Source organism: Micromonospora sp. NPDC049175, from assembly GCF_043197345.1.
GTDB lineage: Bacteria > Actinomycetota > Actinomycetes > Mycobacteriales > Micromonosporaceae > Micromonospora.
In genome coordinates this window covers 606,959-664,305 of record NZ_JBICSY010000003.1, presented here as the reverse complement: position 1 = coordinate 664,305, position 57,347 = coordinate 606,959, and the positions used below count along the sequence as shown (strand labels likewise).

Below are 57,347 nucleotides of genomic sequence, written 5' to 3'. Positions count from 1 at the left end.
TCCACCCCGACCTCGCGCAGCACCGCGATGCCCAGGTCCCGCAGGCGCTGGTACTCCCGGTCGGTGAGCGTCATGGCCGGGGCCACGGTGACGCTGTCGCCGGTGTGCACACCCATCGGGTCGATGTTCTCGATCGAGCAGACCACCACCACGTTGTCGTGCCGGTCGCGCATCAGCTCGAGCTCGTACTCCTTCCAGCCGAGCACGCTCTCCTCGATGAGCACCTCGTGCACCGGGCTGGCGGCCAGGCCGTCGCCGGCGATGCGGGCCAGGTCCTCCGGGGTGTGCGCCATGCCGGAGCCCAGGCCGCCCATGGTGAACGACGGCCGGATCACCACCGGCAGGCCCAGCTCGGCGACTGTCGCCTCGACCTCGTCCATGGAGTGGCAGACCCGGGAGCGGGGCACCAGCGCGGCCGGGTCGTCGACGCCCAGGCGTACGCCGGCCTTCGCCACGATCTCCTTGAACAGCTGCCGGTCCTCGCCCCGGTTGATCGCGTCGATGTTCGCGCCGATCAACTCGACGCCGTACTTCTCCAGGACGCCGGCCTCGTGCAGGGCGACGGCCGTGTTCAGCGCGGTCTGCCCGCCGAGGGTCGCCAGGATCGCGTCCGGGCGCTCCTTGGCGATGACCAGCTCCACGAACTCCGGGGTGATCGGCTCGACGTATGTCGCGTCGGCGAACTCCGGGTCCGTCATGATCGTCGCCGGGTTGGAGTTGACCAGGCTGACCCGGATCCCCTCGCTGCGCAGGACCCGGCACGCCTGGGTGCCGGAGTAGTCGAACTCGCAGGCCTGCCCGATGACGATCGGCCCGGAGCCGATCACCAGGATGTGCTTGAGATCGGTCCGCTTAGGCATTGCTGCGCCCCCTGCTGTGGGTCCGGCCCTCGATGAGGTCAGCGAATCGGTCGAAGAGGTAGTCCGCGTCGTGCGGGCCGGCCGCCGCCTCCGGGTGGTACTGGACGGTGAAGGCGGGCACGTCCACGGCCCGCAGCCCCTCGACCACGTTGTCATTGAGGCAGACGTGCGACACCCGTACGCCGCCGAAGTCGGTGTCGATCACCTGGTCGGGGACGACCGCGCCGGCACCCGTGCCCGGCACGTCGACCGCGCCGAGCCGCTGTTCGCGGCTCGACACGTCGACCGCGAAGCCGTGGTTGTGGCTGGTCACCTCGACCTTGCCGGTGACCCGGTCGAGCACCGGCTGGTTGATGCCCCGGTGGCCGTAGCCCAGCTTGTAGGTGCCGAAGCCGAGCGCCCGACCGAGGATCTGGCTGCCGAAGCAGATGCCGAACAGCGGCACCTCCCGCCGCAGCGCCTCCCGGGCCAGCGCCACCGGGCCGTCGGCGGTGGCCGGGTCGCCCGGGCCGGGCGACAGGAAGATCGCGTCGGCGCCGGTGGCGAGCAACTGGTCGATGCTCGACGACGCCGGCAGCACGTGGGTGGTCACCCCGCGGGTGGCCAGCCGACGCGGCACGTTGCGCTTGATGCCCAGGTCCAGCGCGGCCACGGTGAACCGGTGCTCGCCCTGGGCCTCGACGACGTACGGCTGCGCGGTGCTCACCTCGGCGGACAGGTCCGCGCCGACCATCTGCGGCGCCTGGCGGACCCGGGCCAGCAGGCTCTGCGGGTCGTTGTCGACGCTGGAGATGCCCACCCGCATGGCGCCCCGCTCGCGCAGGTGCCGGGTCAGCGCCCGGGTGTCCACCCCACTGATGCCCACCACGCCCTCGGTGGCGAGACGATCCTCCAGGGAGCCGGTGGCCCGCCAGTTCGAGCCGATCCGGGCCGGGTCACGCACCACATAACCGGCCACCCAGATCCGGCCGGACTCGTCGTCCTCGCCGTTGACGCCCGTGTTGCCGATGTGCGGGGCGGTCTGCACCACCACCTGCCGGTGGTACGACGGGTCGGTCAGGGTCTCCTGGTAACCGGTCATGCCGGTGTTGAAGACCGCCTCGCCGAAGGTCTCCCCGACGCTGCCGTACGCCTCACCGGGGAACGTGCGCCCGTCCTCGAGGACCAGGATCGCGGGTCTGCGCTTCACCATTACTTGACAGCCTTTCCGTCCAGGACCGTCGGCTCGCCGCGCAGGAAGGTCGCCACGATGCGACCCGGCAGCGTCATGCGGGCGTACGGGGTGTTGCGACTGCGACTGGCCAGCTCCGCCGGCTCGATGGTGCGGCGGACGGCCGGGTCGATCAGGGTCAGGTTGGCCGGCACACCCGGCGCGGGGTCGACGCCGTGCCCGGTCAGCCCCGCGATCCGGGCGGGGGTACGCGACATCCGCTCGGCGATCAGGTCCCACTCGGGGCCGAGCACGTCGAGCGCGATGGACAGGGCCGTCTCCAGGCCGAGCATGCCCGGCCGGGCGTACGCCCACTCGCACTCCTTGTCCTCCACGGCGTGCGGGGCGTGGTCGGTGGCGATCACGTCGACCACACCGTCGGCGAGCGCGGCGCGCAGCGCGGTGACGTCCGCGGCCGTCCGCAACGGCGGGTTGACCTTGAATACGGGGTCGTAGCTCTCCGCCCGCTCGTCGGTGAGCAGCAGGTGGTGCGGGGTGACCTCGGCGGTGACGCGTACCCCGCGTGCCTTGGCGTGGCGCAGCACCTCGACGCTGCCGGCGGTGGAGACGTGGCAGACGTGCAGGCGGCTGCCCACGTGCTCGGCGAGCAGCACGTCCCGGGCGATGATCGCCTCCTCGGCGACCGCCGGCCAGCCGATCAGACCGAGTCGGGTGGAGACCTCACCCTCGTGCATCTGTGCGCCCTCGGTGAGCCGGGGCTCCTCGGCGTGCTGGGCGATGATCCCGTCGAACGCCTTCACGTACTCCAGGGCCCGGCGCATCAGCTTCGGGTCGGCGACGCAGTGCCCGTCGTCGGAGAAGATCCGTACCCGGGCCGCGGAGTCGGCCATCGCGCCCAGCTCGGCCAGGCGCTCGCCGGCCAGCCCGACGGTGACCGCGCCGATCGGTTGCACGTCGACCAGACCGGCCTCCCGGCCGAGCCGCCAGACCTGCTCGACCACGCCGGCGGTGTCGGCGACCGGGGAGGTGTTGGCCATCGCGCAGACCGCCGTGTAGCCACCCAGGGCCGCCGCGCGGGACCCGGACTCGACGGTCTCGGCGTCCTCCCGACCGGGCTCGCGCAGGTGGGTGTGCAGGTCGACGAGGCCGGGCAGGGCGACCAACCCGGTGCCGTCGACGACCGCGGCGTCCGGTGCGGACAGGCCGGGGCCGACCTCGGCGACCAGGCCGTCGCGGATCAGCAGGTCGGTCGGCGCTCCGCCGACGACACTCACGCTGGTGATCAGGTACGCGGTCACCGGTTGTTCCCTCCGAGCAGCAGGTAAAGAACAGCCATCCGCACGGAGACACCGTTGGTGACCTGTTCGACGATTGTGGAGCGGGGTGAGTCGGCGACCTCGGGGGTGATCTCCATCCCCCGGTTCATCGGGCCGGGGTGCATCACGATCGCGTGCTCGGGCAGCCGGCGCATCCGCGGGCCGTCGAGCCCGTAGCGGCGGGCGTACTCGCGCGCGGAGGGGAAGTAGGAGTCGTTCATCCGCTCCCGCTGCACCCGCAGCATCATCACCACGTCGACGTTTGGCAGCACGGCGTCGAGGTCGTAGGAGACGTCGGTGGCGGGGGCGAGGGCGCCCGCGATGTCGACCGGGATGAGGGTGGGCGGGCCGACCAGGGTGACCTTCGCACCGAGGGTGGAGAGCAGCAGCACGTTGGAGCGGGCGACCCGGGAGTGCAGCACGTCCCCGACCACCGCGACCGACAGCCCGGCGAGCCGGCCCAGCCGGGCCCGCATGGTGTACGCGTCCAGCAGTGCCTGGGTGGGGTGCTCGTGGGTGCCGTCGCCGGCGTTGACGACCGACCCGTCGACCCAGTTGGCCAGCCGGTGCGGGGCGCCCGAGGCGGGGTGTCGCACCACGACGGCGTCGGCGCCCATGGCCTGCAGGGTCAACGCGGTGTCCTTCAGGCTCTCGCCCTTGGTGACGCTGGAGCCCTTGGCGGAAAAGTTGATCACGTCGGCGCTGAGCCGCTTCGCCGCCGCCTCGAAGGAGATCCGGGTGCGGGTGGAGTCCTCGTAGAAGAGGTTCACCACGGTCCGGCCGCGCAGCGCGGGCAGTTTCTTGATCTCCCGGCCGGCGACGGTGGCCATCTCGGCGGCGGTGTCCAGGATCTCGGTGGCGGTGTCGGCGTCCAGGTCCGCGCCGGAGAGCAGATGCTTGATCATGAATTGGCACCCCCGTACAGCTTGACCTCATCCGTCCCGTCGGTCTCGGCGAACGTCACCTTCACGCTCTCGGCCAGCGAGGTCGGGATGTTCTTGCCGACGTAGTCGGCGCGGATCGGCAACTCCCGGTGGCCGCGGTCGACCAGGACGGCGAGCTGCACCGACGCCGGTCGGCCCACGTCGTTGAGCGCGTCGAGCGCGGCCCGGACGGTGCGGCCGGAGAAGAGCACGTCGTCGACGAGGATGACCCGCCTGCCGTCGATCCCGCCGGGCGGCAGCTCGGTCGGGCCGATCGCGCGGGTGGCCTGCCGGCGCAGGTCGTCGCGGTAGAGGGTGATGTCGAGCACACCTACCGGAACGGCGACGTCCTCGAAGGTGCTGATCCGGTCGGCGAGCCGCCGGGCGAGGGGGGTTCCGCGCGTGGGAATCCCAAGAAGCACCGTGTTGGCGGCGCCCTGGGTCTTCTCCAGGATCTGGTGGGCGATGCGGTCGACCACGCGTTGCACGTCGGCGCTGGCGAGGATCACCTTCACCGAGGGTTGTCGCGGTGGTGACGGGCGGGCAGCCGGTGGGTATGCCACGGCGGACCTCCTTCCCCGCCTCACGGGACGGGTCGTTAAAGGATGTCGGGCACCTCCGGCCGAACCGCACAGCGGACCCGACCGGGGCTTCACGCCACGTTACCAGTGGTCACCGGGCCGATGGACGGCGGCCGCTGACCACCGGGTCAGGAGCAGGAAATGGGGATAACTTCCCGGACGCTCCCCAACGGTCGGGTCACGACCACTTGACCAGGTGTCGCATTCCCCGTACCGTCACGCTCCGTAGCGATCGACGGGAGAACCCCGAGCAGCACTGGGAGTGTCCGAATGCCCTCTGAATACGCCAAGTCTCTGGGCGCCCGCCTGCGCTCCATCCGCCAGCAGCAGGGTCTTTCCCTGCAGGGTGTGGAGGAGAAGTCGAATGGGCGGTGGAAGGCCGTGGTGGTCGGCTCGTACGAGCGCGGCGACCGGGCCGTGACGGTGTCCCGTCTGGCCGAGTTGGCCGAGTTCTACCGGGTCCCCGTTTCGGAGCTGCTGCCTGACGGCAGCGGTGTCCGGCACGAGCCCACCAGCAAGATCGTCCTGGACCTGGAGCGGCTCTACGACGAGGCCTCCGAGGACCTGGCCTACGTCGCCCGCTACGCCCGCGCCATCCAGCAGCAGCGAGGTGACTACAACGGCCGGGTGCTCTCGATCCGCGCCGACGACCTGCGGGCGCTCGCGATCGTCTACGACGCCTCACCGTCGGGTCTGATCGAGCGGCTCACCGAGCACGGTGTGCTGGTGGCCGACCCGCGGGCGTTCTTCGCCTCCTGAGCTGTCGCTGTACCGAAAGGGCCCGTGCCATCTGGCACGGGCCCTTTCGCGGTACGGCGTTCGGTGGTGCGACGCTCAGCGGGTGGCGTACTCGGCGATCCGGCCGAGGACCCCGTTGAGGAAGCGCGGCGAATCGTCTGTCGACATCTGCCGAGCCAGCTCCACTGCCTCACTGATCGCCACCGCGTCGTCGATCTCGTCGACGTAGAGCAGCTCGTAGACGGCGATCCGGGCCAGATTCCGGTCGACGACCGGCATCCGCTCCAACGTCCAACCCTCGGCGTAGCTGGCGATCAGCTCGTCGATCCGGTTGAGGTGCTCGGCGACCCCCTCGACCAGGCCCACCGCGTAGCCGAGGTGCTCCGGTCGGGGCTGCTCGATCCGCTGCACGTAGCCGGCCAGCACCTCCACCGGAGGCTTGTCCCGCAGGTCGGCCTCGTAGAGGACATCCAGCGCCCGCTTGCGCGCCTTGCGGCGCGCCGGCATCTGCTGCTTGGAACCCTCAGCCATCAGGCGCGGCCGAGGTAACGGCCGTCGCGGGTGTCGACCTTGATCTTCTCACCGGTGGTGATGAACAGCGGCACCGGCACGGTGGCGCCGGTCTCCACGGTCGCCGGCTTGGTGCCGCCGGTCGAGCGGTCGCCCTGCAGGCCCGGCTCGGTGTAGGTGACCTCCAGCACGACGCTTGTGGGCAGCTCGATGTAGAGCGGCACACCCTCGTGCTGGGCGACGGTCGCCTCCGCCTCGGGCAGCAGGTAGTTGGCTGCCTCGCCGACGGTGCCACCGAGAACGGTGATCTGGTCGAACGTCTCCAGATCCATGAAGACGAAGTCCTCACCGTCGGCGTACAGGTATTGCATCGTGCGCTTGTCAACGGTCGCGGTTTCGACCTTGGTGCCCGCGTTGAAGGTCTTGTCGACCACCTTCCCGGACAGCACGTTCTTCAGCGTGGTGCGCACGAAGGCACCACCCTTACCGGGCTTGACGTGCTGGAACTCGACGACAGCCCAGAGCTCGCCGTCCAGGTTGAGTACCAGGCCGTTTTTGAGGTCGTTGGTGGAGGCCATTTCCTGCCTTGATCATCAATTGGCGGACAGACCTTGCGAGTCTACTAGCTGCGGCGAGACCTGCCGACCGCCCTACGCGGGCGGGGGCCGAGCATCGGGCGTCGACGCCCACAACAGTGACGGAGCGTGACCCGCAGGGCGGTGCCCGTCCCCGTCGTCGGGTCCTTTGCTCTGCACCCACCCGCGCGCCAGTCACCCACCGTGCCGGCCGGACGGCCGCCCCCGGTACGACACAACTCACAAAGTCGCAGCTCACGGCACTGGCGCATCCGGGGGTGCAGAGCAAAGGATCCGAGCAGGCACGGCACTCCGGCGTCGGACGCGGCGCACCAGGTGACGCTCGGCGACGGCGTTAACGCTCACATTCGGTGATTTGTCACAGACAGCGGGAAAACGGGCGGGACGGCCGCGGTCAGGCGCCCCGGCCGGCCAGGTGCTGCAGCGCGAGGCGATAGCCGTCGATGCCGAGACCGCAGATCACCCCGGTCGCCACCGCGGACACCACCGAATGGTGCCGGAACTCCTCACGGGCGTGGATGTTGGACAGGTGCACCTCCACCAACGGCCCCCGCAGCATCGCGCACGCGTCGCGCACCGCGTACGAGTAGTGCGACCAGGCAGCCGGGTTGAGCACCACGGCGGCACCCTCGTCGGCGGCGGTGTGCAGCCAGCCCAGCAACTCGTGCTCGGCGTCGGTCTGCCGGACCGTCACGTCCAGCCCCACCTCCCGGCCGGTGGTCTCGCAGAGCGCCACCAGATCGGCGTAGGTGGTCGCGCCGTACACCTCGGGCTCGCGGGTGCCCAGCCGGCCCAGGTTCGGCCCGTTGAGGACGTACACCCTCACGAAACCGACACCTCCCGGTACGCGGCCTCCAGCAGCGCGTCGTCCGGGCCCTCCAACATCGAGGGGCGGGCCAGCCCGTCCAGCACCACGAAGCGCAGTCGGCTGCCCCGGGTCTTCTTGTCCACCCGCATGGTGGCCAACAGCTGCGGCCAGGCGTCGGCCGGGTAGCTCACCGGCAGGCCCAGCGCGCTCAACGTGGCCCGGTGCCGGTCGGCGGTCGGCGCGTCCAGCCGGCCGGCGAGCCGGGCCAGCGTGGCCGCGTAGACCAGGCCGACGGCGACGGCGTGGCCGTGCCGCCAGCGGTAGCCCTCGTTCTGCTCGATCGCGTGGGCGAGGGTGTGCCCGTAGTTGAGCACCTCCCGCACGCCCGACTCCCGCAGGTCACCGGCGACCACGTCGGCCTTGACCCGGATCGACCGCTCGATCAGCTCCCGCAGCACCGGCCCGCGCGCGTCGGTGGCCGCCGCCGAGTCGCGCTCGACCAGGTCCAGGATCGCCGCGTCGGCGATGAACCCGCACTTGACCACCTCGGCGAGCCCGGCCGCCAGGTCGACCGCGGGCAGGCTGTCCAGGGTGGCCAGGTCGGCCAGCACCCCGACCGGCGGATGGAACGCGCCCACCAGGTTCTTGCCGGCGGCCGTGTTGATGCCCGTCTTGCCGCCCACCGCGGCGTCCACCATGCCCAGCAGCGAGGTCGCCACCGGCACCCAGCGCACCCCGCGCAACCAGCAGGCCGCGACGAAGCCGGCCAGGTCGGTCACCGCGCCGCCGCCCACCCCGACCACCGCGTCGGTACGGGTGAAGCCGGCCGCGCCGAGCCGGTCCCAGCAGGCGGCGGCAATGTCGATCTGCTTGCCGGACTCGGCGTCGGGCACCTCGATCGGCAGCGGCTCGACGCCTGCGGCGCGCAGCCGCTCGCCCACCGCGTCCGCCAGGGCCTTGAGCGGGGGCGCGTGCAGCACCGCCGCCCGGCTCGCGCCGGGCAGCAGGCCGGGCAACGCGCCCAGCAGGTCACGTCCCACCAACACGTCGTACGGCCGCTCGCCGCCGACCGGGATCCGGGTCACGTCGTCCATCGCCGGGAGCCTAGTCCAGCGGGCGGCGCGGTGCGGGCATCTGCCCACCTGATGGCCGGGCCGCCCACTCGGCGAGCAGGCGGGCGTGCTCGGCCACCGCGGCACGCAGCGCCTCCGGGTGTCGCACCGTGAACGGGAAGCCCAGACCGGCGAGCAGCGCGGCCATGCCGGGCAGGCTCTCCGCCCGGGCCCGCAACAGCACCCCCTCGGCGGTGACGGTCAGCTCTGCCACGCTGGGCGGGATGCGGCGGCGAGCGACGTCCACATCGGTCTCCAGCAGCACCTCGACCTCGTGCGAGTAGGGCACTCCGGCCAGCGACCGGGTCACCCGGGCCACCGGGTCGAAGCCCTCCGGCACGGTGAACGTCGCCGTGCCGGGTGTCACGGCGCCGACGCGGTCCAGCCGGAACGTGCGGACCTCACCGCGCCTGTGGTCGTGGCCGGTGACGTACCAGCGGCCGGAGTGGAAGACCAGGCCGTACGGGTCCAACTCCCGGTGCGACTGCTCGCCCCGCCAGGAGCGGTAGTCGAGTGCCACCCGCTGACGGTGCCGGGCCGCCGCGGCCAGGGCGAGCAGGGTGCCCGACGCCGGCCGCAGCTCCGGCTCGGGGCGTCGCAGGGTGAACCCGAGGTGCTCCTGCACGGCGGCGAGCCGGTCGGCCAGCGCCGCCGGAAGCACCCGACGGATCTTCGCGAGTGCCGTGGCCGTCGCGGGCTGCTCGGTGGCCAGCCCGACCCGCTCCGCGACCACGAGCCCGAGCAGCACCGCCACCGCCTCGTCGTCGGTGAGCATCAGCGGTGGCAGCTTGTAGCCGGGGTGCAGCCGGTAGCCGCCGTGCCGACCCCGGTCGGCGGTGACCGGGATGCCCAGCTCGACGAGGGTGGCCGCGTACCGGCGCACGGTCCGCTCGTCGACGCCGAGCCGGTCGGCCAGCTCGGCGGCTGTCGCGCGGTGCCGGGCCTGGAGCAACTCCAGCAGGGCCAGCACCCGACCAGCGGGATGTGACACGGACCACTCCTCAAAACCGGGCGGATTCTGTCCGGATTCGATCGTACGGTCTGTCGGTAACCGAGCGAAGGAGCGACAGATGGCGACATATGTGCTGGTGCCGGGGTTCTGGTTGGGCGCCTGGGCGTGGCGGGACGTGACCGAGACCCTGCGCGCGCGGGGTCACGACGTCCACCCGATGACGCTCACCGGGCTGGCCGAACGCGACCACCTGGCCGGGCCGGACGTGAGCCTGGAGACGCACACCCTGGACATCGTCCGGCTCATCGAGGTCGAGGATCTGCGCGACGTACTCCTTGTCGGGCACTCCGGCGGTGGCATGCCGGTCGCCCAGGCGGCCGACCGCATCCCGGAGCGGATCGCCCGGGTGGTCTACGTGGAGAGTGGGCCACTCCCCGACGGCACCGCGCAGTTCGACACCGTGCCGCCGGAGGAGCAGCAGCGCCTCCGGGCCGCGATCGGCGACGGTCACCTGATGCCGCCGCCGGCCTGGGATCCGCTCGCCGACCCGGTGAACGTCGCCGGACTGGACGAGCCGACGCTTGCCCTGCTGCGTGCCCGGGCCACCGCGCAGCCACTGCGGACCGCCACCGACCCGGTGCGACGCACCGGTGGCCGGCCGGTGCCGACGGCACTTGTCGCCAGCACCTTTCCGCTGGGCGTGGTGCGGGAAATGATCGACCAGGAGCACCCGTTCTTCACCGGCCTGGCCGACGGACAACTGCACGAGGTGCCCACCGGGCACTGGCCGATGCTCAGCGAGCCGAAGGCTCTGGCCGACGTCCTCGACCTGATCGCCCGCGGCTGAGCGGGCCGGGCCCGCCGCCGCGCGCCGGTCAGTGCGTTAGCAGGGCGGCGATCTCCTGGACGACCGCCGCCGGGGTCCGCCCGTCGGTGGTCACCGTCACGGTGGCGACCTCGCGGTAGAGCGGCCGGCGCTGATCCATCAGGTGTTTGAGGGTGGCGCGCGGGTTGATCGCCAGCAGCGGTCGGCCGGAGCCCAGGCCCACCCGCTTCACCGCGTCCGGCAGCTCCACCGAGAGGTGCACCACCCGGTGCCCGATCAGAGCGGCCCGCGTCTCCTCGGCCAACACCGCGCCGCCGCCCAGGGCGAGCACGCCCGTGCCGCCGGCCAGCGCCGCGGCCACCGCGGCCCGTTCCAGGGTACGGAAGTGCGCCTCACCCTCGTCGATGAAGATCTCCGGGATCGGCTTGCCGGCCATCTGCTCGATGTCGATGTCGGTGTCGCGGAACTCCACCCCGATGGTGTCGGCGAGCGCCCGGCCGACTGTGGTCTTGCCACAGCCGGGCACGCCGACCAGCACCACGACAGGCGCCATCAGCGAATCACCAGCGCGTCGAGGTAGCCCGCCAGGTTGCGGCGGATCTCGGCGATCGAGTCCCCGCCGAACTTCTCGGTGGCCGCCTCGGCGAGCACCAGCGCCACCATCGCCTCGGCGACCACCGCCGCGGCGGGCACCGCACAGACGTCGGAGCGCTGGTTGATCGCGGTGGCCGGCTCGCCGGTGGTGACGTCCACGGTGGCCAGCGCCCGGTTCAGCGAGGAGATCGGCTTCATCGCGGCACGAACCCGCAGCGGCTCACCTGTGGTGATGCCACCCTCCAGCCCGCCGGCCCGGTCGGTGACCCGGCGGACGCCCGTCGCCGACGGAATGATCTCGTCGTGCGCCTCCGAGCCCCGGGACCGGGCCTGCTGCCAGCCGTCGCCGATCTCCACGCCCTTGATCGCCTGAATGGACATCAACGCGGTCGCCAGCCGGGCGTCGAGTTTGCGGTCCCACTGCACGTGGCTGCCCAACCCCGGCGGCACCCCGTACGCCAGCACCTCGACCACACCACCGAGGGTGTCGGCGGCCTTCTTCGCGGCGTCGACCTCGGCGACCATCAGCGCGCTGGCCTCCGGGTCGAGGCACCGCAGCGGGTCGGCGTCGATCCGGGCGGCGTCGGACGGCACGGGACGCAGGCCGGGCTTCGCGGCCACCGGACCCAGCTCGACCACGTGCGAGACGATCTCGATGCCGAGCGCCTGCCGGATCAACGCCTTGGCGACAGTGCCCACGGCCACCCGGGCGGCGGTCTCCCGGGCGCTTGCGCGTTCCAGGATCGGCCGGGCGTCGGTGTGGCCGTACTTCTGCATGCCGGCCAGGTCGGCGTGGCCCGGCCGGGGACGGGTCAGCGGGGCGTTGCGGGCCTGGCGGGCCAGCTCGTCGGGGTCGACCGGGTCGGCGGCCATCACGGTCTGCCACTTCGGCCACTCGGAGTTGCCCACCCGGATCGCCACCGGGCTGCCCAGGGTCACGCCGTGCCGCAGACCGCCGAGCAGCTCGATCTCGTCGCGTTCGAACGCCATCCGGGCACCCCGGCCATAACCGAGCCGCCGACGGGCCAGCTCGTCGGCGATCTCGGTGGTGGTCACCTCAATGCCGGCCGGCACCCCCTCCAGCATCGCGACGAGGGCGGGACCGTGCGATTCACCTGCAGTCAACCAACGCAACACAGCGGTCAGTCTGTCACGGCGCGCCACCGACCCGGCACGCTGCCCGCCGCGTCCCGCCCAGCGGACACCGGTGCCCGGTCGAGCGGACACCGGTGCCCGGTCGAGCGGGCGCAGCGGCAGGTCGAACGGGTGCCCGCGGCGAGTCAGATGCCCCGGCCGCGCTTGTGCAGGGTGCGCAGCACGGCGTCCGCCCGGACCACCCGACCGGCGACGGCGAGGGCCAGATACGCGCGCGGCTCGCGGGGATTGCTCCGCAGGGTGCGCCGCGCCCACCGCAGCGCGCCCCGGCGGTTGCCGGCGGCGGCCTGGGCGAACGCGATCTGACCGGCCACCCGGGCCGCACCTGCCGGTTGGCCGGCGAACTCCGGGTAGCGCCGCAGCAGCCACTGCAACGCGTCGGAGATGGTGTCCCAGCGCTGCGAGAAGTACGAGCGCTTGTGCCAGCGGACCAGCACCAGGGGCGTCGGCAGATTGATCAGCGGCGCGCTGCGCGCCGCCCGCAACAGGAACTCGTAGTCCTCCGCGTAACTGCCCGGGATCTCCTCGTCGACCAGGCCGAACCCGTCGCGCAGCGCACTGGCGCGGATCAGGAAGGTCGACGGGTGCAGCTCCGTCAACCGGTCCCGCAGCAGGTCGTCCAGGCTGATCCGGTCCTTGTCCAGCACCCGGTCGACGGTGTGCCCGTCATAGCTGACCCGGATGCCGCAACAGACGAACTCGGCAGCCGGATCGGCGGCCAGCGCGTCGACCTGCACGGCCAGCTTGCCGGGCAGCCACTCGTCGTCGTCGTCGCAGAACGCGACAAGCTCACCCCCGCCGGCGAGGGTGCCGCTGTTGCGGGCCCCGGCCAACCCCGGCGTACGGGTGTTGCCGATCACCCGCACCGACCGGCCCGGGCCGTCCGCCAGCTCGGCCAGCGACTCGTCCGGCACGGACTGGTCGAACACCACCACGACCTCGATCGGGCCCGGGTACTCCTGCGCCAGGATCGCGCGCACCGCGGACCGCAGCAGCTCGGGGCGGTCCCGGGTGGGCACCACGACGCTGACGCTCGTCTGGTCGGTCATCGGATCTCCTTCGCACCCGGGCGCGGCCGGGACCAGGCCCGCAGCCGGTGTGGGCGCGGGGTCGAGCGGGCCACCAGGTCGTCGACGATCTGCCCGACCCGGGCCACCGCCGCCCGTTGTGCCTCGTGCGCCTGCGGGTCGGCGGCCACCGCGTACCGGGAAGGGTCGGCCAACCCGTCGGTCAACGCGCCGTGCAGCGCCTCCCGGGTCTCGCAGAGCGCCACCAGGCCGGCGGCGCCGAGCCGGCGGGCGAACAGGAGCTGGTGGTCGTCGACGTGCTCACCACGCGCCGGGTCGCGGGCCACCACGATGGGCAGATGGCCGTGCCGGCGGGCCTCCAGGATGGTCGCCGGACCGCCGTGGCACACCACCAGGTCGGCCTCGTCCATCGCCTGTTGCAACGCGTCGTGGCCGAGGAACGCCACCGCGCCGGGCAGGTGCGGAGCACGCGTGTGCCCGTGCTGCACCGTCAGCTCGACCTCGTCGGTGGCCTGCTCGTGCCACTGCGCCAACCAGTCGACGAGCCGGTCGAAGGGGTGCTTGTCGGTGCCGACCGCGACCAACAACCGGAGCCGGTCGGTCGGGGTGTCGCGCTGGCGCGGCATCCGGGGCTCCGCACCGCTCGGGGCGGGTTGCGAACGCCGGGCGGTGCCGGCCTCCCCCGTCACAGCAGCGTCCCGACGACGGTGGCCTCGGGGTACTGCCGACGCTGCTCGTCCCACTGCACGAGCATCGCGGACAGAAACGGGCGGCAGAGCCGGGCGGTCATCGTCGGAGTGTCGATCCGGTCGTACACCTCGATGTAGACGGTCGGGATGCGCCACAGCCGGGCCAGCACCACGAACGGCACCGCCACCCCGGCGCCGGTGGTGACCACCGCGGCGACCCGCCGGGCCCGCAGCACCCGCCAGGCCAGCAACGCGTTGCGCAGCAGGTTCGGGATGTTGCGGGTGGTCGGGTGGTGCGCCGGCACGAGGTCCTCGCCGGTCAGCAGGGACACCGCCTCCGGGGTGTCGAAGGTTACCCAGCAGCGCCGCCACTGTTCGTACCAGGGCCGCAGGGCGAGTAGTTGGGCCAGATGGCCACCGCTGGAGCCGACCAGCAGGAGCACTGGCGCGGCATCGTCGTCGTTCTTCGTGTCCACGCGACTCCCCACAAGTTCGCTTGGAATTCCAGTTCACGCCACGCAGAAGCAGATCACACGTTCTCCGGTCGTTGAATAGCGCGACCGGACGAGACATCGATCTCCACATCGGGCACTCGGACGCGTCGAACGTCCGAGCCACATCGATCGTTATCACCACCTGCTATTTCGTCGTTACTCTGTGGCGCATCCCGACACAGCGATTCCTCCGGATCAGCCGCTATGTCTTTTCTCGATGACGTCCAAGAGTGCGGGATGCAGCGCGGTGTTCCAGCCCGCGCCCGCGTCGGCCAGCCGCCAGGTCCGCAACCACATCTCCACCAGGTACGCGTCGGCGACAAGCCGGCGCTGCGGCGCGCCGAGACCGAGGCGGTCGCCGTGCCGACCCAGGTACGCGTCGACCGCGGCCGCCGCGACGGCCGCCGACTCACCCCGCAGCACCAGGGCCCGCTGGAACGCGTCGTGCGCCAGGTCGAACCCGACCGGCACGTCCGCCCCGCTGTGCTCCCAGTCCCAGGCGACCAACCGGCCGTCGTGCCGGCCCAGGTTCCACGGCACCCAGTCACCGTGCCAGTGGCCGAACTCGACGCTCGTGTCGCCGTGCCGGCGCGCCAACGCGGCGACCGCGGCGACCGCCCGCGCACCGGTCTCCTCGGCCGCGGCGGCCCGGTCGGCCTGACCGGCCAGACGGGACAGGAAGGTCGACCCGGCCAGCGCCCGGGGCGGGCCCGGCGAGTCGCCACGGCGGGCGACCGCGAGCAGCGCCGCGATCCGCGGTGGATCGTCGACCGGCACACCGCGTACCGCCGGTGGCAGCGGCTCGATCACCGCGACCACCTGGCCTCCCCACGCCGTCTCGGCGAGCAGCCGCGGCGGCGTCGGGTGGTCGGCGACACCGGCCACCGCCCGCAGCGCCCGCAGCGCCGCCGCCTCGGCGGTGACCAACGCGCGGGTCGCGTCGTTCCAGCCGATCTTCGCGTAGCCGCGCGGACGACCGTCGGCGGTGAAGAGTTGCAGGGTGGGCTTGCCGTTCGGGTCGGGTGGTCGGACCCCGCACGCGGCCAGCAGCGGCGTGCCGCCCAGATCGGCCGCGAGCCGCTCGGTCAGCAACAGCTCCGCCGCGGCCGCACCGGCGGGCACCGACACGGTCAACGTCGGAAAGGGCGCGAGCCCCACCGCGCCGAGCCGGGCCAGCCCGCCGAGCACCGCCCGCAACGCACGCACCTTCGGTGGCCGCAGGGCGTTGTACGCCAACAGCGACGCCGCCCCGGCCCGTGCGGCGCCCAACGGCACCAGGAACCGGGCCCGGGCGACCGACGGCACCACCGCGTACCGGGCCACCGTCCGGTGACCGGCCGGCGCGGGCCCGCCCACGGTCAGGTTCACCCGCTCGTCCGGGAAGACCGCGCGGCTCACCCAGCCCAGACCGTCCACCCGGGCACGCGGGTCGGTGGCCGGGCCCACAGTCGTCGTCACGCCGGCCGGTCCGCCCAGTCGAGGTCCAGCCCGAGCCGCTGGCGCAGTGCCTCGTTGTGCGGCCGGTAGTAGTCGGTCAACTCGGCGCGCACCGCGGGCTCCAGCGGCGCCGAGCGCCTGTCGTTGTAGACCTTGAAGTCCGGCAGGTCGTACGCCGGGAGCCCGAGGAAGTCGAGGGTGCGCCGGTAGGTCGCCCGGGAGTCGCGGTAGAGGTCCTCGCTGGGCAGGAAGAGGATCTGCTGCCTGTCGAAACGCTCCAACCACGGCTCCAGGTGCTCCAGGTAACGCCCCCGCGCCCGGTACGTGTACCAGTCGTACGCCTCGCTGAACGACTCCGGCTCGGCGATCAGCCGCTCCCGCTCCCCCGCCGTCCGCTCCGGCTCGGCGGCCAGCGCGGCGGCGAAGTCCAGCGGCTCGATGCCGTGCGTACGGCGCTCCTTCCAGTGCGAGTACGCCCGCTCCACCGGGTCCCGCAGGAGCACGATCAGCTTCACCTGCGGCAGCAGCGCGGCGACCCGCTGCGCGGCGAGCGGGTGGAACATGTACAGCGGCGCGGCCTCGCCGACCCGGACCGGCCCGCCGTGTCGCTTCGACAGGGCGTCGCGGTGGCGCTGGGTCGGGAAGTGCGAGCGGTACCACGCCTCGCCGCGTCCCCAGTGCTCCTCGAAGTAGTGCGCCGACTTGGTGTTCCACGCCGGGAAGAGGCGGGGCACGAGCGGGTGCTGGATGAGGTAGTTCCACAGGGAGGTGGTGCCGCCCCGTTTCGTGCCGATGATCAGGAAATCCGGCAGGGGCCGCCGGTCACTCGTGCGGACCCCGTAGTCCACCAGGGACTCCTTCACCCGGCCTGTCACCTGGGTCGGGACCAACTGCTTGACCCGGTCACGGATGGACGCCACGACGGACCTCACCTGCCTCTCGTCGATACCGGGTCGGGGTCGGCGGCCGCGGCCGTGTTCTCCCGTCCACGGACCTGCCTCATGGTCTCCCGGACGCCGGCGCGCACCCGGGGCAACGTCAACATGCCGACGCAGCCGGCCAGCAGCACACCCAGTGCCACCGCCAGGCCGGGCAGGCCGCGCCCGCCCACCAGCACGCCGGCGCCGGCGGCCACGCCCACCGCGACGGCCGTGGCCGTCGCGGCACGCACCGTCGCGCCGTCGAACAGCGGCTCCCGGACCACCGAGCGGGCGAACCCGGCGGCGGTGAGGTTCTCGGTGGCGATGCCGGCGGCCCACGCCACCGCCGCTCCCGTGGCGCCGTACCGGGGGATCAGCCACAGGCCCAGCGAGACGGTCACCGTCAACCCGGCCACGGTGGCCACCAGGTGCAGGCCGCTGCGCCCACCCATCAGCAGCAGGCTCTGCACGTTGCCCACCCCGGTGTTGACGAGCATCGCCAACGCGAGCACCGTCATCGCCGGCACACCGGCGGTGAACTCCGGCCCGAACAGCTGCAGGAAGGCCAGTGCGAAGACCGCCAGCAGCAGGTACACCGGCCAGGACAGCACCAGCCCCCAGATGGTCAACTGCCGGTGCACGGCCGCCGCCGCCGCGCGTTCGCCGCGCCCGAGCAGCCGGGACAACTGCGGTGACACCGCCACCCGCAACCCCTGCATGGCGAGCTGGCCGGCCAGCACGTACCGGCCGACCGCGCCGAACACGCCGGCGTCCGTCGGCCCGGCCAGCACGGAGGTGAGCAGCACACCCACCCACATGCTGCCCGCGTCGATGGCCGCCGACGCGGCCCGGGGCAGCGCGAAGCGCCAGAACGTCGACCAGTCGGCGCGGCGCGGACGCAGCGCCGCTCCCCGGCCCAGCCCGAGTGGGCCGGCGACGAGGACGAGGCAGACCAGCAGCGCCACCGCCGCCGGCACCAACCAGCCGGTCATGCCGGCGACCAGGCCCAGGCCGGCCAGCGCGGCGGCGCCGACCAGCACCGGCCGGGCAACCGGCAGCAGCAGGAACTGCACGCCGACGTACGCCCGGATGGACCGTACGCAGCGCAGCGCCGCCAGCAGGAGGGTCATCGCGACCACCACCGGCACCGCGGCGAACGTGACGGTGAGCAGCGCGTGGCCGCTGGCGCCGGAACCCCGCAGCAACCGGGGCGCGAGCCCGTCGGCGGCCAGCACGCCGACGCCGGCGACCAGGAGCCCGGCCAGCAGCGGCGGGATCAGCGCCACCGGGAGCACCCGGGCCGCGTCCCCGCGCACGCCGAGACCGCGCCGGGGCAGCGACCACATCAGGCCGGTCTCCGCACCGAGCGTGCAGACGGCGGTGGCCACGGTGACCACCCCGATGGCCGCGAAGAACGCGCCCGCGCCGGCCGTGCCGTACGACCGGGTGATCACCACGGCCAGCACGAAGCCGAACAGGCCGCTGGCGGCCGCGCCGAGCAGCCCGGCCACTCCGCTGCGCGCGCTGCGTCGGGTCTCGGTCGAGCCCACGTCCGCGCCGACGGCCGGCACCGCCGCGCCCGCGGGCGCCGGCGTCGGGTGCTCCGGGCCGGTCGGCGGTCGGGTCGCGGCGGTCATGCCGGCACCGCCGCGGCCGGCGCGGCGGGCATCGGCCGCCCGGGCGCCCGGGGCGGCCCGGTCCACCGTTCCCGTTCGGTGAGCGCCATCGCGAAGCCGACCGCGAAGAACGCGACAGCCAGATTCTGGTTCGCCATGCCGTAGAACGGGACCTGCACCAGACAGACCACCGGCACCACCGACAGCCACTGCCCGGCCGCCGACGTGGCCCGCGCGCAGATCACCGCGGCGGCGACGAACCAGGCGAGGAAACAGACGAGCGCGGGTACGCCGTGACTGAACAGCACCATCCAGAGCTGCCCCTGGGTGCCGATCGGCGCGTCCGCCGACACGGTGTCGACGTTCACCGGTGCGCCGTAGCCCAGCCACGGGGACTCCTGCACCCGGCGGATCACCTCGGTGTAGAGCGAGAGCCGGTCGGTGTTGGTGTCGCTGGAATCGACCCGCTTGCTGATCAGTTCGGTGATCGGGATGAACAGCGTGGCCAACGCGCCGATCACCACCACCCCCACGATGGACGCGGCCACCCGGATGTTGCCGCGCAGGCTGGCCCGCACCCCGAGCACCGCCAACCCGGCGCCGAGGCTCAGGAACATCGCCCGGTTGAGAGTGAGGAACGCCGGCGCGAGCGACAGCGGCAACGACGCGAGGAGCGCCCAGCGCAGGACACCCCGCCGGCGCAGCATCGTGAAGGCCACCACGCAGGGCAGCGTCATGGCGTACGCGCTGCCGTAGTTGTTCGTGTACGCGAACGGCGCCGCCGGCCGGTAGATCGGGTTGAGCGACCGGGCGCTGTATTCGGCGGTGGTCAGGTGCACCATGTCCTGGATGAACGGGGTGCCGGCCACCCCTCCGGGCAGCAGCACCTCCATCGGGGTGGCCATGGCCAGCCGGGGCGCCAGCACCCCGAGCCAGCCCAGCGCCACCAGCGCGAACCAGAACGCGCAGAGCGGACTGAGCACCGCCACCAGGCTCGCGCGTTCCCGGGCGGCGACGTAGACGTAGACGCCGACCACAAGCGCGGTCAGGTAGAACGCCAGGCGCAGGGCGAACGTCAGCAGCGAGGCGGGCGACGGCAGTTGGGTGGCGCTGACCACCACGATGGCGAGGAACAGCAGCCAGATCCCGGCCGCCGGCGGCAGTGGCACGCGGCCCCGGGTGAGCAGCAAGGCGAACAGCAGCCCACCCAGCAGCGGCCAGCCGAGGTAGAACGCGCCGAACACCCACCAGAGCGGCACCAGGCCGAACATCAGCGACAGGGGCCACAGCGGCAGCCGGGGCGGCAGCGGCGGCGGCACCGGGGCCACGCCGGCGGGAGCGACGCCGGGCGGCGGGTCGGTCGCCGGGGCGCGGGTGACCGACACGCTCAGGCCCGGCCGTTGCGGGTGAGCACGAAGCCCAGTGGGGTGACCCCCGCGGCGCGCAGCCGCTCCACCAGGCGTCGCAGGTCGCTCTGCCGGGTGCGGTCCCGCTCCACGACCACCACCGCGCTGCCCTGCCGTGCGACGGCGACACCGCGCTCGTCGGACTCCGCGGGCGGGGCGTTGAACAGCACCAGGCCGTGGTCCGCGCCCTGTCGCCAGGTGCCGAACCGGACGCTGCCCACACCGACGCTCACCTCGTCCGGGTCGACGACCCGGCCGTTCTCGGGCCGGGCGGACGACACCCGGGGAATCGTCAGCGTCGCGTCCGCATCGGTGGACGGGCGGCCGCCGGGCGGATGCGGGGACGGCCGGCGGGGTGCCGCGGCCTCTCCGGCAGCGGCGGCCGGGGGGCTGCCGGCCGGGCGGGGCTTCGGCACCAGCGGCCGGGACGGATCGATGGGCAGTCGTCCCCGGTCGGCGAGCACCGTGGCGCGCAGCCGCTCGGCGCGTCCGCTGTCGTCGGCGACGAAGACGTCGCGGCCGTCGGCGGCGAGTGCCACCGCGAGCCCGGCGGTGAGCGCGGTGGCGTCCTCCCGGGTGCTGACAAGCGCCACCCGGGCCGGTGGACGAACCCGTTCGGCGACCGCCATCGCCACGTACCGGACGTCCGCGTCGACGGCCCGGGGGCTGCCCCGGAACGCCGGCCGGCGCACGGTGCCGAGCAGCGGCAGGCCGGTGGCGTCCCGGCCGTCGGCGACCGAGCGGACCCGCCGGTCGGCCGACTCCCAGGCGTACGCGAGCACGATGCCGATCAGCGCGCCACCGAGCAGGCCGGCGACCAGGTAGAGCGGCCGGTGCCCGGCGGAGGCGACGAGTGACTTCTCGGCGCTCTGGGTCACCCAGCCGGGGTTGACGTCGACCGCGGCGATCTCGGTACGCGCGGAGTTGAGCTGGGTGAGCTGGTTGTTGACCCCGGACAGCTCGGCGACCACCGCGTTGGCGACGGCGGGGTCCTTCGTGGTGCTGGCCCGCCTCTGCAGCACGGCCTGCTGGGCGGCGACCTTTGTGATGCTGGCGTCGTAGGAGCGCAGCATCTCGGCGCGCTGCTGCTCGTACATGGTGCGTCGCACGTCCAGGTAGGCCTGGGCGGCCAGGTTGGCGCCCTGCACCGCCCGCTGTGCCTCGCCCGCCTGGTAGCTGAAGCGCAGGATCTGCCCACCGGTGGGCACCTCGACCTCGAGCGCGCCGCGGATGTCGCGCGGGTGTCCGCCGGCCGCGTCGGCGAGCCGTCGCACCACCTCGGTGCCGGTGGCGATGCCGCTCTCCACGTTCATGTTGACCGCCCGGTCGGCGCCCGCGCCGCTGGGGGTGAACGCGTCGGTCACCACCGGCCGGACCGCCACCACGGCGTTCGCGGTGAGCGTCGACGGGACCAGCAGCACGTAGCCGAGCGCGGCGAGCAGACCGACCAGGGCCGCCGCGCCGACCAGCCGCATCCGGTGCATCGGCACCCGCAGCAGGTCGGTGAGTGTCACCGCGCCGGGGGTCGCGGCGGACGGGCCGTCCGTGGTCCAGGAACCGGATGTCGCATCAGTCATGGAACTTCTTCACCGTCTGTTGAGGATTGCCGACGACCACGACGCCGGGTGGGACGTCCGTGCGGACCACGGTCGCCGCGCCCACGACGCTGTCCTGACCGACCCGGACGCCCTTCAACACCAGGGCGTGTGCGCCGACCCACACGTTGTCCTCGAGGACGATCGGGGCACGGGTGGCCGGGCTGGGCGGGGCGTGCCGCTGCGCGGGCGGCAGGTTGTGGAAGTCGTTGTCGAGCAGTTCACAGTCCGACAGGAGGCACCGGTCCCCCACGGTGACCGACGTCCAGGTGCCGATCCAGGTGGCGTTGAGCAGACAGTCGGCGCCGACGCGGACCTCACCGGGGCCCGCGAAGCGGACCAGCTTGTTGATCCGGGTGCGGTCGCCGATGGTCACCCGCACGCCGCGGCGCAGCCGGATCCGACCACGGATCTCCACGTCCCGGCCGAGCGTCAGGCGCCGGTAGCGGAGCCGGTACCACAGGCGTTTGACCGCGAAGATCAGACGCACCGCGCGTCTCTTATGGATGCCAGCGGCGCCGAGCAACGATCCTCCCCCACGTCACGGGGCCGGTGGCGGTGTGCCCGCCACCGACCCAACGTGAACAATCTACCGACGCCCCGTTACGAACGGTTGACCATTACTGGACGGAGAAGAACGTCGACGGGGTGGACCAGGACAACTCGGGCGTCGCGGCGCTGATGAGCGTCGCCGTGGTGCCATCGACCGCCATGCTCGCCGCGAACGTCGGGTCGAACGGCGCGCTGCGCAGGGCGCCGTCGGTGCCACCGTAGACGATCCGACCGCCCACCCAGGCCATGCCACGCACCGCGGACCAGGTCACACCCGTCGTCGGCAGGCTGAACTCGGTGGCGCCGAGGTAGTTGCCGTCGATCTCGAAGTAGCGGTAGTAGAGGTTGTTGGCCCCGGTACGGGTGTAGTAGAGCCGGCCGTCGAGGAAGAAGGCGCCGGTCAACAGCGCCGGGTTGTACCAGTCGTTGTAGCCGGACGCCTCCCACGACGAGCCGATCGCGCCGCCGTTGAACAGCGAGACGTCGATCCGGCTGCCGGTGGGCGTGCCGGCCACCGTGTGCGACCAGTAGATCCGGTCGTTCACCCGCCACGTCGCGCCGGCATCCGTGTAGGCGGGCTGGCTGACAGTGGCCGCGGTGCCCAGCGCGGTGCCGTCGAACGGCACCTTCGCCACCGTGCCCGCGCCGGTGTTCAGGTAGAGGTTGCCGGTGGTGGCCGAGGGCGGGTTCATCGGGGCGAAGGTACGCCCGCCGGCCAGCGGGAACATGCCGAGCCGGCCGTGGTACTCCTCGCCCATCCCGTCGGAGTTGTGCCCGAAGTAGAGGCCGTCCGAGCCGCGCCAGAGCACCGGCACCGCCGAGCCCCAACTGCTGGTGCCCGCGGGCATCGAGGCGCTGCCGCTGCGACGTGGATTCCAGTTCACCGGCATCCCGGTGGCCGGGGTGACGGCGGCGATGCCGAGCCGGTCGACAGCGCCCGGACCGGCGGTGTCGCTGGCGTTGGGGTTGTTCATCCAGCGGAAGTGTCCGCCCAGATAGATCACGTTGTCCGCCACCTCGACCGAGGTGATGGTGTCGTTGCCGGTGAAGTCGGCCCAGGTGGCGACCAGGCCGCTGCCGCGCGCGGCGGTCTCGAAGCGGACCAGGACGTCGCAGTACGCGGTCGGCCAGCCGCCGCCACCGTTGCTGCCGACGACGAAATAGGTGCCGTCCTCGCCGAACTTCACGTCCTGCACGTAGTGCACGAATGTCGTCGGCGACGCGCAGGGCGAGGCGTACTTGTCGGTGCTCCAGTCGAGCAGCGTGGGCGTCGCGGAGACGTCCACGAGGGCGATCTGGTTGCGTGCCAGCCCGTTGACGAGCGTGAAGTTGCCGCCGACGACGAGCGTGTTGCCGTCCGGCGCGACGTCGAGGGTCCAGACGTACGACGTGGTGGCGTGCCGTCCCACGGTGGCGTCGATGACGAAGCTCGGGTCGATCGCGCCGGTGGTCGCGTTGAGCCGGCCGATACCGGCGTGTGCGGTGCCGTTGAGCCAGTTGAACGCGCCGGCCACGTACAGCCAGTTGCCGTGCAGCGCCAGATCACGGATCGCGCCGCCGTCGGAGCGCCCGACCCAGCTGTCGACGATCGCGCCGGTGGCCGGGTCGAGTGCGACCAGGTTCTTCCGGGAGACCCCGTTGACGTTCTTGAAGGTGCCGCCGGCGATAAGCGTGCCGCCGGGACCGGCGACAAGCGTGTTGACCGCGCCGTCGAGCACCGGCAGGAAGGTGGTGGACATGGTGCCGGTGAGCCGGTCGTACGCGAAGAGGTACCGCTGGGTGACCCACGCGGAGCCCGCGGTCTGCCGGAGTTGGGTGAAGCTGCCGCCGACGAAGACCGTGTTGCCCACCTGCGCGAAGGCTCGGGTCTCACCGTCTCGGGCATGTGGCGTCACGTCGGCGGGATTGGCCGACACCAGGGTCGCCGTCTCCGGGACCGGCACCACCGCGGCCGACGCGGTGGTGGGGACGCCGAGAACCGTGGCGACGATCGCCGACGCGACCATCCCCGCCGTGATCCGACGTCGTCCCGCGAAACGCCACAAGTGCGAGAGTCTAGGCACGCTGCGCCTCCAAGGTGGATGAGAACCCGGGGTAGCGTGCCTCGTCCAGCTTGGTCAGCGAAATCCGCCGATTGGGCGGTGCATGAATCTGCTAGCCGACAGAACGCCGGACGGTCGGATGTCCGACCTCCGGTGCGCGGCGTCCTGTCAGTGGTCAGAAACGGTCGTCAGCGGCTCCCCCCGGTGGGCTGGCGCAGGTACGGATCCTGCCCGGCCTTCGTGAAGCCGGCCACGGCCGAGGCGTCGTGGTTCATCGTCATGTCGCAGGTCGCCGTGCGGCTCGTCATGCCCGGCGAGTTGAAGTAGATGGCGGCCTTGATCTTCGGGTGCGCCTTCAGCGCGGCCGGGAAGTCCTGGAACCAGCGCTGCTTGGCGCCCAGGTCGGCGGAGTTGAAGTTGGTGCCGAACTCGGCGAGCATCCGGGGCTTGCCGGCGCCGATGCCGTTGGCGTCCAACCAGTCGTAGAAACCGCCGATTGTCGTGCTCGGGCTCTTCCACACCGTGCTGCCGTTGCAGACGTGGAAGTTGTACGGGTCGTAGGCCACCCAGTCGACGTAGCGGTCACCGGGGTAGAGGCCGGCGTACCGGGAGTAGTGCCCCGACCAGCCCATCATCGTCCAGACCCAGACCGCGTTCGTCGCGCCGGCCTTGGCGAACCTGTCGTAGACGTAGCGCCAGGCGCGGACGAAGTCGGCGTCGTCGCCCTTGGCCGGCTCGTCCTCCGGCTCGTGGTCGAAGCCCATGAACACCGGCACGCCAGCCGCGCGGATGCGGCCCGCGACCGCGTCGATCGTCGCGTCCTGCCGGCCACTGTAGATCTCCGACCACTTCATCGTGGTGCCGGCGGAGAAGTCACGGGACTCCCAGGCGAAGAACATCAACCGGCCCTCGCGCATCTGCTGCGTCTCGTAGGCGTCCGGGAAGGCGCCGTTGCTGCCGGCGTTGGAGAAGTCGTGGTAGCGGTGCACGATGTCGAACTTGCGCCCGACCTGCGCCTCCACGGTGGTGACGGCCTTGCCGTGGTCCCAGCCGCCGGATGCCCCCGCCGGTGCGTACATGCCCCACCAGGCGCCACAGGACGGGACGAGCTTGTTCGACACCGACCCACACCGGCCGTCCGGGAGGGTGCCGCTCGGACTCGGTGTCGCGGTCCGGCTCGGCGCGATGGTGGCCGACGGCTTCGGCGCGGCGGTGGTCGGCGCGGCGCTCGGCGGCGGCGCGGGCCGGGTGGTCGTCACCGGCGACGGCTTGGTGCCGATGTCGTAGCTGATCACCAGGCGGGGACGCAGGTCCGCGTTGCGGTTCTCCACCGACGCCCAGTAGACCCGGCTCTCCAGCCCGGACTGGGCCAGCCCGACAGTCCAGATGCCGTTGCCGGTGACCAGCTTGGAGACGTCCCACTCGTTGAAGCCCTTGGACACGCCTGTCACGCTGTCCAACGCGGGACCGGCCGGCGCCGGGGCCGGCCGCGCCTCACGGGCGCTCAGCGGCGTGGCGTGCGCCGTCACCGTGGCGGGGAACTGCTGCCAGGCGTGCATCCGCAGCGTCGCCCGGACGTTCACCGCGGCGGCCGGCACGGTCGTCACCGCGAACTCGACGATCGCCTCGCGGCCACCGCGCGGATTGCCGTCGCACCGGGTCGAGCAGGTGGCCAGCGTCGACTTCGCCGCGTTGTCGCCGTCCTGCGAGACAACTGTCGCGGTGGTGTCGGCCGCCGCCCGGATCGACAGGTCGTCGTCGGCCAACAGCGGCATCATGGTCGCCACGATGCCGGCCACCACGGATCCGCCGACCACGCCGATGGCGATCGCCTTGCGCCGGGGTGCGGAGCGGAACCGGGTGATGCGGTGCAGTCCGTGCCTGGTCAAGGAGACTCCCTGTGTCTGCGTCCGTAACGGTGAGCAGCGTATCCATGACCAGGGCACATCGCGGGAAGGACAGTTTCCCGTAAGCGCGTCTTAACCGTCAGCTAAAGAAGACTGCCCCTGGTCGCCTGTCGCACCGCTTCCCGCATTGCCAACACCGGCGCGGCCACGCCGGTGAACTGCTCGAACTGCCCGACCGCCTGGGCCAGCAAAAGGTCCAGACCGGACACGACCTGCCGGCCGGCCGCGACGGCGGAGGCGGCCAGTGGCGTGGGCCACGGGTCGTAGAGCGCGTCGAAGAACACCGCTCCCGGCCGCCAGTCCACCGCGTCCGCCAGGGGGTCGGCGGCTCCCTTCGGCACCGTGGAGACGGTTAGATCGGCGGCGGCGAGGTGCTGGTGCGCGGCGGCCCAGTCGGCGGGGATCAGCACGACACCGAGTGCGTCCGCCACCGGCCGTAACTCGTCCACCGCCGCCGCACGACGGGCCACCACCGTGACCGAGGAGCAGGCCAACCGCGCGGCGGCGGCCAGCGCGGCGCGGGCCGTGCCACCGGCGCCGAGCACCGTCACGGCGGCGCCGGCGCCCACCCCGGCGTCGGTGAGCACCCGCACCATGCCGGCGACGTCGGTGTTGTCCGCGTACCAGGCGCCGTCGGGACGGCGTACCAACGTGTTCGCCGCGCCGACGGCGACGGCGACCGGCGAGGCGGCGTCGGCCACGGCGAGCGCCGCCTCCTTGCCCGGCATGGTCACCGACAGACCGGCCCACTCCGGCCCCAGGCCGGCGACCAGATCCGGCAGCTCCGCGGCCGCGCACTCGATCCGGGTGTACGACCACCCGGTCAGGCCGGCCGCCGCGTAACCGGCGTTGTGGATCACCGGGGAGAGGGAGTGCGCGATCGGCTTGCCGAGCACCGCGGCCCTACGGGTCGACACGAGCACCGCCGGTTGTCGTCACTGCCCTGCCCCCCGTGTGTGTCGGATCGGATGCCGTCAGTCGATGATGCCGGCCGCCCGGGCCTTGTCCTTGTTGCGTTCGTGCTGCTCGGGAGTCTCGGCGAAGTCGGAGTGCCCCTGCTTGTCGACCGCCACGAAGAAGAGCCACTTGCCCGTCGGCGGGTCCATCGCCCCCTCCAGGGCCAGCTTGCCGGGGTTGTTGATCGGGGTCGGGATCATGCCCCGCAGCTTGCGGTTGTACGGGTTCTTCGGGTCGTCCATCTCGGCCGCCGTCATCTGCTTGGACGACTTGGTCGGCTTGCCGATCGACTCCAGGTAGTAGTTGACCGTGACGTCCATCTCCAGGCAGTTGCAGAAGAACTCGCCGTACACCCGGTTGTAGGCCACCCGGGCGACCTTGCCCAGGTCGTCGGCGTTGCCGGCCTCGGCCTGGGCCAGCGAGGCCACGATCAGCGCCTCGTACGGGCTGACCTTGCGCTTCTCCTGCACCGTGTCGGCGAACTGCATCCCCCCGGTCACCGAGAGGAAGCGGTTCACCATCAGCTTGAGGATGCTCTGCGCGGTGGACTTCGGCGGGATCTCGTAGGTGTCCGGAAAGAGGAAGCCCTCGACGGATTTGACGACCTTCTTGCCGTCGTCACGTTTGAACCACCAGTCCGGAACGCCGAGCGCTTCCGGGTCCTTCGCGGCGGTCTGGAAGTCCTTCACCGGGATCTTGGTCTTCTCGGAGAGCAGCTTGTAGATGTTCAGGCTGGTGCGACCCTCGGGGATCGTCAACCCGTTGACGATCTTGTTCTTCAGGTCGAGCATCGCGGTGACCGCGTTCTGGCCACTCATCTGCTTGCGCAACTTGTACGTGCCCGGCTGGATGTTCTTGCTGCGCGAGTTGGCCTCGGCCGCCTCGATGAACGCCTTCTGGCTCTTCACCACGTCGGCCGTGACGAGGGCGTCGGCCATGTCGGCAATCAGCGCACCGTTCTTGATGTCGACGGTGACCTCACCGGACCCAGCGCCGTCGTAGTCGGGGGTGACGAAGTAGCTCTGAATGCGGTCGAAGCCGTAGAACGCGCCGCCACCGATCGCGCCCAACAGGACCAGGGCCATCAGCAGAGCCAGGAACGTCTTGCCCCGGCCGCCGCCGGACCCGCCGTTGCGCTTGCGGAAGCTGCGCCGGTGTCGGCCCTTCTCCCCCCGCTCCGCCTCGTCGAACCCCAGGTCCAGATCGTCGATCATTACGTCCGCCTCCGCTGCGCGTCCAGCCAGCTCTGCAGGATCTCCACTGCGGCCGCCTGATCGACAACCGCACGTTGACGTTTACCTCGGACGCCACGCTCGGCAAGCCTACGAGAGGCGACCACCGTCGACATCCTCTCGTCGGTGAGCGTTACCGGGACGGGCGCTATCACATCGACCAGTCGGTCAGCGTACGCCTTCACGTGGACAGCCGCCGGGCCATGCTTGCCGGCGAGATTGACCGGAAGGCCGACGACAACCCCGACGGCCTCGTGCTCGGCCACCAACGCGGCCAGCTCGGCGAGATCGCTCGGCACCGCGTCCGGCGCCGCCGTGAGGTCCCGAGCGAGGGTGACCAGCGGCGTAGCCAGGATCCCGTCCGGGTCCGAGCGGGAGACGCCCACCCGCACCTGACCGACATCCACCCCGATCCGCACACCACGCGTCGACTCAACCACCGATGGTCACCACCGGTCGGGCGCAAACCAGGGCGGACCAACCGGCCCGCCCTGGCTGAGAGTGATGGGTCGTCACGCCTCGGTGATCGCCTTCTCGACGGTGAGCAGCAGGTTCGGCGCCTCGGCCGCGGGCAGACCGCCGCCCTGGGCCAGGTCGGGGCTGCCCCCGCCGCGCCCGGAGAACGCCGCCTTCACCAGCTCCGACGCGGCCAGACCCCGGCTGCGCGCGGCCGCGTTGACCGCCACCACCAGGGACGCCTTGCCGTTCGACCGGGCCGCCACCGCGACCACCGCCGGCCGCGCCGCGTCGATCTTGCCCCGAATCTCCTGGGCCAGGGTCCGCACGTCGTTGCCGGCCGCGCCCTCCGGCGCCTCGGTGCCCACGTACGCGACGCCGCGCACATCCTTGGCCTGCGCCGCGAGCGCCGACGCACCGCCCAGCACCAGCTGGGCGCGCAGCTTCTCCAGCTCCTTCTCCGCGTCCCGAAGCTGGGTGACGGTCTGCTCCACCCGGTCCGCGACCTGATCGTTGGGCACCCGGTACAGCTCGGCCAGCCGGGAGACCAGCAGGTGCTCCTTGGCCAGGAAGCCGAAGGCGTCCATGCCGACGAGCGCCTCGACCCGGCGCACGCCGGATCCGATCGACGACTCGGAGAGGATCTTCACGAGGCCGAGCTGGGCCGACCGCGCCACGTGCGTGCCACCGCACAGCTCCCGGGCGTAGTCGCCCACCTCGACGACCCGCACCTCCTCGCCGTACTTCTCGCCGAAGAGCGCCATCGCGCCGATCCGCCGCGCCTCGTCCAGCGAGGTGATGAAGGCGTGCACCTCCAGGTCGGCCAGCAGCACCTCGTTGACCTGCTGCTCCACGTCCCGCAGGACGCTCGGCGACACCCCGGTCGGCGTGTTGAAGTCGAACCGGAGCCGGCCCGGCGCGTTCAGCGAACCCGCCTGCGTGGCCGACTCACCGAGGAAGTTCCGCATGGTCTGGTGCACGAGGTGGGTAGCGGTGTGCGACCGGGAGATCGCCCGCCGCCGGGTCGTGTCGATCTCGGCGTAGCCCGCCTCACCGGCGCGCACCTCACCCCGGATCACCCGGGCCCGGTGCACGATCAGACCGGGCACCGGCTGCTGCACGTCGAGGACCTCGACCTGCCCGCCACCCACCGTGATCATGCCCTGGTCGGGCTGCTGGCCACCGCCCTCGGCGTAGAACGGGGTCGTGTCGAGCACCAACTCGATGGTGTCGCCCTCGGTCGCCGCCTGCCGCGGGCCGTCGGCGCCGAGCAGCGCCCGCACCGTCGACTCGCGGGCCACCTCGCTGTACCCGGTGAACGTCACCGGGCCACCCGAGTCAAGCACCGACCGGTACGCCGACAGGTCGGTGTGACCGGTCTTGCGGGCCTGCGCGTCCGCCTTCGCCCGGGTCCGCTGGTCGGCCATCAGCCGGCGGAAGCCCTCGTCGTCGACCGTGAGGCCCTGCTCCGCGGCGATCTCCAGGGTCAGGTCGATCGGGAAGCCGTACGTGTCGTGCAGCTGGAACGCCTTCGCCCCGGACAGCGCGGAGCCACCCGCGGTGCGGGTCTCGGCGATCGCGGTGTCCAGGATCGTGGTGCCGGCACGCAGGGTGGACAGGAACGCCTCCTCCTCCGCGTACGCGTAGTCCGCGATCCGATCGAAGTCGGTCGCCAGCTCCGGGTACGACGGGGCCATGCAGTCCCGCGCCACCGGCAGCAACTCGGGCAGCGCCCGGTCCTGCCAACCGAGCAGCCGGATCGACCGGATCGCCCGGCGCATGATCCGGCGCAGCACGTAGCCGCGCCCCTCGTTGCTCGGCGTCACGCCGTCGCCGATCAACATCAGCGCCGTCCGGACATGGTCGGCGATCACCCGCAGCCGCACGTCGTCCGGGTGCGACTCACTCGCCACGTGGCCGGAGTGCGCGCCGTAGCGCTTACCGGTCAGCTCGGCCGCCCGCGCCAGGATCGGCCGCACCTCGTCGATCTCGTACAGGTTGTCGACGCCCTGCAGGATCGAGGCCATCCGCTCCAGGCCCATGCCGGTGTCGATGTTCTTCGCCGGCAGGTCACCCAGGATCGGGTAGTCGTCCTTCGTCGTGCCCGGACCCCGCTCGAACTGCATGAAGACGAGGTTCCAGAACTCCATGTAGCGGTCCTCGTCGACCGCCGGGCCGCCCTCGCGGCCGTACTCCGGGCCCCGGTCGTAGAACAGCTCGGAGCACGGACCGCACGGCCCGGGGATGCCCATCGACCAGAAGTTGTCCGCCTTGCCCCGGCGGACGATCCGGTCGGCCGGCACCCCCACCGACCGCCAGATCTCGTACGCCTCGTCGTCGTCGAGGTAGACAGTCGGCCAGACGCGTTCCGGGTCCAGCCCGTAGCCGCCGTCGGCCTGCGACTTGGTGACCAGGTCCCAGGCGAGCGGGATCGCGCCCGCCTTGAAGTAGTCACCGAAGGAGAAGTTGCCGTTCATCTGGAAGAACGTGCCGTGCCGGCTGGTCTTGCCGACCTCCTCGATGTCCGGCGTGCGGATGCACTTCTGCACGCTTACCGCCCGCTGGTACGCGGGCGTCTGCTGACCGAGGAAGTACGGCACGAACTGCACCATGCCGGCGTTGACGAACAGCAGGTTCGGGTCGCTGATGGCGGGCAGCGGAGCGGACGGCACCACGGTGTGGCCATTCGCCGCGAAATGGGCGAGATACCGCCGCTTGATCTCCGCCGTCTTCATCGCTGGTGTTCCTCCGGAAAGATGTCTCGATCGCCGATCCGCGGGTCTTCCCGCAGGTCGGCGAATTGATCGTCGAACGCCTCGCCCTGGGCGAACGCCTGGTGGATCTCCTGCTCGCGCTCGGCCATCCCGACCCGCACGTCCTCCACGAAGCTACGCAACGACTCGACGAGCCCGCCAGCGGATTCCGTCAGTGAGCTGGCGATGCCGGCCGGCGTGTACGCCTGCGCGGTCCGGGTCGCCCGGCGGACCACGATCACCCCGACGGCGACCCCGATACCGAGCCAGAACAAGCGCCTCATGTCTCGCTACCTCCTGGTGCGCCGGGCCGGTCAGCTGTTGCCGCGCCGCGCGGCCCGTCGCTGCTGCTTGATGGTGTCGCGTACCTCGCGCTCGGTCTCGGCGTGCCGGCGCCCGGCGGCGGCCTTGCGCACGCCGTAACCGAACGCGGCCACCTTGACCAGCGGGTTCGCGGCCGCGGCGGAGACCACGGTGGCCAGGTTGGCGACGTTGGCGGTGACGTTCTGCGCGTGGCTGGTCATGGTGTCGACCTTCGCCAACTGGAGGTTCACACCGTCGAGCGAGGTCTGCACCTGCTCCAGGGCGGTGTTGACGTTCTTCACCGTGGTGTTCACGTCACCGAGCAGCGGTCCGGTCCGATCGTTGAGGTCGTTGATCATCCGGGTGGTGGCGTCCACCGTGTGCCGCAGCCGCAGGATGGGCAGCGTCAGGATGAGCACCAGCACCGCGAACGCGCTTGCCGCGATCAGCGCCGCGATCGCCAAAATGTCGCCCACGCCTGTCCTCCTCAAGCAGAGTTCCGCAGGACCCGACGTCCCCGGAACGCACAACCGTGGCACCCGTGGCGGCCGCCACGCCGTCGGCGGTCACCCGTGGCGGGCGAGCCCGCCAGCCCCAGACCCTACCGTCCGTGATGGAGGCCGCCTCACGACGGTGAGGGTGTCAGCTCACCCAGCGGATCCCCGCTGACCGTCGGGAACGGGTCCTCGCCGGTCAGTGACGGGTCGGTGGTCGGCTGCGGCCGGGTCCGCTCGTCGTCGATCGCGTTGCGTACCTTCACCGACACCAACGAGCCGGTGCACTCCGTCGCAGCGGCCGACGGGTCGCCAGAGGGCACGACGGCCGGCTCACCGTCGACCGGCGGCGGCACGCAGGTCGGCTCGCGGACCCACAGGTCGAGGGTCAACTCGTCCCGGCGCCAGCAGGTGTAGCTGCCCTTCGTCTTCTGCTCCGGGCAGCGGCTCACCTTCCACGGCTGCCATCCGTCCTGGCGCAGCGCGTCCTCGTAGACCCGCGCGGTGTCCGTCGGCGGCTTATCCGAGGTCACGGTGCGCTCCCGCAGCCGGCAGTCGAGCAGGCACCAGCGGCTGCCGCTGACGTCGTCGACGGTCTTGGCGGCGGCCCAGCCCGGCACGTCGAGCTGATCCAGGTTGTCGAAGACCGGGTCCCGGCTCAGCGTCCGGACGCCGAAGAAGAGCGGCACCGCACCGAGCAGCACGACGCTGACCAGCACCAGCACCGCCGCGCGGAGACGACGGCGTTCCCGCAACCGCCGGCGCAACTCGGAGCGGGCGCCCGGCGCGGCATCGTCGTCGGTGGTGTCCGGACCGGCCGCGCGCAGCGCGGGCCCGTCGGCGGGGTCGGCTGCCGGCCGGTCCACCGGGCCGGCCGGGACCGGCACGGCGGCGGCGGCACGGGCCACCCCGACGGGCTCGCCGGAGCGGCCGGGTGGTGGCACCGGGGCGACACCGCTCGGGTCGGCGCGGCCAGGATCCCGGTGCGGCGGCAGGGCACGACCCGCGGCACGATCGGTCGGCACGGCTCGGCCGACCGGGGCGCCCCCACGCGCCGGGGATCCGGGACCGGAACCCGGGTCACCGTGCGCCCGATCGTCGGTGAGCGGCGGTTGCGCACCGCCGGGCGGGCGAACGGCGGCCCGCGCCGGACCATCCGGGCGCGTACGCGGTGGGCCGTCCACAGCCGGTGCGGCGGCGGCCCGAACCGGACCGTCCCCACCGGGCGCGACGGCGGCCCGAGCCGGACCGTCCGGGCGGGCGACGTCGCGGGGGGCCGTCTCGGTGCCCGGGGCGGGGCGGGGCGGGGCGTCGGCGCCTCGGCGCCCCGCGCCCGGGACCGGCGCACCACCCGCGGCCGCCGCGCCACCCGGGACGGGTCGCGCCCGGCCGGGCGGGGCGGAGCGGGCGGCGCCGCGCGTCGGTGCGGCCGGACCGGCGCCGGGCGCCTGCCGTCCACCGGCGTAGGGGTCGTCTGCCGGTCCGGGTCGCCCCGGGCCGTCCGTGCCCGGCTCGACGGGCGGCCGGCGTCGTCGGCCGCTCGGATCCGGCGTGGGGTCCGCGCCCGGGCCGGGCGCGCCCACCGGGCGGGCCCGCCCGCCGGAGGGGTCCGGAACGGGCGCCGCGGCGCCCCGCCCACGGGTGGGGCGGTCGCCGGCCGCCGGCGCGTGGGGCGGAGCCTGCTCACCCGTGGTTCCCGGCGCGTCGGCTCGGACGGCACGACGACCTGTCGGTGCGTCCGCGCCGGGGTCAGCCGGGGGGCCGGCGGGCCGGCGGGCGGCGGTGCGCTCCGCGGCCGGGTCGGGCACGCCGAGGCGACCGGACGCGTGGTCGACGAGGTCACCCGCGCCGTCGGCCGGCGCGGGGCGGCGATCCGCGGCCGGCGGGGTGCCGCCGCGGCGGTTGACCACGGGCAGGCCGGGGTCGGTGTGCGGCAGGCGGCCGGCCTGGCGCAGCCAGTCGGCGGGTCGTTCGGGGCGGTCCGCCCGGGGTTCGCCGCCGGGCGGCGTACGTCGCTCCGGCTCGGCGGAGACGGCCCGGCGGCGACCGGTGCCGTCGGGCGGCGCGACGGTGGGCGTGGCACCGCTGTGCGCGCCGGTGGCCCTGGGCACCGGTGGGGCGTTGCCCGTGCGGGGCACCGGGGGCTCGTCGGGTTCGGCGGCGCGGCGGCGGCCGGCGGCCGGACGGGAGCGCTCGGCGGGACGACCGTCGGTGGGCTCCGGGGCCCCCGGGTCGACCGGACCTGGGCGACGCCGTGCGGTACGCGGGTCGCGGTCGATGGCGGGGTCGGGTCGCAGGCCGTCCGCGGCCGGCACCGCGGCACCGGCCGGCGTGCCGGCCAGCTGCGCCGAGCCGGAGGCGGCGGATGGTCCGGCGGCCCGGGCCGGATCGGGTGCCGCCAAGGTGCGTCGACCGGCGGGCATCCCCTCGGCCGGCGGCCGTGCACGACCGGGCTCGGCGGACTCCGGACCAGGTCGGCGACCCGGTGCGCCGGCGTCCGGACGGCGCAGTGGCGGCATCGCGTCCGGGTGACCCCCGGCTGCGGCGGCGTCCGGGCGACGGCCCGGCGGAACGGCGGCCTCCGGACGACGACCGGTCGGGGCGCCCGAGGTCGGTGGGCCCACGGGTGGGCCGGGAGGAGCCGCCGCCGAGCGGGGTCGAGGCGGGCCGCCGGGCCCCTCGGGCGTGGCGCGAGATACCGGCGGGCTGGCCGGGTCGCCGCCGACCGGGCGGGCGGCGGGGGGCGCCGGCGGTACGGCGGCGCGGGCGCCGGGCGCCGGCTGCACGCCGCGACGCGCGGGCTGGCCGGGGGCGGCGGGGCCGGCGGCAGACGGTCGGTCGTCCGGGCGGCGGCCCACTGGCGGCGCGTTCCCCGGCCAGGGGGTGTCGACCGGTCGCCGGGCGGCGGCACCACCGTCCGGGCCGCTCTGGCGCGGGCCGGGCGGCGGCACCGGCGCACGCGCACCGGCGGGCTCGGGCGGTCCACCCGTCCGCGGCCCGGACGGCTCGGCCGGCGTACCCCTGCGCGGTCCACCGGGCTCGGGCGCGACACCCGTCCGCGGCCCCGGTGGCTCGGCCGGCGCACCCCTGCGCGGCCCGGCGGGCTCGGGTGGGCCGCCGTGTGGGCGGTTGGGTTCCGCCGGTGCGCCGTCCGGGCCCAGCTCGCCGCGTTGCTGCTTGGCCGAACGGAGGTCGTCGATCCAGCCGAACTCCTCGCCGGCGACCGGCTCCTCCGGCTCGGCCTCGGCCGCGCGGCCTCGACCCCACCGGCGCGTCTTGGCGCGGGGATCGCGCCGCTCGTCCGGGCCCTCGTCCGGGCGGTCCCCACCACGCGATTTCACTGTTGACCCTCTCCTGCGGCGTCAGCGCCGCTGTCCTGCGTCGTGCCGGGGGCGCCGGTGCCCGTCGTCGGGCGGTCGCTCTCACCAGGAGGCGCGGACGCGGTCCGCGCCGTTACCGTCGGCTCGGCTGTCGGCGTGTCCGGACGGGTGGCCGGGGCCGGCAGGCCACGCACGATCCGGCGCAGCACCGGCAGCCGGTTGGCCACCGACCGTTCCGCGCCGTGCGGGCTGGGCTGGTAGTAGTCGGTGCCCACCAGGTCGTCCGGCACGTACTGCTGGGTGACCACGCCACGCTTGTCGTCGTGCGGGTAGCGGTAGCCGGTGCCGTGGCCCAGGCCGCGGGCGCCGGCGTAGTGCGCGTCGCGCAGCCCGCGCGGCACCGAGCCACCGCGGCCGGCCCGGACGTCGGCGATCGCGGCGCCGATGGCGGTGGTGGCCGAGTTGGACTTGGGGGCCGTGGCCAGGTGGATCACCGCCTGGGCCAGGTTGAGCTGCGCTTCGGGCAGCCCCACGTACTCGACGGCGTGGGCGGCGGCGGTGGCGACGCTCAGCGCGCCGGGGTCGGCCATGCCCACGTCCTCGCTCGCGAAGATGACCAGGCGGCGGGCGATGAACCGGGCGTCCTCGCCGGCGACCAGCATGCGGGCCAGCCAGTGCACCGCGGCGTCCACGTCCGAGCCGCGCATGCTCTTGATGAAGGCGCTGACCACGTCGTAGTGGGCGTCGCCGTCGCGGTCGTAGCGCACCGCGGCGACGTCGACGGCCTGCTCGGCGGTGGCGAGGTCGATCCGCCCGCCGCCGAGCGCCGTGGCGGAGGCAGCCGCCGCCTCCAGGGCGGTGAGCGCCTTCCGGACGTCACCGGAGGCGAGTCGGACCAGGTGGTCCTCGGCCTCGCCGGTCAGGGTGAGCACGCCGTCCAGGCCCCGCTTGTCGGCGACCGCGCGGCGCAGCAGGCCCCGGACCGCCTCGTCGTCCAACGGTTGCAGGGTGAGCAGCACGCACCGCGACAGCAGCGGGGAGATGACCGAGAAGTACGGATTTTCGGTGGTCGCCGCCAGCAGCGTGACGGTGCGGTCCTCGACCGCGGCGAGCAGCGAATCCTGTTGGGTCTTGCTGAACCGGTGCACCTCGTCGATGAAGAGCACGGTCTGCGGGCCGCCCGCGCGGCGCTGGCGGCGGGCCGCCTCGATCACCGCCCGCACGTCCTTGACGCCGGCGGAGAGCGCCGACATGGCGACGAAGCGGCGGTCGGTCGCACCGGCCACCAGATGCGCGATCGTGGTCTTGCCGCTGCCGGGGGGACCCCAGAGGATCACCGACATCGGGGCGCCGCCGGAGACCAGTTGCCGCAGTGGGGCACCCGGGGCGAGCAGGTGGTCCTGCCCGACCAACTCGTCGAGGGTCACCGGACGCATCCGGACGGGCAGGGGCGAATCGTCGGCGACCGCGGTGAAGCCGTCGACACCGGCGGGACCGTCGGGCGCGCTGCGCGACCCGGCGGGTTCACCGAGGGAGAAGAGGGCGTCGGACTCCATCACGAAGACAGTACCGGGCCGGGCCCACGAGGCCGGAATCGCGCCGTGGGCCCGCCACCGGTGATCGGTTCCGGTCAGCCACGACCGGGGCGACGGCCCCGGTACCAGCGACCGCCACCGCCGCCACTGCGCGGGCCGCTGCCCACGCCGCCCAGGTAGAGCGAGAGCAGGAGCAACCCGATGAGGACGAGGGTGTTCCAGTTGAAAAGGTCGGGTGCTCCGAAGTCGGTGTTGAGCAGGTCGAGCAGCAGGGCAAAGCCAAAGACGATGGCAGCCAGGATGGCGAGCATGTCGGTCCTCCGGTGGGGGTTCCCAGTAGGTCGGCGCGTGATGTACCCAATCGGTCGACTCGCCAATCTCCACGGTGGAGACGGCCACGCCGCGAGGGCCCGGCGGAGGCATTCGACAGTCGGCTCCTAGGCTGGACCGCATGATCATCGACGACCGGGTGCTCCAGGACCGGAGCGCCGTCCTGGCCGCCGTCGGATATCACCCGTTCGCCCGGCACGCGCTCGGGCGAGCCACACCGGCGCGCGCGTACCGGGGTGATGGCGCCGTCCTGTGGCTGGTCCCGCCCGAGTACGGCCCGGCCGGCTGCGCGATCGGCCCTGCCGAAGCCGCGCTGGAGATCTGTGTCGCGCTCGCCGCCGACGGAGTGCTCCAGCCCGGACAGCGGCTGCACCTGCCTCGACACGATCGCGCACTGCTGGCCGACAGGTTGGCGGTGGCCGAGCACAGCGACTGGGACTTCCACTGGACCGACACGGTGCCGCCGACGCAGTCGGACGAGCAGCCGGTGGTACGCCTCACCGACGCCGACCAACCGGAACTGACCGCGTTTGTCGAAGAGTCGTTCCCCAGCAGCACCTCCCGACCGGGCGACCCACGGGTGGTCGACTGGTACGGCATCCGGGCCGGCGACCGGTTGGTGGCGTGCGGCGCGGACCGCAGCCAGGGTGACATCGGATTCGTCGCCGGCCTGACCGTCGCCCCCGACCAACGAGGTCGCGGGCTGGGCGCGTCTCTGACCGCGGGGATGACCCGGGCGCTACTGGCGCGCCACGACACGGTGGGGCTCGGCGTCTACACGCACAACGTCGGTGCGACGCGGCTCTACCGCCGGCTCGGCTACACCAACACCCTCCCGCTCAGCTCGATCCGCCTCGCCTGACTGGCCGGCTGCCAGTCAGGCGAGGGGACTTCCGTCAATGGTCGGCGGCGGGAACCGGAACCGCGGTCGGCTCGGCGGCCGGTGCGGCCCGACGGCCGGCCAGCCAGGCGGGAAGGTAGAGCGGGGCGGCGACGGCCAACACCACCGCGCCGACCACCATCGCGGTGCTGACGCTGGCGGTGGCGGCGATCGCGGTCAGGACCACCCCGCCGAGGGCGAAGCCGGGTTGCGCCATCATCGAGTTCAGCGAGAGAACACTGGTCCGGTACGGGCCGTCGACCTGCCGGTGCAGCAGCCCACTGTGCAGCGGATTCGACGCGCCGTGCACGGTGTAGCAGGCCAGGTAGGCCACCAGCACTCCGACCGGCCCGGCGAACAGGCCCATCCCGACCACCGTGACGCCCTGCAGGATGCGCAGCAGCGCCGCTCCCGGAGCGGCCCCGAACCAGCGCAGCAGCAACGGGGTCAGCGCCGCGCCGGCGGCCGAGGCGAGCCAGGCCGCCGAGTTGGCCGGCCCGAGCAGCGCGGCGGCCCGTTCCGGATCGCCGATCACCTCGGCGAGCCGGACCGGCAGCAGCGACTCGAAAGTGATCATGCCGAAGCCCCAGAACAGCTCCACCAGCACCAGCGCCAGCAGCACCCGGGAACGGCGCAGCAGCCCGATCGCCTGGCCGATCATCCGGGGCGCCTGGACCACCGAGGCCCGCAGGGCCGCGAACCCGCTGGCCGGTCGCTGCTCGACAAGCAGGACGGTCAGCGCGACCAGGGCGACCGCCTGCGCGACGATCGCGGCCAGCACGGGCACGGTGAGCGCGCTGACCCGCCCGATCGAACCCAGTGCGACCAGGCCACCACTGAGCAGCGCGCCAGCGCCGATCGCCCCGCCGCTGACGGTGCCGGCGTAGCCCAGGCCCCGCTCGTACTCGGCATCCGGGTCCGCGGCCAGTGTGGCGTCGACGTACCAGGACTCCAACGGCCCACTGTCGAGTGCCCGGTAGATCCCCTGCACGGCATAGACCAGGAAGAACACCCAGAACGAGTCGGCCACCGCGAACAGCGCCAGCGAGACGAGGCTGAGCGCCCAGGCCACGACGAGCACCGGTCGGCGGCCGAGGGCGTCGGCCAGCCCGCCGGTGGGCAGTTCCAGTGCGAGCACCAGCAAACCCTGCGCACTGAAGACCAGGCCGATCTGCGGCAGCGACAGGCCGCGCTCCTGCATCAGCAGGATCATGACCGGGATGATCAGACCCGTGGGCAACCAGCGCAGACCGTAGAGCGTGAGGTAGCGAAACCGGACCTGGCGTACGGTCAACGCGCTCATCGCGGACCCTCAAGCGGGTAGGCGGCCAGGAAGACCTGCACCGGCCGGGCCTCCGGGTCGGCGGGGTCGACCGCCTCGGCGTCCCGGTGGTAGCGCTCCAGCAGCTGCCACACCTCCGTCTTGAGTTCCTCCAGCCGGGCCGGCGGGATGGTCAGGAAGATGTCGCTCATGCCGATGCCGTCCCGCCACGCCGGGGACCACTCGTGCTGCATGGCGAACCAGCGGTCGGCCTTCTCGACGAGCAGACGCACCTGGTCGCCCTGGATCCACTCGATCGCGGCCCGGGCGTCGGGGTCGTCGTCGAAGTCGGTCGGCTCCCAGTTGGTGACGTCGTGAGCCGCCTGCCACCAGCGCTGCCGCCCGCCGCCCCGGTCCGGGTCCTCGATGACCAGCCCGACCTCGGCAAGTTGCCGCAGGTGGTAACTGGTCGCGCCGGTGTTGGTGCCGAGCAGCTCCGCGAGGGTGGTGGCGGTGGCGGGTCCCTGCACGCGCAGGGCGCCCAGCAGCCGCATCCGTAGCGGATGCGCCAGCACCCGGACCTGCCGCTTGTCGATCCGCACCTCGCGCGGTGCCGGCCGCGGGGTCGCTTCGTCGTTCGCCATGTCTGCACACTATCTCTGCACACTTCCTGTGCACAAGAATTATGCATAGGAAGTGTGCACGCGCTCAGGAGGCCAGGAGTTCGCGTACTCCCCGCAGTCGCGTGCGCAGCAGGCCGGTGGCGCGGGTGGAGTCGAGGCGTACGTCCAGGGGTCGGACCAGGCCGGTGGCCGCGCTGGTGATGGTCCTCAACCCGGCCGGGTCCAGGCCGTCCCGCTCGGCGACCAGCAGGCCCAGCTCGGCCCGGCTGACGGCGTCCGGGCCGGCCACGTTGAGCAGACCGGCGTACGAGGAGGCGACCAGCTCCAGCACGGCGTCGGCCAGGTCGCCGACGTCGATGGGGCAGCGCAGCTCGTCGCTGAACAGGACGGCCCGACCGGCGAGCGCGTCCCGGCAGAGCTGGATCTGTTTGCTGCCCTCCCCCAGGATCAGCGAGGTCCGCACCAGCGCCGCGCCGGGGTCGATCGCCCGTACGGCGGTCTCGGCCGCGGCCTTCGCGGCACCGTACGCGTGCACGGGTGTGGGTGGGTCGTCGTCGGCGTACGGCGTGGGACGGCCGGCGTGCAGCGCGTCGCTCGACACGTGCACCAGCCGGGCGCCCACCTCGGCGGCGGCGACCGCCACGTGCGCGGCCCCGTCGGCGGTGACCGCCCAGTCGTCGTACCGGTAGGGGGTCGCGACCACGGCGTCCGGCCGCACCTCGGCGACCAGCGCACGCACGGCGGCCCGGTCGGTCACGTCCAGCCGTCGCGCCGCGACCCCCGGCACGGAGATCTCACCGGCATAGAACGACCCGACCACCGAGCACCCAAGCCCGAGACCCCGCCGACAAACCTCGCGCCCTAGAAGCCCGCTACCCCCAACAACAAGCACCCGCATCCCAGCCCGCCCCCCTGCCGCCGTCGATCATGAGGTTAACGAGCGACACGCCGTGGCGCGGGCCCGCCAGCCTCATGATCGACGGCGAGGGAAGGGGGTCAGACGGGGTCTGCTACCGGGGCTGCCGGGCCGGCCGTTCCCGTGTGGGCGGTGGCCGGGGGCTTGGGCTTGGCGTCGATGCCGGCCTCGGCGCGCTGCTGGCCGGTGATCGGCGTGGGCGCGCCGGTCAGCGGGTCGAAGCCACCCCGGGTCTTCGGGAACGCGATGACCTCGCGGATCGAGTCCGCGCCGGCGAGCAGCATGCAGACCCGGTCCCAGCCGAAGGCGATGCCGCCGTGCGGCGGAGCGCCGTACTTGAAGGCCTCCAGCAGGAAGCCGAACTTGTCCTGCGCCTCCTCGGGGGTGATGCCGAGCAGGTCGAAGACCCGCTTCTGCACGTCACCCCGGTGGATACGGATCGACCCGCCGCCGATCTCGTTGCCGTTGCAGACGATGTCGTACGCGTACGCCAGGGCCCGGTCCGGAGCCTCCTCGAACCGGTCGACCCACTCGGCGTTCGGCGAGGTGAACGGGTGGTGCACGGCCGTCCAGCCGCCCGCCCCGCCGTTCTCCTGGTCGGAGGTCGGCTCGAACATCGGCGCGTCGACCACCCAGCAGAACGCCCAGGCGCTCTCGTCGATCAGGCCGGACCGCTTGGCGATCTCGACCCGGGCCGCGCCGAGCAGCTCCTGCGCCTCCCGGGTGGTGGCGCTCGCGGCGAAGAAGACCGCGTCGCCCGGCTTGGCGCCGACCGCGTCGGCGAGCCCGCCCAGGTGCTCGGCGGAGAGGTTCTTCGCCACCGGCCCGCGCGCCTCGCCGGTCTCGGCGTCCAACACCACGTACGCCAGGCCGCGCGCGCCACGCGCCTTGGCCCAGTCCTGCCAGCCGTCCAGCTCCTTGCGGCTCTGCGCCGCGCCGCCCGGCATCACCACCGCGCCGACGTAGCCGCCCGCGTCGATCGCCCCGGCGAACACCCGGAAGCCGGTGCCGCGCAGGTAGTCCGTCAGCTCGGTCAGCTCGACGCCGTAGCGCAGGTCCGGCTTGTCGGAGCCGTACCGGGCCATGGCGTCGTGCCAGGTGATCCGCGGGATCGGCCCGGAGATCTCGTGCCCGGCCAGCTCCTTCCACAGCGTCGAGACGATCGCCTCGCCGAGGTCGATCACGTCGTCCTCGGTGACGAAGGACATCTCGATGTCGAGCTGGGTGAACTCGGGCTGCCGGTCGGCGCGGAAGTCCTCGTCGCGGTAGCAGCGGGCGATCTGGTAGTACCGCTCCATGCCGCCGACCATCAGCAGCTGCTTGAACAGCTGCGGCGACTGCGGCAGCGCGTACCAGCTGCCCGGCTGCAGGCGCACCGGGACCAGGAAGTCGCGGGCGCCCTCGGGCGTCGACCGGGTCAGCGTCGGCGTCTCGATCTCCAGGAAGTCCCGCTCGTGCAGCACACCCCGGGCCAGGTGGCTGGCGCGCGAGCGCAGCCGCAGCGCGTTCGCCGGGCCGCTGCGGCGCAGGTCCAGGTAGCGGTACTTCAGCCGGATGTCGTCGCCGGCCTCGATCTGGTCGTCCACCGGCAGGGGCAGCGGCGCGGCCTCGGAGAGCACCTCCAGCTCGGTGACGGTCACCTCGACCTCACCGGTGGGCAGCTCCGGGTTCTCGTTGCCGGCCGGCCGGCGGGTCACCTCGCCGACGACCTTCACGCAGAACTCGTTGCGCAGCGCGTGCGCATCCTCCTCGCGGAAGACCACCTGGACGACACCGGTGCCGTCGCGCAGGTCGACGAAGATGACCCCGCCGTGGTCGCGCCGGCGGGCCACCCACCCGGCGAGCGTCACCGTCGAGCCGGCGTCCGCGGCGCGCAGGCTTCCGGCATTGTGGGTACGGATCACGGCTGGCAACTCCTCATCGTGGAACAGTCCTCACCCGCATTCTGTCAGGGGTGGCCGCCTGACCTCCGGGGCACCCGGCAGGCCGGCGCGATTCGCAGGTGGGGCAGGCCGGTGAACCCGACTCGGCCCGCGGCCATGCCGGTTAACGTGGCGAAATGCGCGCCGTACCGAACTGGGCCGTCGCCACGGCGGCGGCCGCGCCCCTGTTGCTGGTGAGCGGCTGGACGGTCGCCCAGGCGCGGCAACCCGCCGGGTACGACCCGATCCGGGACACCATCAGCGAGCTGGCGGGGCAGGACGCCACCGACGCCTGGATCATGGTGGTGGCGCTGGTGCTGCTCGGCTGCTGCTACCTGTCGGTGGCCGCCGTCCTGCACACGGCCGGGCTACCCAGTCGGTTCCTGCTCGCGATCGGTGGGGTGGCCACCATCGCGCTCGTCGCGTTTCCCCGCCCGCCGGTGGGCGGCTCGGTCAGCCACGGCGTCGCGGCCACGGTGGCCGTCCTCGCCCTGGTGCTCTGGCCGGCCGGTTCGGCGCTGTGGCTGCCGCGTGGCCACGACGCCGCGTACCCGACCCGACCGGAGCCACCCTGGGCGTTTCGCCGGGCGGTGGGGCTGAGCGCCACCGTGGTGTTGCTCGCCCTCTTCGGCTGGTGCGCCTTCGAGGTGACGAGTGGGTCGCGCACCGGCCTGGCCGAGCGGGTCACGGCGGTGGCGGTGTCCCTGTGGCCGCTGCTGGCGGTCGTCTCCGCCCGGCGGGCGCACCTCGCCTGGTCCCTCGGTGCCGCGACACCCGGCGCCGCCACCCCCGCCGTGGGGGTCGTACCCCCGGATCCCCTGCGGCCCACCCAGCGGCCCGACCGGCTCGCGTGAGCCGGCGCGCGACGGCGGCCGGACGCACGACGCGGGCCGCCGGAGGGTTCCGGCGGCCCGCGGGCGGTGACTCGATCAGAAGACGCTGACGCCGTAGCGGCTCAGGGCCTCGGTGACGGGCTGGAAGTAGGTCGTGCCACCGGTGCGGCAGTTGCCACTGCCGCCGGAGGTCATGCCCAGGGCCGTGGTGTTGGCGAACAGCGAGCCGCCGCTGTCACCCGGCTCGGCGCAGACGTTGGTGCGGATCAGGCCGGAGACCGAACCCTCGGCGTAGTTGACCGTGGCGTTCGTCGCGTTCACCGTGCCGCCGCGCAGGCCGGTGGTGCTGCCGGAGCGCTGCACCGACTGGCCGACGGAGGCGTTGCCGGCGCCGGTGATGTCCCGGTAGCTGCCGTTGTAGAGGTAGACGTTGCCGGCGGCGTTCGCCGAGTTGCTGTGCCGAACGATGCCGTAGTCGTTGCCCGGGAAGCTGGTGCCGGTCCGCGTGCCGATGAGGGCGGTCTGCGCGGAGTTCGAGTACCAGTTGGCCGAGATGTTCGTGCAGTGCCCGGCGGTCACGAAGTAGTAGGTGCTGCCGCTGCGCACGTTGAAGCCGAGCGAGCAACGCCCGCCCCCGCCGGCGTAGATGGCCTGGCCACCGGAGATCCGGGTGCTCAGCACGCCAGCCTCGGCCTCGACGCGGACCGCGCCGTTGGCCCGCGCGGCGGCGGCCTTGACCCGCTCCAGCTTGGCGCCGGTGACGGTGCTGTCGACGGAGACGACCACCTGGTTGGTGACCGGGTCGCTCCACCAGGCGGTGCCCGGGATCTTGGCGGAGCGCTCCAGGTCGGCGGTGGCCCGGTTGAGTTCGCCGGCACCGCGGGTGACGTAACGGACGACGGCGCCGGCCTTGCTCGCCGCGCTCGCGGCGGCCGCGTCGGTCACCGTGACGACGGACTTGCCGCTCGCGTCGATGTACGAGCCGGCCGAGCGGTCACCGAGTTGCGCGGACAGCGCGGCCGCGGCGTCGGGTGAGGCGGCGGGTGCGGCCTGGGCGGGTGCGCCGATGAGCACGCCGACGACCAGGCTTCCGGAAACGGCGACAGTGGCCGCAACGCGGAACGTGGACCTCGTGGGTCGCATGTAACAACCTCCTGGGCGGGGGAGCGGGTCTCGCCGAGGTCGGCTGACCCGATGACAACCCGGCCGATCTGGGGAAACCGGCCGAGTGCACTGAAGTATTCACATACTTAAGATCATTGACAAGGCTTGATTCCGCCCGGATCCAGCGGACTCGGCCGGCCACATCTCCGCAACACCACTGACACGATGACGCACAACCACCGTCACACCAGAACCGCGCTCGACGCGTACGGTCATCGATGTGTCGGCGCGCCGGCAGGCCCCGTCAGGGGGTACGGCGACGGGCGCCGGGGCCGGGGCGGGGCAGCACGTCGCGCGCCTGCCCCACGTCATGCCCGTCGGCACAGCGCAACTCGACGCGCACCTGGGCACCGCAGTCACGGTGAGTGACCGTCAGCGGCGGCCCCTCGGCGTCGGCGAGGTGCCGGTCACCCCACCCGAGCACGGCCACCAGGACCGGCCAGAGATCGAGGCCCTTCTCCGTCAACCGGTACTCGTGGCGCAGCCGGCTGCCCGGCTCCCGGTACGGCTCACGGCGCAGCACGCCCTGCTCCACCAGGACGGCCAGCCGGTTGGTCAGCACCTGCCGCGGAATCCCGGTGCGCACCCGCATGTCGTCGAAGCGGCGGATGCCGGTGAACACCTCGCGGAGCACCACGAGGGTCCACCGCTCACCGAGGATCTCCATCGCGCGGGCGATGGTGCAGTTCTCCACCGACCAGTCAAGTGCCGCGGGTCGCATCCGACCAGGCTAGATCTCGTTGACAGACTCAGCAACCTGCTGCCAGGCTGCGTCCATGACGCAGACTCAGGAACCGGCACGCAGCCGTACCTTCACCTGGGCGGACCCGGCGGTCAACGCCGCTCAGGTCGGTCGACGCAGCGGCCTCGACAGGCTCCGGGCGATGATCGCCGGCGAGCTGGCCGCGCCACCGGTGATGCACCTCATCGACATGACCCGGATGGCGGCCGACGAGGGCCGGGTGGTCGTCGAGCTGATCCCGCAGGAGTTCCACTACAACCCGCTCGGCAGCGTCCACGGTGGCGTGCTCTCCACACTGCTGGACACCGCGGCGGCCTGCGCCGTGTACACCACCCTGCCGGCCGGCGTCGGCTACACCTCGCTCGACCTCAACGTGAAGTTCCTCCGCCAGGTCACCGTCGACAGCGGCACGCTGCGCTGCGAGGGCACGGTGCTCCAACGCGGCCGCCGCACGGCCCTGGCCGAAGCCCGCATCACCGACGCCACCAACCGCCTGGTAGCCCACGCCACCAGCACCTGCCTACTCCTCCCCCAACCCTGACCCCCACCGCCCCCTCCCCACCCCACTCACTGCGTTGATCATGGGGTTAGCGGGCGATTCGAAGATCGACAGACCCGCCAACCTCATGATCAACAAGGGCTAGAGGGGTGGGGGGCGGGGTGGGGCGGGGGCGGGGGTGGGGTGGGGGTGGGGGTGGGGTGGGTTAGCGGGGGGCTAGGCGGGCGGCTCGGGCTGCGCGCTTTTCTTCGAAGCGGCTCGCGGCGCGGTCCAGGGTGTCCAGTTGGGTGGCCAATTGCTCGCGGGCGGCTTCGCCGTCGGCGTCGAGACCTGTCACGTTGAAGACGTCCCACTGGCGCAGCACCGGCTGGAGCACATCGTCACGGTGCTGGCGCAGGTCGTAGATGCCGGCCAGGGCGATCGCCACCGACTTGCGGGCGAAGCCGTCGATGCCGCTGCCCGGCATCTGGAAGTCGGCCACCACGTCGGCGACGGCCCGCATGGCCTGACTCGGGGCCAGCTCGAACGCGGCGGCGAGCAGGTTGCGGTAGAAGACCATGTGCAGGTTCTCGTCGGCGGCCACCCGGGCGAGCAGCGCCTCGCAGGCGGGATCGCCGGTGGCCTTGCCGGTGTTGCGGTGCGAGATGCGGGTGGCCAGCTCCTGGAACGAGACGTACGCCAGCGAGTGCAGCACCTCGTCGCCGTGGGCGTTCGTGTACCCCTCGGACATGTGCGTCATCCGGGCCCGCTCCAACGCCACCGGGTCGACCGCCCGGGTGACCGTCAGGTAGTCGCGGATCGCGACACCGTGCCGGCCCTCCTCCGCGGTCCACCTGTGCACCCAGGTGCCCCACGCGCCGTCCCGGCCGAACAGGGTGGCGATCTCGTGGTGGTACGAGGGCAGGTTGTCCTCGGTCAGCAGGTTCACGATCAGGGCGGTGCGGGCCACGTCGGGAATCGTGGAGTCGGTCGGTGACCACGCCTCGCCGCCGAGCGGCCCGTCGAAGGTCCGCCCCTCGCTCCACGGCACGTACTCGTGCGGGAACCACTCCTTGGCCAGCGAAAGGTGGCGGTCGAGGTTGCGGGCAACCACCGGCTCCAACTCGACGAGGAGCGCGGTCTGGCTCAGTGTGGTGCTCATGGTCACGAGAAACTCCCTACGGTGGCGTAACTTACGCTACCGTAGGTCCCCGCGGCCATGAGCGCCAGTGGGGAGACTCAGCTGACCGTCGGCCGAAGGTCCTCCACGGGCGGCACCCACTCCTGCGCACCGGCCGTGACCTGCGCCCCAGACCGGATGTCCTTCACCTCGTCCGGTGCCCCGTCGACGCCCGGGAACCAGACGTACGGGATGCCGCGCCGCTCGGCGTAGCGGATCTGCTTGCCGAACTTCGCCGCGCTCGGCGAGACCTCGGTGGCGATCCCGCGGGCCCGCAGCGCCGCCGCGATCCGGCCGCTGGCCCCGCGGTGTTCCTCGTCGGCCAGCGCCACCAGGACGCAGGTGGGCACCGAGCGGGAGACCGACAGGTCGCCCGCTCCGAACAGCAGCCCGAGCAGCCGGGTCACCCCGATCGAGATACCCACCCCGGGGTACGAGACAGCGCCGGCGCTGGCCAGGTTGTCGTACCGGCCGCCGGAGCAGATCGAGCCGAACCGCTCGTAGCCGCGCAGTTGGGTCTCGTAGACGGTGCCGGTGTAGTAGTCCAGGCCGCGGGCGATGCGCAGGTCCGCCACGCAGAGGCCGGGCGAGTGCTCGGCGGCGGTCTGCACCACCCGGACCAGCTCCTCGATGCCCTCGTCCAGCAGCGGGTCGCTCACCCCGAGCGCCCGCACGGCGTCGGCGAACGACGCGTCCGGTGCGGAGATCTCGGCCAGCGACAGGCACGCCTTGGCCTGCGCCTCGCTCGCCCCGGCGGTCTGGGCCAGCAGGTCGGCCACCTTCACCGGGCCGATCTTGTCGAGCTTGTCGATCGCCCGCAGCGCCGCCTCCGGGTCGGTGAGCCCGATGCCCCGGTAGAAGCCCTCGGGGATCTTGCGATTGTTGACCTGGATGGTCACCGGCGGGATCGGCAGCGACCGCAGCGCGTCCCCGATGACGAGCGGCATCTCCGCCTCGTGGTGGGGTGCCAGGGTGTCCCGGTCGACGATGTCGATGTCGGCCTGGACGAACTCCCGGTAGCGCCCCTCCTGCGGCCGCTCCCCCCGCCACACCTTCTGGATCTGGTAGCGACGGAACGGGAAGGTCAACTTGCCGGCGTTCTCCAGCACGTAGCGGGCGAACGGCACGGTCAGATCGAAGTGCAGGCCGAGCTGGTCGTCGCCGCCCCCGCTCTCGGCGTCGGCGTGCAGCCGACGGATCACGTAGACCTCCTTCGAGGTCTCGCCCTTGCGCAGCAACTGGTCCAGCGGCTCCACCGCGCGGGTCTCCAGCGGCGCGAAGCCGTACAGCTCGAACGTGGTCCGGATCTTGTCGAGCACGAACTGCTCGATCATCCGCTGACCGGGGGTCCACTCCGGGAAACCGGAGATGGGCGTGGGCTTGCTCATCGGCGTACTCCTTGCGGTGCCGCGCCCACGGCGCGGTGGTGTCGTGGGTCCGCGCGCGGCGCGGACGGGAGATCTAGAGGCCCCGGGTGGGAGCGGCCGGCGACGTGCCGGCCACCTCGATGAGGTACGGGTTGCTGGCGCGCTCGCGGCCGATGGTGGTGCTCGGGCCGTGGCCGGGCAGCACGACGGTGTCGTCGGCCAGCGGGAGGACCTTCTCGCGCAGGCTGGTGAGCATGGCCGGCATGCTCCCGCCCGGCAGGTCGGTGCGGCCGATCGACCCGGCGAAGAGGACGTCGCCGGACAGGCAGATCTCGTCCGCCTCCCAGCCCGAGCCCGCGCCGGGCAGCCGGAACAGCACCGACCCGCCGGTATGGCCCGGGGCGTGGTCGACGGCGATCTCCAGGCCGGCGAGGCTGAGGGTGGCGCCGTCGGTCAGCTCGGCCACGTCGTCCGGCTCGGTGTAGCTCAACCGGCCGCCGAAGAGCGACGTCAGGTCGGCGGAGAGGCCCTTGGTCGGGTCGGCGAGCATCTCCCGGTCACCGGGGTGCACGTACGCGGTGACGCCCCGTGCGCCGCACACCGGCGCGACCGAGAAGGTGTGGTCGAGGTGGCCGTGGGTGAGCAGCACGGCGGCCGGATGCAGGCGGTGCTCGGCGAGCAGCGCGTCGAGCTGGTCGAGCACCCCGATGCCGGGGTCGACCACCACGCACTGCTCCCCCGGCGCGGTGGCAACCACATAGCAGTTGGTGCCGAAGGCGTCCGCGGGAAAGCCGGCCACGAGCACGGGCGCTGTCCTTTCGTCGAACGGCTGTCGTCCTGCCCAGCAGCCTAACGGGCGCGCCGAGCGAGTTTGCCGCGTCCGTCCCGCGGGCCCCGTGGGGCACAGTGACATCGCCCGATAAGCGCTGCTCGGGACGGGGTGGACCTCGTACACCACTTTCCCAGTCACTAGCCGTACACTCTGGCGGGCGTGTGGCGCGGCACACGTGACGCCCGGACGGGCCGGGACGTCCGGCCGCCGGCGACGACCAGGTAGAGGAAAGGGGAGCACCTGTGGCTTCCAGCAGGGACCGGCAGCGCAAACTGGCGCGGGCCAAGCTCGACCGGCAGTTGGCTCGCCGGGCCGCCGCCACGCGGCGACGTCGGCAGATCCAGGCCGGTGTCGGTGCCGCCCTGATCCTGGTGCTGGTCGTGGCCGGCTCCGCCTGGGCGCTCGGGGCGTTCGACTCCGACTCGAAGCAGACCACGGCCACCGGGGACACCTGCCTCTGGACGCCGCAGGACGCGGCGGCCAACACCAACCTCAAGGACGTCGGCACGCCGGAGAGCAAGGGTCTGCCCACCGAGGGCACCCGGGCGATGACGGTGACCACCAACCAGGGTGCGCCGATCACCGCGGAGCTCAACCTGACCAACTCGCCCTGTGCGGCGGCGAGCATCGCGCACCTGGCGAGCCGGTCGTTCTACGACAACACCAAGTGCCACGAGATCACCGCCGACGGCGCGCTGCGCTGCGGCGACCCAAGCGGCACCGGCCTCGGTGGGCCGACCTACTCGTTCTACGACGAGGAGCTGCCCACCGTGCCGTCGGCGTCACCGTCGGCCAGCCCGGCCCCCGGCCAGCCGCCGACGTACCCGAAGGGCACCGTGGCGATGATCGCCAACCCGCCGGGCAGCAACGGCAGCCAGTTCCTGATCTTCTTCAAGGACTTCACCACCACCGACCCGAAGTTCCCGGTGATCGGCCGGGTGACCGGCGGGCTGGACGTGGTGGAGAAGATCGGTGCCCTCCCGACCGTGGACAATGGGACCGGGGCCAAGGTCAAGCCCAGCACCGACGTGACCATCCAGAGCCTCACCGTCGGTGAGCCGGTCACCGCGGCGGCACCAGCGCCGTCGGCCTCCGGCGCGCCGGCCAGCAGCCCCAGCGCCGGCTGACCGGTCGCAACCACCCACACCCAAGCGGCACCCAGCAGCAGACAGCCAGGAGGATCCAGGCGTGACGTCCACCAGAGAGCGGCAGCGCGCGGCGGCACGCGCCCGGCTCGAGAAGGAGATGGCCGAGCGCGCGGCCACGGCCCGTAAGCGCCGGCAGACCCGGGCGATCGTCAGCGCGGCCGCCGCGCTGGTGCTCGTGGTCGCCGGCACCGTGTGGCTGGCGGTGAGCCTCGGCGGCGGCGACGACAAGAAGGACTCCGCCGCACCGGCGGCCGGCGCGGCGGAGTGCGCGTTCAACGCGCTGCCCACCGACAAGCGGCCCCCGCAGATCAAGGACGTCGGGCTGCCGAGCAACCAGCAGTCCGGCACCGGCGTGCAGACCATGACGATCGACACCAACCTGGGCCCGATCACGGCCAAGGTCGACAGGTCGCAGGTCCCCTGCACGGCGGGCAGCTTCACCTACCTCGCGGAGAAGAACTTCTTCGACAACACCAAGTGCCACCGCCTCGTGAGCGAGGGCATCAAGGTGTTGCAGTGCGGCGACCCCAGCGCCACCGGCAACGGCTGGCGGGACACCGACGGCCAGGGCGGCCCGAGCTACCGCATGGCCGAGGAGAACCTGCCCACCGACAAGCGCCCGCCGTACCCGGAGGGTGTCATCGCGATGGCCAAGTCCTCCGATCCGGGCAGCACCGGAAGCCAGTTCTTCATCGTCTACGGCGACTCGCCGCTGGACCCGGCGTACACGGTGCTGGGCACCATCACCGGTGGCATGGACATCGTCAAGGACGTGGCCAAGGCCGGCGACGACGGGGCGTTCGCCCAGCAGGCCGGCGGCGGCCACCCGAAGAAGGAGGTCATCATCAAGGACCTCACGATGAGCGCGCCGCAGGGCTGACCCCCGCGCAGACGACCACGCGCCCGCCGGCTGAGCCGGCGGGCGCTGTCGTGTCCGGGGTACGCGTCAGGCGCCGGAGGTGACCCGGTACGCGTCGAAGACGCCGTCCACCTTGCGGACCGTGGCCAGCAGGTGGCCCAGGTGTTTCGGGTCGGCCATCTCGAAGCTGAACCGGCTCACCGCCACCCGGTCGCGGGTGGTGGTGACGGTGGCGGAGAGGATGTTGACCCGCTCGTCGGAGAGCACCCGGGTGACGTCGGCCAGCAGCTTGTGCCGGTCCAGTGCCTCGACCTGGATGGCGACCAGGAAGGTCGAGGCGGAGGTGAGCTTCCAACTGACCTCGACCACCCGCTCGCTCTGGGCCCGCAGGTCCTCGGCGTTGGCGCAGTCGTCGCGGTGCACGCTCACCCCGCCGGAGCGGGTGACGAAGCCGAACACCGAGTCCGGTGGGACCGGGGTGCAGCAGCGGGCCAGCTTGATCCAGACGTCGCTGACGCCGCGGACCACGACACCCGGGTCGTTGCTGCTCTGGCGGCTGCGGGGCGGCCGGGTGGCGACGGCGGTCTCGGCGATGTCCTCCGCCGCGCCCTCCTCGCCGCCGTACGCGGCCATCAGCTTCTGCACCACCGACTGCGCGGAGACCTGGCTGTCACCGACCGCCGCGTAGAGCGACGCCACGTCGGCCAGGTGCAGGTCCCGTGCGATCGACATCAGCGCGTCGGAGGTGAGCATCCGCTGCAACGGCATGCCCTGCTTGCGCATCGCCTTGACGATCGCGTCCTTGCCGGCCTCGATCGCCTCCTCGCGCCGCTCCTTGTTGAAGTACTGGCGGATCTTCGTGCGCGCCCGCGGGCTCTTGACGAAGCCCAGCCAGTCCTGCGTGGGGCCGGCCGTCTCGGACTTCGACGTGAAGATCTCGATCACGTCGCCGTTGGACAGCGTCGACTCCAACGGCACCAACTTGCCGTTGACCCGCGCCCCGATGCACTTGTGCCCCACCTCGGTGTGCACCGCGTACGCGAAGTCCACGGGCGTCGACCCGGTCGGCAGCGGGATGACGTCACCCTTCGGGGTGAAGACGTACACCTCCTGGCTGGACAGGTCGAAGCGCAGCGCGTCCAGGAACTCGCTCGGGTCGGCCGCCTCCCGCTGCCAGTCCAGCAACTGCCGCAGCCAGGTCATCTCGTCGATGTGCGCGGGCGGGCCGACGATCTGGGTGCCCTTGTGCTCCTTGTACTTCCAGTGCGCGGCGATGCCGAACTCCGCGGTGCGGTGCATCGCGTACGTGCGGATCTGCATCTCCACCGGCTTGCCGGTGGGCCCGATGACAGTCGTGTGCAACGACTGGTACATGTTGAACTTCGGCATCGCGATGTAGTCCTTGAACCGGCCCGGCACCGGCTGCCAGTTGGCGTGGATGACCCCCAGCGCCGCGTAGCAGTCGCGCACCGTGTCGACCAGGATCCGCACGCCCACCAGGTCGTAGATGTCGTTGAAGTCACGACCGCGCACGATCATCTTCTGGTAGATCGAGTAGAGGTGCTTCGGCCGCCCGGTGGTCTCCGCCTTGATCTTGGCGGCCTTCAGGTCGGTGCCGACCTTCTGGGTGACCTGCCGCAACAGCGTCTCGCGCTGCGGCTGGTGCTCCCCGATCAGGCGGTTGATCTCCTCGTAGCGCTTCGGGAACAACGTGCCGAAGGACAGGTCCTCCAGCTCCCACTTGATCGTGTTCATACCGAGCCGGTGCGCCAGCGGCGCCAGGATCTCCAGCGTCTCCTTGGCCTTCTGCTCCTGCTTGGGGCGGGGCAGGAAGGTCAGGGTGCGCATGTTGTGCAACCGGTCGGCCAGCTTGATCACCAGCACCCGGGGGTCCTTGGCCATCGCCACGACCATCTTGCGGATCGTCTCGGCCTTGGCCGCGTCACCCAGCTTGACCTTGTCGAGCTTCGTGACGCCGTCGACGAGCAGGGCGACCTCGCCGCCGAAGTCGGCGCGCATCGCGTCGAGGGTGTATTCGGTGTCCTCGATGGTGTCGTGCAGCAGCGCGGCCACGAGCGTGGTGGTGTCCATCCCCAGGTTGCCGAGGATGGTCGCCACCGCGAGCGGGTGGGTGATGTACGGGTCGCCGGACTTGCGGTACTGCCCGGAGTGCCACCGCGCGGCCGTGTCGAAGGCGCGCTGGAGCAGCCGGGCGTCGGCCTTGGGGTGGTTGTCCCGGTGGCTCGCGATGAGCGGCTCCAGCACCTCACTGACCTGCGAGGTCTGCCAGGGCGCGTTGAACCGGGCCAGCCGGGCCCGCACCCGCCGCCCGGTGGGCGCGTTGGACAACCCGAAGCCACCGCTCGGCGACGGGTCGACGCCGGCGTCGCTCGGGAACGGCACCACCACCCCGTCGGCACCGGGGGACGCCTGGACGCTCGGCGGGCCGCTGATCGGATCTGCCGGGCTCTCGCCCGCAGCCCGGCCAGAGCCGCTGTCGGCGCCCGTCACCCGGGCTGGCGCGTCGCCTGCCCGGTCGGTCACCGTGCCGTCAGCGTCGCCTGTCGGGTGCACCGTGCCCTCCGCCGGAGGGACGACATCGTGGGACACCGGCCTCCTCACCGCTCGCCGGGAAAACACCTGCCGAACACTCGGCCGGCCTGGTCTCGCGCCACGCAGGCGGCGTACCGCCGGCGTCAGCAATGGGCAATGCTACCCGCACGCACGGTCGGCTGCCGCTCCGCCGGACGGTCGGCACGGGCTCCGCCCGACGACTCCGCCACCAAACGGTCAGTCCGTCACCGACGGGGTCAAACGGTCAGCAGGGCATGGACGGGACGCGGTGCCAACCGCTTGCGTCCACCCAGGAAGCCGAGCTCCAGCAGCACGGTGAAGCCGGTGACGGTTCCGCCGGCCCGCTCCACCAGGTCAAGCGTCGCCTCGGCGGTGCCACCGGTCGCCAGCACGTCGTCGACCACCAGCACCCGGTGCCCGGCCGTGAAGGCGTCCTCGTGCACCTCGAGGGTGGCCTCGCCGTATTCGAGCGCGTAGGAGACCGAGTGCGCCGGGCGGGGCAGCTTGCCGGCCTTCCGGACCGGCACCACGCCGACCCCGGTCGCGTACGCGACGGCCGCGGCGACGACGAACCCGCGCGCCTCGATGCCGACCACCACGTCGAAGGCGTCCCGACCGTGGTACGCGACGATCCCGTCGATCACCTCACGGAACGCCGCACCGTCGGCGAACAGCGGCATCAGGTCCTTGAACATGACACCGGGCTTGGGGAAGTCGGGCACGTCCAGCACCCGGCTGGCGACCAGTCGGGCGGCCTCCGGGCCGCTGTCCCCGCGCGCCGCGGTGCTGTGGGTCTCCGTCATGGCTGTTCCGCTCTCCTTCAACGACGACGGCGTCCGGCACGCACAGCATGCCGGACGCCGTTCGGGTGTTTCGTGGTGGGTCAGCGCCGCTTGGCGCCACCCGGCCGGTTGCCGCCGCCACCGGGACGACCGCCCCGGGCGCCGGTCGGCCGCTTACCCGCCGGGCGAGCGCCCACCTTGGGCGCGGCACCGGCCAGCGCGGCGGCGTCCGGGTCGAGCGACTCCTCGGTCGCCTGGCCCTCGGTCGGGCTCACCGCGCCCTTGCTGGTGACCTCGCCCCGGGCGAGCCCGCCCCGCCGGGTCTGGACGCGCTTGGCGTGCGCCTGGATCCGCGGGTCGTAGCTCTTGAGCAGGGCCAGCAGCGGCGTGGCCACCAGGATGGAGGTCAGGAACGCCACCGCCATACCGACGAACAGCACCAGGCCGAGGTCCTTCAACGTGCCGGCACCGAGCAGGCCGGCACCGATGAAGAGCAGACCGCCGACCGGAAGCAGGGCGACCACCGAGGTGTTCAGCGACCGCATCAGGCTCTGGTTGACGGCCAGGTTGGCCGCCTCGCCGTACGTCTGGTTGTTGTTGGCGGTGATGCCGCGGGTGTTCTCCTGGACCTTGTCGAAGACCACCACCACGTCGTAGAGCGCGAAGCCCAGGATCGTGAGGAAGCCGATGATCGTCGACGGGGTGACCTCGAAGCCGACGAGCGAGTAGATGCCGGCGGTGAGGATCAGGTTGGTGATGAGCGACGCCACCGCGGCGACGGCCATCCGCCACTCGAAGCGCAGGATCAGGTAGACCATCACCAGCGCGATGAAGATGACCAGACCGAGCAAGGCCCGCTGGGTCACCTGGCTGCCCCACGCCTCGCTGACCTGGTTGCTGCTGATCTGATCCGGGTTGATCCCGAGGTCCTCGGCGATCTGACCCTTCACCGCGTTGGTCTTCTCGGCGTCGAGCTGCGGCGTCCGCAGCTCGTAGGTGTCACCACCGGTGCCGCCGACCTTCTGGACGGTGGCCACCTTGATGCCGGTGTTCTCCGCCGCGAGGGCCGAGTTGACCTCCCGCTCGGCGTCTTCCAGGGTGCCGACACTGGCCGGCACCTGGAACGAGTTGCCGCCGGCGAACTCGATGCCGAGGCTGAAGCCCCGCAGACCGAAGCTGAGCAGCGCGATCAGGATCAGGGTCCCGGCGACGCCGAACCAGAGCTTGCGGCGGCCGACGATGTTGAGACCGGCCTCGCCGTTGTAGAGGCGGCTCGCCAGACCGTTTTGAGCCATCTCAGGCCTCCTTGGCGCGCGGGTTGCGGGGCTGAGTCTGAGTCGGCTGGTTGCGGGCCGGCAGTGCCCGGCCCAGACCGCTGACCCGCGGGGACAGGAACGCCCGGGTGCGGGCGAACATCGTCATGATCGGGTGCCGGAAGAGGAAGACCACGACCAGGTCCAGCACGGTGGCCAGACCGAGAGCGAAGGCGAAGCCCTTGACCGTGCCGACCGAGACCACGTAGAGCACCACGGCGGAGAGCAGGGTGATCGCGTTGGCCGAGATGATCGTCCGGCGGGCCCGGATCCAGGCGCGCGGCACCGCGCTCCGTGGGCTGCGGCCCTCGCGGATCTCGTCTTTCAGTCGTTCGAAGTAGATGACGAACGAGTCCGCCGCCACACCTAGTGAGACGATCATGCCAGCGATGCCGGCGAGGGTGAGCGTGAAGCCGATCTGCCGGCCGAGCACCACGAGCGCGCCGAAGACGAGCAGCGCGGAGAGGATGAGGCTCAGGAAGATCACCGAGCCGAGCAGCCGGTAGTAGAAGAACGAGTAGATGATGACCAGCAGCATGCCGATGCCGGCGGCGAGCAGACCGGCGCGCAGGTGGCTGGCGCCCAGCGTGGCGGTGACGTTCTGCGCCTCCTGCTGCTTGAAGGTCACCGGCAGCGCGCCGTAACGGAGCTGACCGGCGAGCGTGCTCGCGTCCTTCTGGGTGAAGCTGCCGGTGATCTGCGAGTTGCCGGTCAGCACGCCCTGGATCTCCGGGGAGGAGACGATCTTGTTGTCCAGCACGACGGCCACCCGGCACTTGCCGTCCTGCCCGAGCGCGGTGGCGTCGCAGGCCTGACCCTCGTTGGTGAACGACTCGCGGGTCAGGCCGGTCCACTTGCCCTGCCCGTCGCCGGTGAAGTCGAGGCTGACCACCCAGGCGTTGGTCTGGTCGAGCACCGCGTCGGCGTCGGACACGTCGGTGCCCAGCACCTTGGCCTGGTCGAGCAGGTACTTCGAGGCGCCGTCCTCGCAGGAGACGACCTGCTGCTTCGGGTCGGAGATCGACGCCGGGGGACGCTCGTCGAGCTGCTTGCAACCGATGGTCGGCACGTTGAACTGCATCTGCGCCGACAGCACGGCGACCTCTTGCGGCGACAGCGTGCTGAACGGCTTGAGCTTGTCGGCGAGCGACGGGTCGGCGCTCAGGTCCGCGGGAGCCTGCAACCCGCTGGCGGCCTGCCAGGCGGGGGCGCCGACCTTCTGCTCGACGGCCTTGCGCTGCTCCTCGATGCTGGCCGACACCGGC

General features: G+C 72.4%; 52 protein-coding genes (2 of these 52 running past the window's edge). 7 read left to right on the top strand and 45 right to left on the bottom strand.

The window, feature by feature from the left end; all coding sequences use genetic code 11:
• The 5 genes in view from carB to pyrR are tightly spaced (at most 2 nt apart) and all read right to left on the bottom strand, a layout consistent with a single transcriptional unit that may run on beyond the window.
• A protein-coding gene (carB, locus tag ACGFH8_RS16920; RefSeq protein ID WP_393367859.1) for a carbamoyl-phosphate synthase large subunit crosses the window boundary here: on the bottom strand, positions 1-860 show its start. The gene continues 2,488 nt to the left of window position 1, outside the view; the window shows 860 of its 3,348 coding nt (coding positions 1-860); the start codon lies at positions 858-860; the stop codon falls past the left edge of the window.
• Positions 853-2,049, bottom strand: coding sequence for a glutamine-hydrolyzing carbamoyl-phosphate synthase small subunit (gene carA / locus ACGFH8_RS16915; protein WP_393367995.1), 1,197 nt, complete (start codon positions 2,047-2,049; stop codon positions 853-855). The genes carB and carA overlap by 8 nt, the downstream gene beginning before the upstream one ends.
• Positions 2,050-2,051: 2 nt before the next feature.
• Positions 2,052-3,329 carry a dihydroorotase gene (locus ACGFH8_RS16910; protein ID WP_393367857.1) on the bottom strand — a complete coding sequence of 426 codons (1,278 nt, stop codon included), beginning with the start codon at positions 3,327-3,329 and terminating at the stop codon, positions 2,052-2,054.
• Positions 3,326-4,252, bottom strand: a complete 927-nt coding sequence (locus ACGFH8_RS16905) for an aspartate carbamoyltransferase catalytic subunit (protein ID WP_393367855.1) — start codon at positions 4,250-4,252, stop codon at positions 3,326-3,328. Before ACGFH8_RS16905 ends, ACGFH8_RS16910 begins: the two co-directional genes overlap by 4 nt.
• Positions 4,249-4,833 (bottom strand): bifunctional pyr operon transcriptional regulator/uracil phosphoribosyltransferase PyrR, encoded by a 585-nt coding sequence (gene pyrR / locus ACGFH8_RS16900; protein WP_393367853.1) that lies wholly within the window; start codon positions 4,831-4,833, stop codon positions 4,249-4,251. Before pyrR ends, ACGFH8_RS16905 begins: the two co-directional genes overlap by 4 nt.
• A 288-nt stretch (positions 4,834-5,121) precedes the next feature.
• Here pyrR and ACGFH8_RS16895 point away from each other — a divergent pair, with 288 nt between their 5' ends.
• A complete protein-coding gene (locus ACGFH8_RS16895) occupies positions 5,122-5,610 on the top strand; it encodes a transcriptional regulator (protein ID WP_007458348.1) in 489 nt (162 codons plus the stop codon).
• Between the two features lie 75 nt (positions 5,611-5,685).
• Here ACGFH8_RS16895 and nusB read toward each other — a convergent pair whose 3' ends face one another.
• The 5 genes from nusB to ACGFH8_RS16870 all read right to left on the bottom strand — a co-directional run bounded on the left by nusB (position 5,686) and on the right by ACGFH8_RS16870 (position 9,606).
• Positions 5,686-6,096, bottom strand: a complete 411-nt coding sequence (gene nusB, locus ACGFH8_RS16890) for a transcription antitermination factor NusB (protein ID WP_184188983.1) — start codon at positions 6,094-6,096, stop codon at positions 5,686-5,688.
• A gap of 23 nt (positions 6,097-6,119) precedes the next feature.
• Positions 6,120-6,677, bottom strand: a complete 558-nt coding sequence (efp, locus tag ACGFH8_RS16885) for an elongation factor P (RefSeq protein WP_210793018.1) — start codon at positions 6,675-6,677, stop codon at positions 6,120-6,122.
• A gap of 412 nt (positions 6,678-7,089) precedes the next feature.
• On the bottom strand, positions 7,090-7,521 hold the full coding sequence (aroQ, locus tag ACGFH8_RS16880; protein ID WP_393367852.1) for a type II 3-dehydroquinate dehydratase: 432 nt from the start codon (positions 7,519-7,521) through the stop codon (positions 7,090-7,092).
• Entirely contained in the window at positions 7,518-8,597 is a 1,080-nt protein-coding gene (gene aroB, locus ACGFH8_RS16875) for a 3-dehydroquinate synthase (protein WP_393367850.1), read from the bottom strand. The genes aroQ and aroB overlap by 4 nt, the downstream gene beginning before the upstream one ends.
• A 10-nt stretch (positions 8,598-8,607) precedes the next feature.
• Positions 8,608-9,606 carry a helix-turn-helix transcriptional regulator gene (locus ACGFH8_RS16870; RefSeq protein WP_393367848.1) on the bottom strand — a complete coding sequence of 333 codons (999 nt, stop codon included), beginning with the start codon at positions 9,604-9,606 and terminating at the stop codon, positions 8,608-8,610.
• A 79-nt stretch (positions 9,607-9,685) separates the two neighbouring features.
• Between ACGFH8_RS16870 and ACGFH8_RS16865 the strand changes: the two genes are divergently transcribed.
• Positions 9,686-10,414: an alpha/beta fold hydrolase gene (locus tag ACGFH8_RS16865; RefSeq protein ID WP_393367846.1), complete on the top strand. Its 729-nt coding sequence runs from the start codon at positions 9,686-9,688 to the stop codon at positions 10,412-10,414.
• A 28-nt stretch (positions 10,415-10,442) separates the two neighbouring features.
• Here ACGFH8_RS16865 and ACGFH8_RS16860 read toward each other — a convergent pair whose 3' ends face one another.
• The 22 genes from ACGFH8_RS16860 to ACGFH8_RS16755 all read right to left on the bottom strand — a co-directional run bounded on the left by ACGFH8_RS16860 (position 10,443) and on the right by ACGFH8_RS16755 (position 37,189).
• Entirely contained in the window at positions 10,443-10,946 is a 504-nt protein-coding gene (locus ACGFH8_RS16860) for a shikimate kinase (RefSeq protein WP_393367845.1), read from the bottom strand.
• Complete coding sequence (gene aroC, locus ACGFH8_RS16855) at positions 10,946-12,124, bottom strand: chorismate synthase (RefSeq protein WP_393367843.1); 1,179 nt, start codon at positions 12,122-12,124, stop codon at positions 10,946-10,948. The genes ACGFH8_RS16860 and aroC overlap by 1 nt, the downstream gene beginning before the upstream one ends.
• A 143-nt stretch (positions 12,125-12,267) precedes the next feature.
• A complete protein-coding gene (locus tag ACGFH8_RS16850; protein ID WP_393367841.1) occupies positions 12,268-13,191 on the bottom strand; it encodes a glycosyltransferase family 2 protein in 924 nt (307 codons plus the stop codon).
• The gene (locus ACGFH8_RS16845) at positions 13,188-13,796 is read right to left on the bottom strand and encodes a glycosyltransferase (RefSeq protein ID WP_393367840.1); all 609 of its coding nucleotides are present in this window, start codon (positions 13,794-13,796) and stop codon (positions 13,188-13,190) included. The genes ACGFH8_RS16850 and ACGFH8_RS16845 overlap by 4 nt, the downstream gene beginning before the upstream one ends.
• Positions 13,797-13,855: 59 nt before the next feature.
• Positions 13,856-14,335 carry a UDP-N-acetylglucosamine--LPS N-acetylglucosamine transferase gene (locus tag ACGFH8_RS16840; protein ID WP_393367839.1) on the bottom strand — a complete coding sequence of 160 codons (480 nt, stop codon included), beginning with the start codon at positions 14,333-14,335 and terminating at the stop codon, positions 13,856-13,858.
• A 213-nt stretch (positions 14,336-14,548) separates the two neighbouring features.
• Positions 14,549-15,811 (bottom strand): hypothetical protein, encoded by a 1,263-nt coding sequence (locus ACGFH8_RS16835; protein WP_393367837.1) that lies wholly within the window; start codon positions 15,809-15,811, stop codon positions 14,549-14,551.
• Positions 15,808-16,710, bottom strand: coding sequence for a sulfotransferase domain-containing protein (locus tag ACGFH8_RS16830; protein WP_393367993.1), 903 nt, complete (start codon positions 16,708-16,710; stop codon positions 15,808-15,810). The genes ACGFH8_RS16835 and ACGFH8_RS16830 overlap by 4 nt, the downstream gene beginning before the upstream one ends.
• A gap of 8 nt (positions 16,711-16,718) precedes the next feature.
• Positions 16,719-18,347 carry a lipopolysaccharide biosynthesis protein gene (locus ACGFH8_RS16825; protein WP_393367836.1) on the bottom strand — a complete coding sequence of 543 codons (1,629 nt, stop codon included), beginning with the start codon at positions 18,345-18,347 and terminating at the stop codon, positions 16,719-16,721.
• A complete protein-coding gene (locus tag ACGFH8_RS16820; protein WP_393367991.1) occupies positions 18,344-19,654 on the bottom strand; it encodes an O-antigen ligase family protein in 1,311 nt (436 codons plus the stop codon). Before ACGFH8_RS16820 ends, ACGFH8_RS16825 begins: the two co-directional genes overlap by 4 nt.
• 59 nt (positions 19,655-19,713) lie before the next feature.
• Positions 19,714-21,309 carry a lipopolysaccharide biosynthesis protein gene (locus ACGFH8_RS16815; protein ID WP_393367834.1) on the bottom strand — a complete coding sequence of 532 codons (1,596 nt, stop codon included), beginning with the start codon at positions 21,307-21,309 and terminating at the stop codon, positions 19,714-19,716.
• Positions 21,302-21,808 carry an acyltransferase gene (locus tag ACGFH8_RS16810; RefSeq protein ID WP_393367989.1) on the bottom strand — a complete coding sequence of 169 codons (507 nt, stop codon included), beginning with the start codon at positions 21,806-21,808 and terminating at the stop codon, positions 21,302-21,304. Before ACGFH8_RS16810 ends, ACGFH8_RS16815 begins: the two co-directional genes overlap by 8 nt.
• A 139-nt stretch (positions 21,809-21,947) precedes the next feature.
• Entirely contained in the window at positions 21,948-23,885 is a 1,938-nt protein-coding gene (locus ACGFH8_RS16805) for a hypothetical protein (RefSeq protein ID WP_393367987.1), read from the bottom strand.
• A gap of 224 nt (positions 23,886-24,109) precedes the next feature.
• Positions 24,110-25,810 carry a glycoside hydrolase family 26 protein gene (locus ACGFH8_RS16800; RefSeq protein ID WP_393367833.1) on the bottom strand — a complete coding sequence of 567 codons (1,701 nt, stop codon included), beginning with the start codon at positions 25,808-25,810 and terminating at the stop codon, positions 24,110-24,112.
• 101 nt (positions 25,811-25,911) lie between these two features.
• A complete protein-coding gene (locus ACGFH8_RS16795; RefSeq protein ID WP_393367985.1) occupies positions 25,912-26,724 on the bottom strand; it encodes a shikimate dehydrogenase in 813 nt (270 codons plus the stop codon).
• A gap of 78 nt (positions 26,725-26,802) precedes the next feature.
• Entirely contained in the window at positions 26,803-27,999 is a 1,197-nt protein-coding gene (gene mltG, locus ACGFH8_RS16790; RefSeq protein WP_393367831.1) for an endolytic transglycosylase MltG, read from the bottom strand.
• The gene (ruvX, locus tag ACGFH8_RS16785; protein ID WP_393367830.1) at positions 27,999-28,457 is read right to left on the bottom strand and encodes a Holliday junction resolvase RuvX; all 459 of its coding nucleotides are present in this window, start codon (positions 28,455-28,457) and stop codon (positions 27,999-28,001) included. The genes mltG and ruvX overlap by 1 nt, the downstream gene beginning before the upstream one ends.
• Before the next feature lie 72 nt (positions 28,458-28,529).
• Entirely contained in the window at positions 28,530-31,208 is a 2,679-nt protein-coding gene (gene alaS / locus ACGFH8_RS16780; RefSeq protein WP_393367829.1) for an alanine--tRNA ligase, read from the bottom strand.
• Positions 31,205-31,510, bottom strand: coding sequence for a hypothetical protein (locus ACGFH8_RS16775; protein WP_393367827.1), 306 nt, complete (start codon positions 31,508-31,510; stop codon positions 31,205-31,207). The genes alaS and ACGFH8_RS16775 overlap by 4 nt, the downstream gene beginning before the upstream one ends.
• Positions 31,511-31,540: 30 nt before the next feature.
• Positions 31,541-32,005 (bottom strand): DUF948 domain-containing protein, encoded by a 465-nt coding sequence (locus ACGFH8_RS16770; RefSeq protein ID WP_357254791.1) that lies wholly within the window; start codon positions 32,003-32,005, stop codon positions 31,541-31,543.
• 149 nt (positions 32,006-32,154) lie between these two features.
• Positions 32,155-32,850: a hypothetical protein gene (locus ACGFH8_RS16765; protein WP_393367983.1), complete on the bottom strand. Its 696-nt coding sequence runs from the start codon at positions 32,848-32,850 to the stop codon at positions 32,155-32,157.
• A gap of 2,510 nt (positions 32,851-35,360) precedes the next feature.
• A complete protein-coding gene (locus ACGFH8_RS16760; RefSeq protein ID WP_393367826.1) occupies positions 35,361-36,899 on the bottom strand; it encodes a replication-associated recombination protein A in 1,539 nt (512 codons plus the stop codon).
• Between the two features lie 74 nt (positions 36,900-36,973).
• Positions 36,974-37,189, bottom strand: a complete 216-nt coding sequence (locus tag ACGFH8_RS16755) for a hypothetical protein (RefSeq protein WP_393367825.1) — start codon at positions 37,187-37,189, stop codon at positions 36,974-36,976.
• A 140-nt stretch (positions 37,190-37,329) separates the two neighbouring features.
• Here ACGFH8_RS16755 and ACGFH8_RS16750 point away from each other — a divergent pair, with 140 nt between their 5' ends.
• Positions 37,330-38,070, top strand: a complete 741-nt coding sequence (locus ACGFH8_RS16750; RefSeq protein WP_393367823.1) for a GNAT family N-acetyltransferase — start codon at positions 37,330-37,332, stop codon at positions 38,068-38,070.
• A gap of 34 nt (positions 38,071-38,104) precedes the next feature.
• Here ACGFH8_RS16750 and ACGFH8_RS16745 read toward each other — a convergent pair whose 3' ends face one another.
• The 4 genes from ACGFH8_RS16745 to aspS all read right to left on the bottom strand — a co-directional run bounded on the left by ACGFH8_RS16745 (position 38,105) and on the right by aspS (position 42,792).
• Positions 38,105-39,391 (bottom strand): MFS transporter, encoded by a 1,287-nt coding sequence (locus ACGFH8_RS16745; RefSeq protein ID WP_393367822.1) that lies wholly within the window; start codon positions 39,389-39,391, stop codon positions 38,105-38,107.
• A complete protein-coding gene (locus ACGFH8_RS16740; protein ID WP_393367820.1) occupies positions 39,388-39,993 on the bottom strand; it encodes an ArsR/SmtB family transcription factor in 606 nt (201 codons plus the stop codon). The genes ACGFH8_RS16745 and ACGFH8_RS16740 overlap by 4 nt, the downstream gene beginning before the upstream one ends.
• Positions 39,994-40,057: 64 nt before the next feature.
• Entirely contained in the window at positions 40,058-40,870 is an 813-nt protein-coding gene (locus ACGFH8_RS16735) for a sugar nucleotide-binding protein (protein ID WP_393367818.1), read from the bottom strand.
• Positions 40,871-40,968: 98 nt separating this feature from the next.
• Entirely contained in the window at positions 40,969-42,792 is a 1,824-nt protein-coding gene (gene aspS, locus ACGFH8_RS16730; protein WP_393367816.1) for an aspartate--tRNA ligase, read from the bottom strand.
• A gap of 155 nt (positions 42,793-42,947) precedes the next feature.
• Here aspS and ACGFH8_RS16725 point away from each other — a divergent pair, with 155 nt between their 5' ends.
• Positions 42,948-43,664 carry a DUF998 domain-containing protein gene (locus ACGFH8_RS16725; RefSeq protein ID WP_393367814.1) on the top strand — a complete coding sequence of 239 codons (717 nt, stop codon included), beginning with the start codon at positions 42,948-42,950 and terminating at the stop codon, positions 43,662-43,664.
• A 75-nt stretch (positions 43,665-43,739) separates the two neighbouring features.
• Here ACGFH8_RS16725 and ACGFH8_RS16720 read toward each other — a convergent pair whose 3' ends face one another.
• Together ACGFH8_RS16720 and ACGFH8_RS16715 are read right to left on the bottom strand one after the other, a co-directional pair.
• Positions 43,740-44,786, bottom strand: coding sequence for a S1 family peptidase (locus ACGFH8_RS16720; protein WP_393367812.1), 1,047 nt, complete (start codon positions 44,784-44,786; stop codon positions 43,740-43,742).
• Between the two features lie 265 nt (positions 44,787-45,051).
• Positions 45,052-45,528 (bottom strand): winged helix-turn-helix transcriptional regulator, encoded by a 477-nt coding sequence (locus ACGFH8_RS16715; RefSeq protein ID WP_393367811.1) that lies wholly within the window; start codon positions 45,526-45,528, stop codon positions 45,052-45,054.
• Positions 45,529-45,583: 55 nt separating this feature from the next.
• On the opposite strand from ACGFH8_RS16715, the gene ACGFH8_RS16710 reads away from it, so the two are divergent.
• Complete coding sequence (locus ACGFH8_RS16710; RefSeq protein ID WP_393367809.1) at positions 45,584-46,090, top strand: PaaI family thioesterase; 507 nt, start codon at positions 45,584-45,586, stop codon at positions 46,088-46,090.
• Between the two features lie 163 nt (positions 46,091-46,253).
• Here ACGFH8_RS16710 and ACGFH8_RS16705 read toward each other — a convergent pair whose 3' ends face one another.
• From ACGFH8_RS16705 to ACGFH8_RS16695, 3 genes are all read right to left on the bottom strand, one after another.
• A complete protein-coding gene (locus tag ACGFH8_RS16705) occupies positions 46,254-47,189 on the bottom strand; it encodes an acyl-ACP desaturase (RefSeq protein WP_393367981.1) in 936 nt (311 codons plus the stop codon).
• Positions 47,190-47,266: 77 nt separating this feature from the next.
• Positions 47,267-48,595 carry a histidine--tRNA ligase gene (gene hisS, locus ACGFH8_RS16700; RefSeq protein ID WP_393367807.1) on the bottom strand — a complete coding sequence of 443 codons (1,329 nt, stop codon included), beginning with the start codon at positions 48,593-48,595 and terminating at the stop codon, positions 47,267-47,269.
• 73 nt (positions 48,596-48,668) lie between these two features.
• Positions 48,669-49,379 (bottom strand): MBL fold metallo-hydrolase, encoded by a 711-nt coding sequence (locus tag ACGFH8_RS16695; protein WP_393367805.1) that lies wholly within the window; start codon positions 49,377-49,379, stop codon positions 48,669-48,671.
• Positions 49,380-49,648: 269 nt separating this feature from the next.
• On the opposite strand from ACGFH8_RS16695, the gene ACGFH8_RS16690 reads away from it, so the two are divergent.
• Together ACGFH8_RS16690 and ACGFH8_RS16685 are read left to right on the top strand one after the other, a co-directional pair.
• Entirely contained in the window at positions 49,649-50,533 is an 885-nt protein-coding gene (locus tag ACGFH8_RS16690) for a peptidylprolyl isomerase (protein WP_393367804.1), read from the top strand.
• A 61-nt stretch (positions 50,534-50,594) separates the two neighbouring features.
• Positions 50,595-51,434 carry a peptidylprolyl isomerase gene (locus ACGFH8_RS16685; protein ID WP_393367802.1) on the top strand — a complete coding sequence of 280 codons (840 nt, stop codon included), beginning with the start codon at positions 50,595-50,597 and terminating at the stop codon, positions 51,432-51,434.
• A gap of 66 nt (positions 51,435-51,500) precedes the next feature.
• On the opposite strand, the gene ACGFH8_RS16680 is transcribed toward ACGFH8_RS16685, so the two are convergent.
• From ACGFH8_RS16680 to secD, 4 genes are all read right to left on the bottom strand, one after another.
• A complete protein-coding gene (locus tag ACGFH8_RS16680; protein WP_393367800.1) occupies positions 51,501-54,023 on the bottom strand; it encodes a RelA/SpoT family protein in 2,523 nt (840 codons plus the stop codon).
• 200 nt (positions 54,024-54,223) lie between these two features.
• Positions 54,224-54,790 carry an adenine phosphoribosyltransferase gene (locus ACGFH8_RS16675; RefSeq protein ID WP_393367798.1) on the bottom strand — a complete coding sequence of 189 codons (567 nt, stop codon included), beginning with the start codon at positions 54,788-54,790 and terminating at the stop codon, positions 54,224-54,226.
• Between the two features lie 80 nt (positions 54,791-54,870).
• Positions 54,871-56,064 (bottom strand): protein translocase subunit SecF, encoded by a 1,194-nt coding sequence (gene secF / locus ACGFH8_RS16670; RefSeq protein ID WP_393367796.1) that lies wholly within the window; start codon positions 56,062-56,064, stop codon positions 54,871-54,873.
• Position 56,065: 1 nt separating this feature from the next.
• Positions 56,066-57,347 carry the 3' portion of a protein translocase subunit SecD gene (gene secD / locus ACGFH8_RS16665; RefSeq protein ID WP_393367794.1) on the bottom strand. 647 nt of this gene lie beyond the right edge of the window, so the window shows 1,282 of its 1,929 coding nt (coding positions 648-1,929); its start codon lies off the right edge, out of view; it ends in the stop codon at positions 56,066-56,068.

Excerpts from the sequence above, each read along its gene's own strand:
- ACGFH8_RS16775 (WP_393367827.1), bottom strand. The coding sequence starts at position 31,510 with ATGAGGCGCTTGTTCTGGCTCGGTATCGGGGTCGCCGTCGGGGTGATC.
- ACGFH8_RS16715 (WP_393367811.1), bottom strand. The coding sequence starts at position 45,528 with ATGCGACCCGCGGCACTTGACTGGTCGGTGGAGAACTGCACCATCGCC.
- ACGFH8_RS16860 (WP_393367845.1), bottom strand. The coding sequence starts at position 10,946 with ATGGCGCCTGTCGTGGTGCTGGTCGGCGTGCCCGGCTGTGGCAAGACC.
- ACGFH8_RS16740 (WP_393367820.1), bottom strand. The coding sequence starts at position 39,993 with ATGGCGAACGACGAAGCGACCCCGCGGCCGGCACCGCGCGAGGTGCGG.
- hisS (WP_393367807.1), bottom strand. The coding sequence starts at position 48,595 with ATGAGCAAGCCCACGCCCATCTCCGGTTTCCCGGAGTGGACCCCCGGT.
- ACGFH8_RS16865 (WP_393367846.1), top strand. The coding sequence starts at position 9,686 with ATGGCGACATATGTGCTGGTGCCGGGGTTCTGGTTGGGCGCCTGGGCG.
- ACGFH8_RS16755 (WP_393367825.1), bottom strand. The coding sequence starts at position 37,189 with ATGCTCGCCATCCTGGCTGCCATCGTCTTTGGCTTTGCCCTGCTGCTC.
- ACGFH8_RS16710 (WP_393367809.1), top strand. The coding sequence starts at position 45,584 with ATGACGCAGACTCAGGAACCGGCACGCAGCCGTACCTTCACCTGGGCG.
- ACGFH8_RS16750 (WP_393367823.1), top strand. The coding sequence starts at position 37,330 with ATGATCATCGACGACCGGGTGCTCCAGGACCGGAGCGCCGTCCTGGCC.
- ACGFH8_RS16850 (WP_393367841.1), bottom strand. The coding sequence starts at position 13,191 with ATGACCGACCAGACGAGCGTCAGCGTCGTGGTGCCCACCCGGGACCGC.
- ACGFH8_RS16825 (WP_393367836.1), bottom strand. The coding sequence starts at position 18,347 with ATGACCGCCGCGACCCGACCGCCGACCGGCCCGGAGCACCCGACGCCG.
- ACGFH8_RS16675 (WP_393367798.1), bottom strand. The coding sequence starts at position 54,790 with ATGACGGAGACCCACAGCACCGCGGCGCGCGGGGACAGCGGCCCGGAG.
- ACGFH8_RS16895 (WP_007458348.1), top strand. The coding sequence starts at position 5,122 with ATGCCCTCTGAATACGCCAAGTCTCTGGGCGCCCGCCTGCGCTCCATC.
- ACGFH8_RS16720 (WP_393367812.1), bottom strand. The coding sequence starts at position 44,786 with ATGCGACCCACGAGGTCCACGTTCCGCGTTGCGGCCACTGTCGCCGTT.
- ACGFH8_RS16815 (WP_393367834.1), bottom strand. The coding sequence starts at position 21,309 with ATGACTGATGCGACATCCGGTTCCTGGACCACGGACGGCCCGTCCGCC.
- ACGFH8_RS16745 (WP_393367822.1), bottom strand. The coding sequence starts at position 39,391 with ATGAGCGCGTTGACCGTACGCCAGGTCCGGTTTCGCTACCTCACGCTC.
- secF (WP_393367796.1), bottom strand. The coding sequence starts at position 56,064 with ATGGCTCAAAACGGTCTGGCGAGCCGCCTCTACAACGGCGAGGCCGGT.
- alaS (WP_393367829.1), bottom strand. The coding sequence starts at position 31,208 with ATGAAGACGGCGGAGATCAAGCGGCGGTATCTCGCCCATTTCGCGGCG.
- ACGFH8_RS16735 (WP_393367818.1), bottom strand. The coding sequence starts at position 40,870 with ATGCGGGTGCTTGTTGTTGGGGGTAGCGGGCTTCTAGGGCGCGAGGTT.
- ACGFH8_RS16805 (WP_393367987.1), bottom strand. The coding sequence starts at position 23,885 with ATGGTCGCGTCGGCGATCGTCGCCACGGTTCTCGGCGTCCCCACCACC.
- aroB (WP_393367850.1), bottom strand. The coding sequence starts at position 8,597 with ATGGACGACGTGACCCGGATCCCGGTCGGCGGCGAGCGGCCGTACGAC.
- mltG (WP_393367831.1), bottom strand. The coding sequence starts at position 27,999 with ATGATCGACGATCTGGACCTGGGGTTCGACGAGGCGGAGCGGGGGGAG.
- ACGFH8_RS16760 (WP_393367826.1), bottom strand. The coding sequence starts at position 36,899 with ATGGAGTCCGACGCCCTCTTCTCCCTCGGTGAACCCGCCGGGTCGCGC.
- ACGFH8_RS16905 (WP_393367855.1), bottom strand. The coding sequence starts at position 4,252 with ATGATCAAGCATCTGCTCTCCGGCGCGGACCTGGACGCCGACACCGCC.
- efp (WP_210793018.1), bottom strand. The coding sequence starts at position 6,677 with ATGGCCTCCACCAACGACCTCAAAAACGGCCTGGTACTCAACCTGGAC.
- ACGFH8_RS16845 (WP_393367840.1), bottom strand. The coding sequence starts at position 13,796 with ATGCCGCGCCAGCGCGACACCCCGACCGACCGGCTCCGGTTGTTGGTC.
- ACGFH8_RS16725 (WP_393367814.1), top strand. The coding sequence starts at position 42,948 with ATGCGCGCCGTACCGAACTGGGCCGTCGCCACGGCGGCGGCCGCGCCC.
- ACGFH8_RS16705 (WP_393367981.1), bottom strand. The coding sequence starts at position 47,189 with ATGAGCACCACACTGAGCCAGACCGCGCTCCTCGTCGAGTTGGAGCCG.
- nusB (WP_184188983.1), bottom strand. The coding sequence starts at position 6,096 with ATGCCGGCGCGCCGCAAGGCGCGCAAGCGGGCGCTGGATGTCCTCTAC.